This is a genomic window from Lacrimispora sp. 210928-DFI.3.58, from assembly GCF_020554865.1.
Taxonomy (GTDB): Bacteria; Bacillota; Clostridia; order Lachnospirales; family Lachnospiraceae; genus Enterocloster.
Genome location: NZ_JAJCIC010000002.1, coordinates 1 through 57,671 on the forward strand (window position 1 = coordinate 1; position 57,671 = coordinate 57,671).

44 protein-coding genes and 1 pseudogene (1 of these 45 running past the window's edge) are annotated in these 57,671 nt (G+C 51.0%); 3 read left to right on the forward strand and 42 right to left on the reverse strand.

Going from position 1 to position 57,671, the window contains the following annotated elements:
* Positions 1–112 precede the first annotated feature (112 nt).
* The 25 genes and pseudogenes from LIZ87_RS01365 to aspA form a co-directional block, all read right to left on the reverse strand.
* Positions 113–1,795: an N-acetylmuramoyl-L-alanine amidase family protein gene (locus LIZ87_RS01365; RefSeq protein ID WP_227144930.1), complete on the reverse strand. Its 1,683-nt coding sequence runs from the start codon at positions 1,793–1,795 to the stop codon at positions 113–115.
* Positions 1,796–2,043: 248 nt separating this feature from the next.
* A complete protein-coding gene (locus LIZ87_RS01370; RefSeq protein ID WP_227145165.1) occupies positions 2,044–2,661 on the reverse strand; it encodes a recombinase family protein in 618 nt (205 codons plus the stop codon).
* Between the two features lie 228 nt (positions 2,662–2,889).
* Positions 2,890–4,161: a DUF1015 domain-containing protein gene (locus LIZ87_RS01375; RefSeq protein WP_178313138.1), complete on the reverse strand. Its 1,272-nt coding sequence runs from the start codon at positions 4,159–4,161 to the stop codon at positions 2,890–2,892.
* 195 nt (positions 4,162–4,356) lie between these two features.
* Complete coding sequence (locus tag LIZ87_RS01380) at positions 4,357–5,520, reverse strand: phosphoglycerate dehydrogenase (RefSeq protein ID WP_227144932.1); 1,164 nt, start codon at positions 5,518–5,520, stop codon at positions 4,357–4,359.
* A 30-nt stretch (positions 5,521–5,550) separates the two neighbouring features.
* Positions 5,551–6,636, reverse strand: a complete 1,086-nt coding sequence (serC, locus tag LIZ87_RS01385) for a 3-phosphoserine/phosphohydroxythreonine transaminase (RefSeq protein ID WP_227144935.1) — start codon at positions 6,634–6,636, stop codon at positions 5,551–5,553.
* 385 nt (positions 6,637–7,021) lie between these two features.
* The gene (ilvB, locus tag LIZ87_RS01390) at positions 7,022–8,704 is read right to left on the reverse strand and encodes a biosynthetic-type acetolactate synthase large subunit (protein ID WP_178315903.1); all 1,683 of its coding nucleotides are present in this window, start codon (positions 8,702–8,704) and stop codon (positions 7,022–7,024) included.
* Between the two features lie 37 nt (positions 8,705–8,741).
* Positions 8,742–10,406: a dihydroxy-acid dehydratase gene (ilvD, locus tag LIZ87_RS01395; RefSeq protein WP_178315902.1), complete on the reverse strand. Its 1,665-nt coding sequence runs from the start codon at positions 10,404–10,406 to the stop codon at positions 8,742–8,744.
* A gap of 77 nt (positions 10,407–10,483) precedes the next feature.
* On the reverse strand, positions 10,484–11,569 hold the full coding sequence (gene leuB, locus LIZ87_RS01400) for a 3-isopropylmalate dehydrogenase (protein WP_227144937.1): 1,086 nt from the start codon (positions 11,567–11,569) through the stop codon (positions 10,484–10,486).
* 257 nt (positions 11,570–11,826) lie between these two features.
* Positions 11,827–12,891 (reverse strand): N-acetylmuramoyl-L-alanine amidase family protein, encoded by a 1,065-nt coding sequence (locus tag LIZ87_RS01405; RefSeq protein ID WP_227144939.1) that lies wholly within the window; start codon positions 12,889–12,891, stop codon positions 11,827–11,829.
* A 245-nt stretch (positions 12,892–13,136) separates the two neighbouring features.
* The gene (gene rny / locus LIZ87_RS01410) at positions 13,137–14,687 is read right to left on the reverse strand and encodes a ribonuclease Y (protein ID WP_227144941.1); all 1,551 of its coding nucleotides are present in this window, start codon (positions 14,685–14,687) and stop codon (positions 13,137–13,139) included.
* A 136-nt stretch (positions 14,688–14,823) separates the two neighbouring features.
* Positions 14,824–15,444 (reverse strand): regulatory protein RecX, encoded by a 621-nt coding sequence (locus LIZ87_RS01415; RefSeq protein WP_178315898.1) that lies wholly within the window; start codon positions 15,442–15,444, stop codon positions 14,824–14,826.
* Positions 15,441–16,568: a recombinase RecA gene (gene recA, locus LIZ87_RS01420; RefSeq protein ID WP_227144943.1), complete on the reverse strand. Its 1,128-nt coding sequence runs from the start codon at positions 16,566–16,568 to the stop codon at positions 15,441–15,443. The genes LIZ87_RS01415 and recA overlap by 4 nt, the downstream gene beginning before the upstream one ends.
* A 283-nt stretch (positions 16,569–16,851) precedes the next feature.
* Positions 16,852–17,901 (reverse strand): acyltransferase family protein, encoded by a 1,050-nt coding sequence (locus tag LIZ87_RS01425; RefSeq protein WP_227144945.1) that lies wholly within the window; start codon positions 17,899–17,901, stop codon positions 16,852–16,854.
* Positions 17,902–17,996: 95 nt separating this feature from the next.
* On the reverse strand, positions 17,997–19,166 hold the full coding sequence (locus LIZ87_RS01430) for a ribose-phosphate pyrophosphokinase (RefSeq protein ID WP_178317107.1): 1,170 nt from the start codon (positions 19,164–19,166) through the stop codon (positions 17,997–17,999).
* A gap of 120 nt (positions 19,167–19,286) precedes the next feature.
* The gene (locus LIZ87_RS01435) at positions 19,287–20,267 is read right to left on the reverse strand and encodes an ATP-binding protein (RefSeq protein WP_178317106.1); all 981 of its coding nucleotides are present in this window, start codon (positions 20,265–20,267) and stop codon (positions 19,287–19,289) included.
* Positions 20,268–20,532: 265 nt separating this feature from the next.
* Positions 20,533–21,615, reverse strand: coding sequence for a DnaD domain protein (locus LIZ87_RS01440; RefSeq protein ID WP_227144947.1), 1,083 nt, complete (start codon positions 21,613–21,615; stop codon positions 20,533–20,535).
* A gap of 388 nt (positions 21,616–22,003) precedes the next feature.
* Entirely contained in the window at positions 22,004–23,389 is a 1,386-nt protein-coding gene (gene murC, locus LIZ87_RS01445; protein ID WP_178316761.1) for a UDP-N-acetylmuramate--L-alanine ligase, read from the reverse strand.
* A 264-nt stretch (positions 23,390–23,653) separates the two neighbouring features.
* The gene (locus LIZ87_RS01450) at positions 23,654–24,889 is read right to left on the reverse strand and encodes an NAD(P)-dependent oxidoreductase (protein WP_227144949.1); all 1,236 of its coding nucleotides are present in this window, start codon (positions 24,887–24,889) and stop codon (positions 23,654–23,656) included.
* Between the two features lie 52 nt (positions 24,890–24,941).
* Positions 24,942–25,343: pseudogene (locus tag LIZ87_RS01455) on the reverse strand (NifB/NifX family molybdenum-iron cluster-binding protein); the annotation flags it as partial.
* Between the two features lie 60 nt (positions 25,344–25,403).
* Positions 25,404–25,682, reverse strand: a complete 279-nt coding sequence (locus tag LIZ87_RS01460) for a type II toxin-antitoxin system HicB family antitoxin (protein ID WP_178316758.1) — start codon at positions 25,680–25,682, stop codon at positions 25,404–25,406.
* A gap of 304 nt (positions 25,683–25,986) precedes the next feature.
* Entirely contained in the window at positions 25,987–27,294 is a 1,308-nt protein-coding gene (locus LIZ87_RS01465) for an O-acetylhomoserine aminocarboxypropyltransferase/cysteine synthase family protein (protein WP_227144953.1), read from the reverse strand.
* Between the two features lie 238 nt (positions 27,295–27,532).
* Positions 27,533–28,432 (reverse strand): LysR family transcriptional regulator, encoded by a 900-nt coding sequence (locus LIZ87_RS01470; protein WP_178315883.1) that lies wholly within the window; start codon positions 28,430–28,432, stop codon positions 27,533–27,535.
* Positions 28,433–28,435: 3 nt separating this feature from the next.
* Entirely contained in the window at positions 28,436–29,368 is a 933-nt protein-coding gene (gene cysK / locus LIZ87_RS01475; protein ID WP_178315882.1) for a cysteine synthase A, read from the reverse strand.
* A gap of 110 nt (positions 29,369–29,478) precedes the next feature.
* A complete protein-coding gene (locus LIZ87_RS01480; protein WP_227144955.1) occupies positions 29,479–32,031 on the reverse strand; it encodes an FAD-dependent oxidoreductase in 2,553 nt (850 codons plus the stop codon).
* Positions 32,032–32,138: 107 nt separating this feature from the next.
* The gene (gene aspA, locus LIZ87_RS01485) at positions 32,139–33,566 is read right to left on the reverse strand and encodes an aspartate ammonia-lyase (RefSeq protein WP_178317312.1); all 1,428 of its coding nucleotides are present in this window, start codon (positions 33,564–33,566) and stop codon (positions 32,139–32,141) included.
* A 138-nt stretch (positions 33,567–33,704) separates the two neighbouring features.
* Between aspA and LIZ87_RS01490 the strand changes: the two genes are divergently transcribed.
* Complete coding sequence (locus tag LIZ87_RS01490; RefSeq protein WP_227144957.1) at positions 33,705–34,643, forward strand: LysR family transcriptional regulator; 939 nt, start codon at positions 33,705–33,707, stop codon at positions 34,641–34,643.
* Here the strand turns inward: LIZ87_RS01490 and LIZ87_RS01495 are convergent.
* From LIZ87_RS01495 to LIZ87_RS01545, 11 genes are all read right to left on the reverse strand, one after another.
* Positions 34,609–35,274: a shikimate kinase gene (locus LIZ87_RS01495; protein ID WP_227144959.1), complete on the reverse strand. Its 666-nt coding sequence runs from the start codon at positions 35,272–35,274 to the stop codon at positions 34,609–34,611. The genes LIZ87_RS01490 and LIZ87_RS01495 overlap by 35 nt on opposite strands.
* A 34-nt stretch (positions 35,275–35,308) precedes the next feature.
* Positions 35,309–35,893, reverse strand: a complete 585-nt coding sequence (locus tag LIZ87_RS01500) for a flavin reductase family protein (protein ID WP_178317314.1) — start codon at positions 35,891–35,893, stop codon at positions 35,309–35,311.
* Positions 35,894–36,096: 203 nt separating this feature from the next.
* The gene (locus LIZ87_RS01505; protein WP_178317315.1) at positions 36,097–37,767 is read right to left on the reverse strand and encodes a putative manganese-dependent inorganic diphosphatase; all 1,671 of its coding nucleotides are present in this window, start codon (positions 37,765–37,767) and stop codon (positions 36,097–36,099) included.
* A gap of 457 nt (positions 37,768–38,224) precedes the next feature.
* Entirely contained in the window at positions 38,225–39,706 is a 1,482-nt protein-coding gene (locus LIZ87_RS01510) for an ATP-binding cassette domain-containing protein (RefSeq protein ID WP_178317316.1), read from the reverse strand.
* Complete coding sequence (locus LIZ87_RS01515) at positions 39,703–40,629, reverse strand: sensor histidine kinase (protein WP_227144962.1); 927 nt, start codon at positions 40,627–40,629, stop codon at positions 39,703–39,705. Before LIZ87_RS01515 ends, LIZ87_RS01510 begins: the two co-directional genes overlap by 4 nt.
* 34 nt (positions 40,630–40,663) lie before the next feature.
* Positions 40,664–42,259, reverse strand: coding sequence for a response regulator transcription factor (locus LIZ87_RS01520; RefSeq protein WP_227144964.1), 1,596 nt, complete (start codon positions 42,257–42,259; stop codon positions 40,664–40,666).
* Positions 42,260–42,263: 4 nt separating this feature from the next.
* Positions 42,264–43,226 (reverse strand): ABC transporter permease, encoded by a 963-nt coding sequence (locus LIZ87_RS01525; RefSeq protein WP_227144966.1) that lies wholly within the window; start codon positions 43,224–43,226, stop codon positions 42,264–42,266.
* Positions 43,227–43,242: 16 nt separating this feature from the next.
* Positions 43,243–44,733 (reverse strand): sugar ABC transporter ATP-binding protein, encoded by a 1,491-nt coding sequence (locus tag LIZ87_RS01530; RefSeq protein ID WP_227144968.1) that lies wholly within the window; start codon positions 44,731–44,733, stop codon positions 43,243–43,245.
* A 14-nt stretch (positions 44,734–44,747) separates the two neighbouring features.
* Entirely contained in the window at positions 44,748–45,572 is an 825-nt protein-coding gene (locus LIZ87_RS01535; RefSeq protein ID WP_178315133.1) for an N-acyl homoserine lactonase family protein, read from the reverse strand.
* Positions 45,573–45,667: 95 nt separating this feature from the next.
* Positions 45,668–46,774: a sugar ABC transporter substrate-binding protein gene (locus LIZ87_RS01540; RefSeq protein ID WP_227144970.1), complete on the reverse strand. Its 1,107-nt coding sequence runs from the start codon at positions 46,772–46,774 to the stop codon at positions 45,668–45,670.
* 253 nt (positions 46,775–47,027) lie between these two features.
* Positions 47,028–48,485 carry an N-acetylmuramoyl-L-alanine amidase family protein gene (locus tag LIZ87_RS01545; protein ID WP_227144972.1) on the reverse strand — a complete coding sequence of 486 codons (1,458 nt, stop codon included), beginning with the start codon at positions 48,483–48,485 and terminating at the stop codon, positions 47,028–47,030.
* Positions 48,486–48,848: 363 nt separating this feature from the next.
* Here LIZ87_RS01545 and LIZ87_RS01550 point away from each other — a divergent pair, with 363 nt between their 5' ends.
* Positions 48,849–49,427, forward strand: a complete 579-nt coding sequence (locus LIZ87_RS01550; protein ID WP_227144974.1) for a GNAT family N-acetyltransferase — start codon at positions 48,849–48,851, stop codon at positions 49,425–49,427.
* On the opposite strand, the gene malQ is transcribed toward LIZ87_RS01550, so the two are convergent.
* Together malQ and LIZ87_RS01560 are read right to left on the reverse strand one after the other, a co-directional pair.
* The gene (malQ, locus tag LIZ87_RS01555; RefSeq protein ID WP_178315755.1) at positions 49,417–50,970 is read right to left on the reverse strand and encodes a 4-alpha-glucanotransferase; all 1,554 of its coding nucleotides are present in this window, start codon (positions 50,968–50,970) and stop codon (positions 49,417–49,419) included. The genes LIZ87_RS01550 and malQ overlap by 11 nt on opposite strands.
* Positions 50,971–51,204: 234 nt before the next feature.
* Entirely contained in the window at positions 51,205–52,089 is an 885-nt protein-coding gene (locus LIZ87_RS01560) for an AraC family transcriptional regulator (RefSeq protein ID WP_227144976.1), read from the reverse strand.
* A 203-nt stretch (positions 52,090–52,292) separates the two neighbouring features.
* Between LIZ87_RS01560 and LIZ87_RS01565 the strand changes: the two genes are divergently transcribed.
* The gene (locus LIZ87_RS01565; protein ID WP_227144977.1) at positions 52,293–54,566 is read left to right on the forward strand and encodes a glycogen/starch/alpha-glucan phosphorylase; all 2,274 of its coding nucleotides are present in this window, start codon (positions 52,293–52,295) and stop codon (positions 54,564–54,566) included.
* Between the two features lie 67 nt (positions 54,567–54,633).
* Here the strand turns inward: LIZ87_RS01565 and LIZ87_RS01570 are convergent, their stop codons facing one another.
* The 4 genes from LIZ87_RS01570 to LIZ87_RS01585 form a co-directional block, all read right to left on the reverse strand.
* Positions 54,634–55,797 carry a UxaA family hydrolase gene (locus LIZ87_RS01570; protein WP_178315249.1) on the reverse strand — a complete coding sequence of 388 codons (1,164 nt, stop codon included), beginning with the start codon at positions 55,795–55,797 and terminating at the stop codon, positions 54,634–54,636.
* Between the two features lie 18 nt (positions 55,798–55,815).
* Complete coding sequence (locus tag LIZ87_RS01575; protein WP_178315247.1) at positions 55,816–56,112, reverse strand: UxaA family hydrolase; 297 nt, start codon at positions 56,110–56,112, stop codon at positions 55,816–55,818.
* A 48-nt stretch (positions 56,113–56,160) separates the two neighbouring features.
* Positions 56,161–57,438 (reverse strand): nickel-dependent lactate racemase, encoded by a 1,278-nt coding sequence (gene larA / locus LIZ87_RS01580; RefSeq protein WP_227144978.1) that lies wholly within the window; start codon positions 57,436–57,438, stop codon positions 56,161–56,163.
* Positions 57,439–57,633: 195 nt separating this feature from the next.
* Positions 57,634–57,671, reverse strand: partial view of an NAD(P)-dependent oxidoreductase gene (locus tag LIZ87_RS01585; RefSeq protein ID WP_178315243.1) — the 3' end only. The gene runs 931 nt beyond the window's last position; the window shows 38 of its 969 coding nt (coding positions 932–969); its start codon lies beyond the right edge, outside the window; the stop codon is at positions 57,634–57,636.

A 57,671-nucleotide genomic window follows, 5' to 3' on the forward strand; every position in this document is an offset into this window, starting at 1 on the left:
CTAAATAGTATGTATACTCTTCTATTGTCTTCCAGCCTGTACTCTTCTGCCCAATGCTGCTCTCATCACTGCTGAAATAGAATTTATAATCCGCATATCCGGCTTCGTCCTTTCACCCGCCATATACATTGATGGTCTGCCAGCCGGTTTTCAGGCTTCCGTCGCCCTGCTCTCCGAAATAATAATCCGCCTCTTTCCACCCCTCCGGGTCTGTCAGCGTCTGGTTCAATGTGCTGGATGCCCAGCCGTACAGCATGAAGCCCTCCGCGTCAAAGGCGTACTGATTTTTTCCAATTGACTGCAGCTTAAAGGTATAATTCCTCTTCGCCTTGCCACTGGGGTCGAAGCGCCGCCAGCCCAGGGGGTTTCCATCCTCGTCCAGCTGCTCCTTCCAGCTGCTCGTGAGCATATAGCCATTCTCGTCTAAATAGTATATCTCGCCGTCATATTCTATAAACTCATCCATTACAGCCGCGCCATCGCGATAGAACATTCTGCCGTTTTCTGTCTCTACCCAATATTCGCTTGCTTCCCCTGCTGCAGTTGCCACGCCATTTTCATCAATTATGTATACGGTGCGCTCTACCGTAACCGTTGTGCTAAACTGCATAACACCCTTCTCATTGAAATAATGAAGGACGCCCTCTATCTCCTGAAGGCCTGTCACTGCTATTCCAGTATCACTCAGATAATAGGTCTTTCCTTCACATTCCACAAAGGCGTTCGCCACAGCAGCGCCATCCTGATAAACCATTCTTCCTAAGATTGTTTTTACCAGATAGGTTCCGCTCTCAGAAACCCAGTAGCCCGTATAGGAAGACTCTGCTTCAGAGGCCAATAGATTCTCTAATTCGGAAACCAGAAGAATCTTTTCACTCGTGCCCTGCCAGCCCACAAATACCATATTGTTAGCTGTCATATCCTGTTCTGCCCCATCCACTACAACCGAATCATTGCCTGCAAAGCTGAGTTCGAGAGGCTCTGAATCAGGCTTGCCCTCTCCCCAGTAAAAGGTGATGACATACTGCTCCTGACCGCAGCAGTCGGACAGATTGGCATTTTCCTGACCGCAGACCGGGCAGTCTGGATTTTTCTCCGTCTCTGTGCATTTGACGTCACAAACACACTCTGCTGCCACTGTAAGGAGCGTCACCTGCGGCTCTTCCTCACCGAGGCAGTCGGACAGATCTGCTCCCTCCTGGCTGCAGATCGGACAATCACCGTCGATCCAGTCCTCCGTACACTTTGTCTCACAGATACAGCCGTCTGTATCCAGAAGCTTATCTTCCTCTGTTTCCTCTTCTTTCTTCTGATCTGCATCATTCCCGCTGTCTTCGGTGACACCTGATTCCGAACCAGTGATGCCTTCTGTTGAGCCTGCATTTCCTTCCTCTTCAGAACTGCCCTCAGAGCCTGTACTGCCTTCCTCTCCGGAACCTCCCTCAGAACCTGTATTTCCTTCCTCTCCGGAGCCGTCCTCAGAACCTGTATTTCCTTCCTCTCCGGAACTGCCCTCAGAGCCTGTATTCCCTTCCTCTTCGGTGCTGCCCTCAGAGCCCGTATTTCCTTCGTCCCCGGAACTGCCCTCGGAGCCCGTATTCCCTTCCTCCCCAGCGCTGCTCTCAGAATCCGTGTTTTCCTCGTCCGTGGAGCCTTTTTCGGAATCTGTCCCTCCGTCTTCCGATGCCGTATTCTCATAGGAGCTAGCATTTTCTACTGCTCCATAAGCCGGGACAGTTACATTTGTGAGCATAGCTGCTGTTAAAAGCCATGCTGCATATTTTTTTACTTTCATGTTTCCTCCTTGCAAATATTGTGAAATAATACCATTTCTTGCACACACTATCTTACATTTTCTTTTCATCTTTGCCATACCCTTAAAGCTGAGCATACTCTGGAAAAGCGTTTGATTATGTGTACGTTTCCAAATTCTGCATTTTCATGAAAACATGGATATGTATAGAGCAAAAAATCTTGATTTTTGACTATATAGCTGGTAAACTTATTTACATAACGAGGTTCGGAAACGCACACTTTTTCAGATTATCCATTTTTTCCCAGAACCCTTTCCACTCTGACTGCCTCTGAATAAAACGTGCTGACCGGCATCCCGCAGGCTTCGGCTGCCTGCCTGAGTGTCATCTTTTTATTTCTCCATGCCGCATGGATTTCATGAAAGTTTTCAGGCAATGGCAGCAATGGGCGGCCAAACCGGACTCCCTTGGCCTTCGCCGCTGCAATTCCTTCTGCCTGACGCTGGCGGATATTTGTTCTCTCATTCTCCGCCACAAAGGACAGCACCTGCAATACAATATCGCTCAAAAATGTTCCCATCAGATCCTTGCCCCGCCGTGTATCTAAAAGCGGCATGTCCAATACTACGATATCGATTCCCTTTTCCTTATTCAAAATACGCCATTGGTTCTGGATCTCTTCGTAATTCCTTCCAAGCCGGTCAATACTTTTAATGTAAAGAACATCATTTCGTTTCAGTTTCCGCAGCAATTTTTTATATTGAGGCCTGTCAAAATCCTTTCCTGACTGCTTATCCATAAAGATATTCTTTTCAGGGATCTCCATTGCCAGCAGGGCGATCCTCTGCCGATCCTCGTTTTGTTCCCGTGTGCTTACGCGGATATAACCATAAACATTTTCCTTGATACCATCAGTCCTCCTTCCGCTCCCTGCACACCTATAGTGTCCGAATAATTTAAGGTTTATCAATTCTTCCTTCAAAAATCAAGGGGGGCAGTTTTCCTGGGCCTGATCCTGCAGCTGCTGTGCTGCAGCTCCTCTCTGCAAACCTTTTTCTATGTAATAAGAAAGCCGCAGACCAGTTACGATCTGCGGCTGCTAACGTTCATTTATATTCTTTCTAATGATTGATACCTACCCCAACCGATGTATAAACAATCCGCTCCGAAGCTTCGGCTCAAACCAGGTAGATTTTGGCGGCATGAGGAGGCCGGCGTCTGCTACCTGAAGCAGCTCCTCTATGGAGGTGGGGTACATGGAGAATGCCACCTTCATGTCCTCCTTTACTCTCCGCTCCAGCTCTCCTAAGCCACGGATGCCTCCGATAAAGTCAATGCGCTTGTCTGTCCGCGGATCGCCGATGCCCAGCACTGGGCTTAACAGACAATCCTGCAAAATGGACACATCAAGGCCCTTTACCGGGTCTATGCTCAAGCACTCCGGCTTTGCCTTCAGGCAGTACCATGTTTCCTCCAGATACATGCCGAAGGTTCCCTTCCCGGAAGGCCCGAAGGGCTCCCGGCCCTTTTCTTCTATTTCAAACTTCTGGCTTATGGCTGCAAAGAAGCCCTCCTTGTCCAGCCCATTTAAGTCCTTCACCACACGGTTGTAGGGCAGGATCATAAGCTCCTCATCCGGAAACAGTACGGACAGGAAATAGTTAAAGGGCTCCTCCCCTGTATAGTCAGGATTTTCCTTTCTGCGCTTTAAGCCCACCTTTACGGCGGAGGCTGCCCTGTGATGGCCGTCTGCAATGTAGGTAGCGGGAATGGACGCAAAGGCTGCTTCGATGGCCTGGACAAGCCCTCTGCCTCCGGTATATGGCTCCTGACAGCCTGCCTCCCCGGCGATCCTCCAGACCCGGTGTCCGATTCCATCCTCTGATACAAAATCATACAGAGGCTTTCCTTCCTTTACCTGGGCCACGATCTCCTTCAGAACCTGGTTCTGCCTGTACGCCAGAAAAATAGGGCCTGTATGGGCATTGGTGGTGTCCACGTGGCGGATGCGGTCGATCTCCTTATCTTCTCTGGTATTCTCATGCTTTTTGATAATGCCGTTTACATAATCATCAATGGAACAGCAGGCCACGATCCCTGTCTGGTTCCTGCCGTCCATAGTAAGCTCATAGAGGTAATAATTCTCCCCCTTATCTGTCACATAGACGCCCTCTGCGATCTGTTGATCCAACAGTTCCCTGGCCTTGTCATACACCCGGTCATCGTAGGTGTCCACCTCATCTCCAAATTGTGTCTCTGCCCTGTCGATATTTAAAAAGGACAGCGGATTTCCTGCCACCACCCGGCAGGCCTCTTTTCTGTTATATACATCATAGGGCAGGGCCGCTACTTTCGACGCCACCTTCTCCTCAGGCCTGATACAAACAAAAGGCTTTACAACTGCCATGATTTTCTCTCCTTCCAGCTTTTCAATGCCGCAGCCGCTGCCAGGGGCCCGCCCCGGTATCCAGTCTGGCTGCCGTCATTTTCCCGTACCAAAAGGGCCTTCACAGCGCCAAACCGCCGTGAAGGTCCTTCTCATCATTCTTTCCGTCTGCCATGCATCTTCCTGCCTTCAAAAAGTATGTACACAGAGAGCATATTATTTCACCACGCGCACTCTCAGCACGCCCTTGATCCCGTTTAACTTCTGGATCGTCATAGCCTCCGGCCTGTGCTCCAGATCAAGCAGGGTGTATGCGTACTTATCCCGGCTCTTATTTGTCATGTCGGAAATGTTCACGCCCTGCTCAGCCAGGATGCCTGTGATCTGTCCGATCATGTTGGGGATGTTCAGATGGAGCACTGCAATGCGGCTCTCAGCCTGGCACACGCCCATGTCGCAGGCAGGATAGTTCACAGAATTCCTGATATTGCCGTTCTCCAGATAGTCTGTCATCTCCTGTACTGCCATCACGGCGCAGTTGTCCTCAGACTCCTTTGTGGAAGCGCCAAGATGCGGGATCAGGATGGCCTTATCCATGTGGGCTACCTTTGGATTCGGGAAATCACTCACATAGCGGGCTACCTTGCCGGATGCAAGTGCTGCTGCCATATCATCGTCATTTACCAGGGTATCGCGGGCAAAGTTCAGGACTACAACGCCGTCCTTCATCATATCCAGCTTTTCTTTGTTGATCATGTGCTTTGTGGAATCCATCAGCGGCACATGCACGGTAATGTAGTCGCACTCCTGGAAAATGGTGTCTGCATTTGTGATATGCTTTACGTTTCTGGACAGTCTCCAGGCTGCATTGACAGAGATAAAGGGATCATATCCATAGACCTCCATGCCCAGATGGGTAGCTGCATTGGCAACCTCTGCGCCGATGGCGCCCAGGCCAATCACGCCCAGCTTCTTGCCCTTTACCTCGCAGCCTGCAAAAGCCTTCTTGCTCTTCTCAGCCGCCTTTGCAATGCCCTCATCCTCTGCATTAGCCTTGCACCAGCCAATGCCGCCTACGATGTCGCGGGAAGCTAAGAGCATTCCGGCGATCACCAGCTCCTTTACGCCGTTGGCATTGGCTCCGGGGGTGTTGAACACCACCACGCCGGCCTCGGCACAGGCATCTAAGGGAATATTGTTCACTCCTGCTCCCGCACGGCCTACTGCCAGCAGGCCCTCCAGCAGCTCCATCTCATGCATGGAGGCGCTGCGCACCAGGACGCCGTCTGCCTCCGCGAAATTGTCCGTCAGCTCATAGTCAGCCGGGAACAGGTCTGTTCCGCAGGCTGCGATCGGGTTTAAGCAATGTATTTTCTTCATAATCCGTCTCCTCTACAAATAAAGCAGCAGTTAGTTGCTGTGCTTCTTCTCAAAATCATCCATGAATGCAACCAGCTTCTCCACGCCAGCCATAGGCATTGCATTGTAAATGCTGGCTCTCATGCCGCCTACGGTCCTGTGGCCCTTTAAGTTCTCCAGTCCTGCTGCCTTTGACTCCTTCACAAACAGGGCATCCATCTCCTCATTGCCGGTGATGAACGGAACATTCATAAGGGAGCGGTCCTTCTTCACAACAGTGCCCTTAAACAGCTTGCTCTGGTCTAAGAAATCGTAGAGGAGCTTTGCCTTTTTCTCATTCTGCTCCTTCATGACCTCCAGGCCGCCCATGGCCTTTAACCACTTAAATACCTTGCCGCAGATGTAAATGCCGTAGGTTGGCGGTGTGTTGTATAAGGAATCCGCATCCGCGTGTGTCTTGTAGCGGAGCATGGTTGGAGTTCCCGGAAGGACATCCTCTGTCACCAGGTTCTCTCTTACGATCACGATCACAGTACCTGCCGGTCCCACGTTCTTCTGCGCCCCTGCAAAGATCAGGCCGTATTTTGTCACGTCCACAGGCTCAGATAAGAAGCAGGAAGACTGGTCTGCTACCAGGAGCTTGCCCTTTGTATTTGGTAAGGTCCAGTACTTTGTGCCGTAAATCGTATTGTTCTCACAGATATAAACATAATCTGCATTCTCAGATACCGGAAGGTCGGAGCAATCCGGAATATAGCTGAAGGTCTTATCTGCGCTGGAGGCAATGGCATTTGCCTGGCCGTACATAGAAGCCTCTTTGTGAGCCTTCTTTGCCCACTGACCTGTCACAATGTAGTCAGCCACCTTGTTCTTCATCAGGTTCATGGGCACCATAGCAAACTGCTGGGAAGCGCCTCCCTGAAGGAACAGGACTTTGTAGTTATCCGGAATATGTAAAAGATCCCGCAGGTCTGATTCAGCATCTTTGATGATAGTATCATAAGCCTTAGATCGATGACTCATCTCCATCACTGACATTCCTGTACCTCTGTAATCCAGCATCTCTGCTGCAGCTTCCTTCAGGACGTCCTCCGGCAGCACAGCCGGGCCTGCTGAAAAATTGTAAACTCTGCTCATCTGTTTCTCCTCCTTGATCGATGTGACTGCACATCCATTTTATTTATAACTGTTCAGAGCGGCGGGAAAACAGGCGGAAAAAGCTGTGTTAAGCTCGCTTATAAGCAGCTTTTTCCGTCTGTTTTCGCATCGGAGGAACCTCCGATGCTTCTTGAATGACGAATGTCATTCAAGAAGATGCCCCTTTCTGAATAGTTACTTTCTTTAATATATGCAGATGACTTCCCTGTATTCGGGACTCTGGAAAATCCCGGCACAGGGAAGCCGCCTGACTATATACAACCTCGTATACCTGTCCCTTTTATAGCTGCCATTCAGCTATCCGGCACTTTATCGTGGTAATCTATAACGTTTCTAAAGTGTTAAAACCTACTATACACCTTTTTTAGTTAATTTTCAAGTCCGTATCATCAAATGCGTCAGCAATCGGTGCTCCCGGTGATACCATCGGGAATACCTTCTCATCGCAGCTGATCTGGCAGTCGATGACCACAGGGATATTTAAGGCAATAGCCTCACGGAGCACCGGCTCTAATTCCTCCTTCTGGGTTACGCGGTAAGCCTTTGCTCCCATGGCCTCTGCCAGCTTCACGAAATCCACCGCATCATTGAGAATCGTCTGGGAATAACGCTTTCCATAGAACAGTGTCTGCCACTGGCGCACCATGCCCAGCACGTGGTTGTTCACCACCACCTGGATGATCGGGATATTGTAGCGGGTGGCTGTGGCGATCTCATTCATGTTCATGCGGAAGCAGCCGTCTCCTGCAATGTTGATGACTGTCTTGTCCTTGCAGCCCATCTTTGCGCCGATGGCAGCACCCAGGCCGTAGCCCATGGTCCCAAGGCCGCCGGAGGTCAGAAGTGTTCTTGGCTGGCGGTACTGGTAATACTGGGCCGCCCACATCTGATGCTGGCCCACCTCCGTTACGATAATGCCATCCCCGCCTGTTACCTCATTGATGGTCTGTACAATAAAAGGACCTGTGAGCGTGCTCTTGTCATAGCGAAGGGGATACATATCCTTCATGCGCTCAATATGAGCGATCCACTCATCATGGTTTGCCGGGTCAAGGCGGGCATTGAGCTTGCGCAGAATGATCTTCACATCGCCGATAATGCTGGCATCCACCTTGATATTCTTATTGATCTCCGCCGGGTCAATGTCCAGCTGGAGGATCTTGGCATTTTTTGCAAATTTGGAGGCATTTCCTGTCACACGGTCACTGAAGCGGGCGCCTACTACGATCAGCAGGTCTGCCTCTGTGATTCCGAAGTTGGAGGTCTTTGTGCCGTGCATGCCCACCATGCCTGTGTACAGTTCATCTGCACCGTCAAATGCTCCCTTGCCCATAAGGCTGTCTGCCACAGGAGCCTGGATCTTCTTGGCAAATGCCCTCAGCTCGTCAGAGGCATTGGAGATCACAGCGCCGCCGCCCACAAAGATGAAGGGCTTTCTGGACTTGCGGATCATCTCCACTGCCCTGTCCATGTCCTCCTCTGTGATGGTATCGCTCTGGCGCACGATCTCCTCCGGCTCCTGCTTCTCATACTCGCAGAGAGCGGCAGTCACATCCTTTGTGATATCCACAAGGACAGGACCCGGCCTTCCTGTCTGGGCAATGGTAAATGCCCGGCGGATGACCTTTGCCAGCTTATTTACATCCTTTACGATAAAGTTATATTTTGTAATGGGCATGGTCACGCCTGTGATGTCGATCTCCTGGAAGCTGTCCTTTCCCAGAAGGCTGTTTGCCACATTACATGTGATGGCTACCACCGGAACGGAATCCATATAGGCTGTTGCGATTCCTGTTACCAGGTTTGTTGCACCGGGGCCTGAGGTGGCCAGACATACGCCAACCTTTCCGGTGGCCCTTGCATATCCGTCCGCCGCATGGGAAGCTCCCTGCTCATGGGAGGTAAGGATATGGGTGATCTCATTCTGATGCTGGTAAAGCGCGTCATATATGTTAAGGATAGCGCCTCCCGGATAGCCAAACACGGTATCTACGCCCTGCTCCTTTAAACACTCTACTACGATCTCTGCTCCCGTTAATTTACTCATTGCTTCCGTACTCCTTTTCTTCTAACTGCTGATATTCTTATTTCACCTGGAGCACAGCCCCCTTGTCGGCAGATGTCACCAGGGAAGCATATCTTGCCAGATAGCCGCTTGTCACCTTTGGCTCTCTGGGCTGCCATTTTGCCTTTCTTGCTGCTAATTCCTCATCGGAAACCAGCACGTTCAGCTGGTGGTTATCAATATCAATGGAAATGGTATCCCCCTCTTCTACCAGGGCAATGGGACCTCCCACAGCCGCCTCAGGTGATGCATGGCCGATGGATGCGCCTCTGGATGCACCGGAGAAGCGTCCGTCTGTGATCAGGGCAACGGTAGAGCCCAGTCCCATGCCTGCAATGGCTGAGGTTGGGTTCAGCATCTCTCTCATGCCGGGGCCGCCCTTTGGTCCCTCATAGCGGATGACGACCACATCGCCCTCCACGATCTTTCCGCCCTTGATGGCAGCAATGGCATCCTCTTCACAGTCAAATACTCTTGCCGGTCCCTCATGCTTTAACATCTCAGGAGCCACAGCAGAGCGCTTCACTACTGCAGAATCCGGAGCCAGATTGCCGCGCAGGATGGCAATGCCGCCTGTCTCGCTGTATGGATTCTCCACCGGGCGGATCACCTCAGGATTCTTATTTACGCATCCCTTGATGTTCTCCCCTACGGTCTTTCCTGTCACGGTGATGCAGTCCAGATTCAGAAGTCCCTTCTTGCTGATCTCATTCATCACTGCGTAAATGCCGCCAGCCTCATTGAGATCCTCCATGTAGGTCGGGCCGGCCGGTGCCAGATGGCACAGGTTCGGCGTCTTTGCACTGATCTCATTTGCGATATCCAGATTTAAGTCAACTCCTGCCTCATGGGCAATGGCAGGAAGGTGGAGCATACTGTTGGTGGAGCAGCCCAGGGCCATATCCATGGTCATGGCATTGCGGAAGGCTGCCTCTGTCATGATGTCTCTCGGACGGATATTTCTCCGATACATCTCCATTACCTGCATGCCTGCGTGCTTTGCAAGCTTAATGCGCTCGGAATAAACGGCCGGGATGGTTCCATTGCCCTGAAGGCCCATGCCCAGCACCTCTGTCAGGCAGTTCATGCTGTTGGCCGTGTACATGCCGGAGCAGGAGCCGCAGGTCGGACATGTCTTGTTCTCGTATTCCTTTACATCATCCTCATTCATCTTTCCCGCTGCATAAGCGCCTACCGCCTCAAACATGCTGGAAAGACTGGTCTTATGACCCTTTACATGGCCTGCAAGCATGGGGCCGCCGCTGACAAATACGGTAGGCACATTGATCCTGGCTGCTGCCATGAGAAGTCCGGGAACGTTCTTGTCGCAGTTTGGAACCATTACCAGAGCATCAAACTGGTGAGCCAGAGCCATACATTCTGTGGAATCTGCGATCAGATCCCTCGTTACTAAGGAATATTTCATGCCGATATGGCCCATGGCAATACCGTCACAGACAGCGATAGCCGGGAACACGATGGGTGTTCCGCCTGCCATGGCAACGCCCAGCTTTACTGCCTCCACGATCTTGTCCAGGTTCATGTGGCCCGGCACGATCTCATTGTAGGAGCTGACAATGCCCACTAATGGCTTTGATAATTCTTCTTCTGTTATTCCCAGTGCGTTGAACAGAGACCGATGAGGTGCCTGCTGCATTCCTGTTTTTACTGCATCACTTTTCATTTTTATCCTCCTAATATGCCCTATGGCCTTTGGCCTGCCGGGCCTGCGCTGCTTCGCGGTTTTCAGTCATTTGATCGTTAATTAATATGGGCGGCAATGAGATCTCCCATCTCTTTCGTTCCTACCTTTTTGCACCCTTCTGTCATGATATCTGCTGTGCGCCAGCCCTCTGTCAGCACTGCCTGGACAGCTGCCTCCACTGCATCTGCCTCCTTGTCAAGGTCAAAGGAATAGCGCAGGAGCATGGCTGCGGAGAGAATGGTTGCAATGGGGTTGGCAATATCCTGGCCTGCAATATCAGGTGCAGAGCCATGGCTGGGCTCGTAAAGGCCGAACTTGCTCTCATTCATGCTGGCTGAGGAGAGCATGCCGATGGAGCCTGTGATCATGCTGGCCTCATCTGACAGGATATCTCCGAACATGTTCTCTGTGAGGATCACGTCAAACTGGCCTGGGTTCATAACTAACTGCATGGCGCAGTTGTCAACCAGCATGTGGGAAAGCTCTACCTCCGGGTAGTCCTTTGCCACCTCTTCCACTACCTTGCGCCACAGCCTGGAGGAATCCAGCACATTGGCCTTATCCACGCTTGTGACCTTCTTTCTGCGCTTCATGGCAATGTCAAAGCCCTTGATGGCAATGCGGCGGATCTCATTTTCATTGTATGTAAGGGTATCCACAGCAGTCATAACGCCATCCACTTCCTCTGTGTGGCGCTCTCCAAAGTAAAGGCCGCCTGTAAGTTCTCTCATGATCACCATGTCAAAGCCGTCGCCGATGATCTCCTTCTTTAAGGGGCAGGCCTCTGCCAGCTCATTGTAAAGGTAAGCCGGGCGGATATTGGCAAAAAGCCCCAGGCCCTTTCTGATGGCAAGGAGCCCTGCCTCCGGCCTCAAGTTCGGAGCCACATCATACCATCTGGAATTACCCACATTTCCTCCGATTGCGCCCAACAGCACGGCATCGCTCTTTCTTGCAGTCTCTAAGGCTTCCTCTGTAAGCGGAACGCCGTAGGCATCAATGGAGCAGCCCCCCATGAGGATCTCTGTGTAATCAAAGCGGTGGCCGTAGACCTGACCCACTTTATCCATTACCTTTCTTGCCTCTCTCACGATCTCCGGTCCAATTCCATCTCCGGGAATGACAGTTACATTATAATCCATTTTGCATATCTCCCTCATCTTCTATTCCTTATGGTTATGACGTCATAGGATATTACGTTTTCTTACAATCATATCTCATTTGTTCCGTTATTTCAACCTTTGAAAGGTGATTTTTCCATTACAAAATATACAAGTTTGGAATCTTTGATATAAATTCAAGTTATGTTTTCTATATAGTAAAAGAATCCTGCTCCGAAGGAGTTTCCTACGATACAAAAAGCAGCTGCTTCTGTTTTGCAGCTGCTTTTTGCCATCAATCATTCATCATCCTTACCGCTCAGCCGTTCCCATTCCTTCTGCATCTCTTCATCGGGATCAACCTCCAGCTCTGTCTCCTTTGTCACATCCTCCTGCTGGGCGATCTTTGCTCCGTCTGTACCCACAAGATAATTGTCCGGGGTCAGGCAGTTTGTCAGCATGTCGCCATTTTCCGAACAGTAGTATTCTTTTCCTTCCCACTGGACCCAGCCTGTCTTCATGTAGCCCTCCTGATCAAAGAAATACCACTTGCCATTGATCAGAAGCCAGGTATTAACCGGATAGCTGCCATCCTCGCTGCTATACCACCAGCGGCCGTCTGCGGCCTGCTCCCATTTTCCTGTGCCGCCCGAAGGGTTGTCCCGGAACTGGGCCGCCTTCTCTGCACTGATGTACACAGAATTAGACTCCATCCAGTCTCCCTTTGTATCTGTCTCATATTTATTCACAGGGCGGATCTTCACGGTATAGCTGGCATTGCCCTTTACCATCCGCTCCCGGCAGTTGATACTGCCTGACTGTGTCTTCATCACAGTTCCCACAGCGTTTCCATCACGGTACACCTTTACCTCATATTCTCCCGCATTGGCCAGAGTAGTCCAGGTGGCAACGCCATCCTCTGACAGCTGGACGGTCTCCAGATCCTGCAGGGTATTCTGAAGAGAGGGCAGCTTCACATCCATGAGAAGGGTGGCGCTGGAATCCTGGCGTGTGCCCTTTACAAACTCGGCACCGCCCTTTAACTTGATCTTATCCTTTGGAAGTGCTTTAAAATAGTAGTCGTCCTCCGCTGTCAGTGTGATCCTGATCTCAGGAACCGTATCCGAAGTCCATTCAAAGCCAGTATTCATCACCTCGTAGCCATCAACAGAGAAACGGCTGCTGTTGGTCTCGATCTCAATATTCTCTGAACCGAAATCCGTATTCGGCTCAATGTCCGCCTTGATCGTAAGGGTGATCGAGGTGATCGCCGTCCGCTTGGCTCCATATGCGGGCATTGCCATCACTACAGCCAAAAGTCCCGCTGCAGCTCCCACTGCCAATTTCTTTCTCATCCCGTTCATTCACAAACTCTCCCTGTTCTTACTCATACTATGAAATCTATCCTTACTTTATCGGTTTTTATATGGGGTGTCAATGAATATTTCCTTACGATTAATGAAAATGCGAAAATTTTCGTATCAGTAAGGCGGCTGCATCCTGCCGGAGGGATTTTTTGTTACGTAGGATCTCCAGAGGAGTTTTCTAATGTAACAAAAAAAGAAGCCCGCTGGTTTCCCAACAAGCTTCCTCTTATTATTTGTTCCAACTATTTTGCGTAATCTGTTACCCTGGATTCGCGGATGACATTGACCTTGATCTGGCCTGGGTATTCCAGCTCGTCCTCAATGCGCTTAGAAACCTCTCTTGCCAGCAATACCATATCGTCATCGCCGATCTGTTCTGGAACTACCATAATGCGGACTTCACGTCCCGCCTGAACAGCAAAAGATTTGTCCACTCCCTTAAAGGAATTTGTGATATCTTCTAATTGTTTTAATCTGTTTGTATATGTTTCCAATGTCTCACGCCTTGCACCGGGCCTTGCAGCAGAAATGGTATCAGCTGCCTGTACGATGCAGGAAATGAGGCCTGTAGGTTCAACATCGCCATGATGGGACTCTACCGCGTTTACAACCACTGCAGACTCCTTATACTTCTTACACAGGTCTGCACCCAGCTGTACATGAGTACCTTCCATATCATGGTCAACGGATTTACCAATGTCATGTAACAAACCAGCACGTTTTGCCAAACGTACATCCACTCCGAGTTCTGATGCCAGAAGCCCTGCCAGCTGGGATACTTCGATGGAATGCTTTAATGCATTCTGTCCATAACTGGTCCTGAACTTCATCTTGCCGAGTAATTTTACTAATTCTGGATGAATTCCATGGATACCAACTTCGAGACAGGCGGCCTCGCCCTCTTCCCTCATGTTGTTTTCCACTTCCTTCTGTGCTTTCTCTACCATCTCTTCGATCCTGGCCGGATGGATACGCCCGTCCACGATCAAACGCTCCAATGCAATCCTTGCCACTTCTCTGCGGATTGGATCGAATCCAGATAATACAACCGCCTCCGGGGTATCATCAATGATCAGTTCCACGCCTGTCAGTGTCTCAAGGGTACGGATATTGCGTCCCTCTCGCCCGATAATGCGGCCCTTCATCTCATCATTCGGAAGCTGTACAACGGAAACCGTTGTCTCAGCCACATGGTCTGCGGCACAGCGCTGAATCGCTGTGACTACCAGATCCCTGGCCTTCTTGTCAGCCTCTTCTCTCGCCTTGTTTTCAAGTTCCTTAATCAACTTAGCTGTGTCATGCTTTACGTCGTCTTCAACAGATTTTAAAAGATATTCTTTTGCTTGTTCGGAGGTCAGACCGGATATCCGTTCCAGTTCCTGTATCCCCTGCTCATACTGGGCTTCCACTTCTGCGGTACGCTTACCGAGAATATTTTCCCTTCTGACCAGGTCCGCCTCCTTCTTTTCCAGGGCATCTGCCTTTTTCTCAATGTTTTCTTCTTTGCTTAATACACGTTTCTCATAGCGCTGAAGTTCTGCTCTGCGTTCCTTGGTTTCCTTTTCCAACTCATTTTTTGTCTTTAAAGATTCTTCCTTGGCTTCCAGGAGAGCTTCTCGCTTCTTTGTCTCTGCGGTTTTTAATGCTTCATCTATTATTTCCCTGGATTTTTCTTCTGCGCTTCCCACTTTGCTGCTGTACTGCTTACGCTCGTAGGAACGGCCATAAAACCAGGTAATAATAGCTACGACTATCATTAAAACAATCATAATCGGCATCATTATCTGTGACACAGGAGCACCTCCTTATTTAATTTTCATTGTACAAACTACAACGGTTTAATTTTATACTTTTTTCAGAATTATGTCAAGCGTATTCCCCCTATTTTCCTGGAAATACAGACAATATAGACAAATGGGCGGCTCTTTCTCAAATATCCTTTTCTCTTTCCCACGAAATATCTCTCATCACACGCTGTATCACATCAAAGGAATATCCCTTTCTGCCCAGATAGGCCGATATGCGGCACTTCTCCTCATAGGAGGCAGTATTCCTTCCCTTCAGCCGCTTTTCCAGCAATGCCCTGGCAGACTGCTCGTCATCTGCCGGCGTCTCCTGGAGCACGCAGTCTATGTCCTCCTGGCCTATTCCCCTCTGGCGCAGCTCATATACCATCTGCCTGCGGCTTTTCCTGCTGCCATTGACGGAAACGTAATGCTCTGCATAAGCTCTGTCGTCCAGAAACCGGTACTCTTCCAAAAAATCCATCACCCGCCCTACCACCTCGGCGGGATAGCCGTCCTCTGTGAGCTTCTTTTCCATCTGGGCCTTTGGACGGGACTGGGACTGCAGAAGATAGAGAGCCCTGTCCTTTGCCCGGATCATGAGCACCTCCTCTACGATCCGGCGGTAGGTCCTCTCCTCAAGCTCACCGCCCTCTTCTATCCCATAGTTTTCTAATTCTCCCCTGTATAAAACAAAGGCAAAGCCTTCACTTAAGAAGACTTTGCACTTTCTCTTACCTTCTGGGGTCACTGACGTGACGATCATAAGATACCTTCTCCTTCTGGAGAATCAGCTGTATCTGCCGGGATACCGGACTGGACGGCTGGTGCAGCCGCCTTCGCCTCTTCCTCTTTCGCGCCCTGCAGCTGGAACTTCTCTCTTACCTTTGCCTCTACCTCGCTGCAAACCTCCGGATGCTCTGCCAGGTACTGCTTTGCATTTTCACGGCCCTGGCCTATCTTTGAGCCGCTGTAGGCAAACCATGCGCCGCTCTTTTCTACGATATTCTCCTTTACAGCCAGATCCAGGATATCGCCCTCCTTGGAAATGCCCTTTCCGAACATGATGTCAAACTCTGCCTCTTTGAATGGAGGGGCGATCTTATTCTTCACCACCTTGACCCTGACGCGGTTTCCGTTGGCCTCTCCGCCCTGCTTTAAGGTCTCGATACGGCGCACATCCATACGCACGGAGGAATAGAACTTCAGTGCACGTCCTCCGGTAGTCGTCTCAGGATTGCCGAACATCACACCTACCTTTTCGCGAAGCTGGTTGATAAAGATCACAATACAATTGGACTTGCTGACAATGGCGGTGAGTTTCCTCAATGCCTGGGACATCAGCCTTGCCTGGAGACCCACATGGGAATCACCCATCTCACCGTCAATCTCTGCCTTTGGCACCAGGGCTGCCACAGAGTCCACGATCACAATATCCACTGCGCCGGAACGCACCATGGTCTCTGTGATCTCCAGTGCCTGCTCTCCGTTATCCGGCTGGGAGATGTACAGATTGTCAATATCAACACCGATATTTCTTGCATATACAGGATCCAGGGCGTGCTCAGCATCAATGAAGCCTGCAATGCCTCCGCGCTTCTGCACCTCTGCCACCATGTGAAGGGCCACCGTAGTCTTACCAGAGGACTCTGGTCCGTAGATCTCAATGATCCTTCCCTTTGGCACGCCGCCTAAGCCCAAGGCAATATCCAGGCTGATGGAGCCTGTGGGAACGGTCTCTATGTTCATATTGGCTCTGGAATCTCCCAGCTTCATGATGGAGCCCTTTCCATATGCCTTCTCAATCTGGGTGAGGGCGGCGTCCAGCGCCTTCATCTTCTCTTCTTTATTCATATCGCGGTTTACACTCATCTTTTCTTCTTTGCCCATAACGTCCTCCAAAACGAACAAATGTTCTTATTGATTATAATCATAGTATACTTCTTCTAAAATGTCAATGATAAATTTTCCCTACACCCTCCTTTTTCCCTCTGCTGTACTCTCATGATACCTGTGGATCCGGGCGAAATGCCCCTTAACAGATGCCTGTGCATGCATCCGGCAGCTTAGGCCGCCATAGAAACCAAAGAACCTGCAGGAAGAAGCCTGCAGCTGTATTTTTAGAATAACATACAGGCCGGGAGTTTGCAAGGAGGACTTTGCAGGAACCGGCTCACCGCCCTCCAGTCAACAGGCTGTAAAAGGCCGGACACACCCTTTTTAGCACATTCACCAGACAGCTGCTTACTGCCAGAACGAGAAAGGGCATTAGGAAGAACACGGAAAGGGCAGAGAAGGCACTGGCAGGCAGCAGGAGGGCAGCCGCCTTGTTGAACAGCCTTACCCAGGCAAAATGGATGGCATACAGGAAAAAGCTGTGCTTCATCCACTCTCTGGCTGTTGGAAGAGGCAGAAGCTTTACGGCAAATATGGCTGCCCATACCCCCAAAAAGCGGAGAGCGACCGTATAAAGGGCCCTGCAGAACAGAACGCCTCCCGGCCTTCCCATCACATATACGGCTGCAAATCCTCCTGCCAGCAGCAAGGCCCTCACCGCTGCCTCCCATCCCTTAAGCTCCTTTTCCACGAAGCCTCCCCAGCTCTCCCTGTGAAGAGCCCCAAAGGCCGCTGCGCTGTAATAGAACAGGGCATCTGCATTGAGCAGCGGAAGGTCTCTGTTTCCCCGGAGGAAGCAGAGAAGAAGAACAAGGAAAATGCCTCCGGTCCAGGTGCATTTTAAGATTGCATAGAGGACCGGCGCGAGAACAATGAGCAGAATGAGCTGGTACAGATACCAAAAAACAGGATTATAGGCATAATGGAACAGAGCCTCAAACATGGTCTCTGCTCCAAAGGGAACGGGCTCCTTTCCCACGATCCCGGCTGCCCCAGGCAGGCGGGTCGCCGCCACATATCCCATATAATAAAGAAAATTCCACAAGAGATAGGGGACTGCCACTGTTTTCAACCGTGACTTCCATTTATTGTAAAGCTTATCCATGGAAAAATTCCGATAGAAAAGATAGGCAGACACCATAAAAAAGCCCGGCACCGCGATCTGGCCCAGACCATTTCCCAATCGTCCCTCCAGCTCCATGACTCTGGCGGCACTCTCCCCTGCCCCCAGGAATAATTCCCCGTTAAAAGAATGCACCCAGATCACCAGGATACTGAACAGAAATGAAAGCCAATGGATCTTGTTCCGAAATACTTGCTCCTCCATGCCCCCTCCTTTTTCATGCAGGACTGCCGGAATGGCAAAAAGGCCATTTCCCCCAAAAGGCTTTCTTGGAGGAAACGGCCCAATCTGTATTGCCCTTAGCTGCGGTACTGTGCCAGGAGGCGGTTGATCCTCTTGGTAGGTGTCAGAAGTTCGCTTAGAGAGGCGTCATGGTTCAGATTGTCGATGATAAGGGCAATATATTTACTCATATCCACATTAATATAGTAAGGCCGCTGCAGCAGATCAGGGGTCTGGTATACCAGATTGGTGGTAAGGATCCTGTCGATCAGCCCTTTCTCATAATACTCATCGAATTTTGCAAGACCGCCTGTGAAGAGTCCGAAGGTGGAACAGATAAATACCTTTCTTGCCTTCCTTCTCTTAAGCTCCTTTGCCACATCCTGCATGCTCTCGCCGGAGGAGATCATATCATCAATGATCAGTACATCCTTTCCCTCCACGCTAGAGCCTAAGAACTCATGAGCCACGATGGGGTTGCGTCCATTGACGATCTTTGTATAGTCACGGCGCTTATAGAACATACCCATGTCCAGTCCCAGCATATTGGCAAAATAAACAGCGCGTCCCGTACCGCCCTCATCCGGGCTGATGACCATCATGTGGTCGCTGTCGATCTGCAGATCCGGTTCATTTTTCAAAAGGTACTTTAAGAACTGGTAGATCGGCTGCACGGTCTCAAAGCCCTTAAGGGGAATGGCATTCTGCACTCTCGGATCATGGGCATCAAAGGTGATAATGTTCTCCACACCCATATTTACCAGCTCTTTTAATGCCAGAGCGCAGTCTAAGGACTCCCTGCCGGAGCGCTTATGCTGCCGGCTCTCATATAAGAAGGGCATGATCACATTGAGCCTGCGGGCCTTGCCTGCTGCTGCCGCGATCACACGCTTTAAATCCTGGAAATGATCGTCCGGAGACATATGGTTTGTCATGCCAAACAGGGAATAGGTCAGATTGTAGTTACACACATCCACCATAAAATATAAGTCATCGCCTCTGACAGACTCTTCAATGCTTCCCTTGCCTTCACCGGATCCAAACCGCGGGGTATTGGCCTGGATAATATAAGAATCTCTCTGATATCCAGCAAATGCAATGGTCGATTTATGTTCGCTCTCCCTCTCTCGTCTCCAGTCCACCAGGTAAGCATCCACCTTCTTGCCCAGGTCTGCACAGCTCTTTAAGGGAATAAGCCCTAAGGGGCCAACGGGTATGGTTTCGATGATTTTCTCCTCATATAACATGGCTTTGTATCCTCCTGCTTTCGGCCGTTGTATGTCATAATAGAATCGCATATACTTTTATACCATCATTCTCCATGGTTCGTCAAGGCCATTCCGCCTGTCAGAGCCATGGTTTTCGCGTTATTTCTTTAACAAACGGATATCTCCTCCATACAGGGGGATAATGTTGTATCCGCTCATAATACGGGACGTCACCCGGTCCGTATAGGAATCCCTGAGGCGCGCCAGCGTCAGGTTCGTGGAAATGATGGTGGATCGCCCCACGCTCATCCTCTCATTGATACAGTAGAAGAGCTGGGAGGAGGTAAAGCTGTTGTTCAGCTCTGTTCCCAGATCATCTATGATCAGCAGATCGCAGTCCAGCACATACCGGTACATATCCTTCATGTCTTCTGCATGATCGTAGTCAAACTTTGTTTTTGAAAATACTTCAAACAGATCGGAGGCCGACAGGTAGATAACGGAGTGGTAGGAATCCATCAGCGCTTTGGCAATACAGTTGGTAAGGAAGGTCTTTCCCACGCCTGTGCTTCCCGTAAACAGAAGGTTCTCATGCTTCTTGTCAAAGTTCTCCGTAAAATCCCTGCAGCTCTTTACCACACGTCTCATATACTCTGCATTCGTAATGCCGATCTGGGGCAGCGCCTCCCTGTCATCGTAATAGTCAAAGGACAGGGTTTTGAAATTTTCCCGCTCCAGCACCTTGTCCAGATTGGATTGAGCATAGAGAAGCTTCATCTGGGCCTGGAGAAAGCAATGGCATTTGCGCCCGCTGATCAGGCCTGTGTCGCGGCAGTCCGGGCATTTATAGTGGAGCTCCAGACAATCCTCCGGAAAGCCTGCCGCCTTCATGAGAAGAGCCTTCTGCTCCTTTAGATCAGCCAGCTCCTCGCGGAGCCTTAAAAGAGCCCCGGTATCTCCCTCCAACAGCTGCTTTGCGCAGGCCACGGACCGCCCTGCGATCTCTGCCTCAAGCTCGCGGATCACAGGTACCTTCTCGTATACCTCTCTCCGGCGCTCCTCCAGGGCATGCTGGTTCTCTATCTGCTGTCTTCCATATTCCCTCATGATCGCATCGTACTGGGAATTGCTAAGTGCCATTGTATATTCTCCTCATCGTCTCTTTCTAAAACCTACATGCGCCCAGCAGCGGACGCGCCACCATATCATGAAAGTCTGGTGGGCGCATTGGGCATACCTGAATACATGCCGCCTTGCGGCGGCGGAGTTTTCATGGTAAACCTACATGCGCCCAGCAGCGGACGCGCCACCGTACCATGAAAACCCGGCGGGCATATTTGACACGCCAAAGCTCATACCGCTTGTCTGACAGCATGACTTCCGCAGCAGCAAGATGGCTGCTCCATCAGGGCTGCTGGCCCACCCACTCCTTTACCTGCTTTAATACCAGCGCATCATAATCCGTATCCCGCTGCTTGAAGTTGTGGAACTGGTTTGGCGCTTTTCCGGCACCCTGCCTGGAAGCGGCGGCTGCCGCATACTTCTGAAGGCGTTTTCCGCGCTCCTCATTCTTTTCCTCCGTGCTGAGATAACGCCTGGAATCCAGCTCCCTTATGTCCTCTGCACGTTTCACGCCTGCCTTTTTCCAGTCAGTCAATATCTTATCCGCATACTGGAAGCTCGGATTGTGGATAGCCGTAATGGTCCTGCTGCAGGCCTCCAGCACGATCTCCCTGGAAAATCCGTACTCCTTAAACCATTTATCCATCAGCTTCTGCTCCGGGGCAGCCGGTTTTCTGCTGTTTAAGCCAAAGGCCTTCATGACGGCAAAGGCGTCCCTCGTATAGGCAGCGCAGAAGTCCTTCGCATCCTGGGCTGTCCGCACTCCCTTGTCGTGCCAGCTTAAGGCCACCGTCTCCAGATAGCGCACGGAAGTGTGTCCATTCTGGGCACAATATTCCACCAGATACTCCAAAAGCTCATTGTTCATCTTAAGCCCGTCATAGAGATAGGCAAAGACCTGACAGTCTCTGGGAGTAAAGACCTTGTTCATATATTTCTGGGCAATGTAAAGGAGCTGGGAGAACTCTTCGTCTCCTGACAGGCGGTTGACCTGGTCCACGGAATATCGTGGCTGCTCCTCTATGGACACCGTATCCCCGAAGGACTGTTCTTCCTTCGGCTCTTCCCTGGAAGCAGCAGCTTCCTTTCTCCCCAAATCCCTCTCCCGCACAGTCTCTGCCTCCCGGCTCTCCTCCAGAAGGATACCCGCTCTCTTCCAGTAGCTTAAGGCCCTGCGCACATCGGACTCCGTATGGTTTAAGGCATCCGCAACGGCCTCCACCGTGATGTCTTCATCCTGGTGGCGCAGCACATACAGATACACCTTCACATATTCCCCGTTAGCCGCCGCCATATAGCTGTCAATAAACTCATTGGCGACCAATGTGGACGGAACGCTCCACCTATCCTTCAACTCCCCGCTCATGCTTTCCACTCCTTGCTGCTGAAAATGTTACTGTTCACAGCCCGCTAAAAAACAGCCGTTCTGCGAACAACAGCATGCTTCTCGATGCACGCAAACCGCAAAAACGCGATTCGGTCGGAACCGAACCGGCACGGCATAATGTCGTGAGACATTATACCATATCCCCCATAAAAAGAAAATAGTCCTACTTTTTCAACCATCCCGCTGTGGATACTGTGGATAATGTGGACAGTCAGTGGACATAAATGTCATTTTTCCCTCAAAAACCCCATTTTTCCGTATAAATCCTGGTTTTTGAAAATCGTGCGACATTTTATTATGTTAATCTAAAAATCCACATAGCTTCTTTACATAAAATGTTGAAAACTATGTGGATAATGTGGATAACTTACTGTCCCAGAAGCTTTTCCCCGACTTTTACGATATCTCCGGCTCCCATAGTTATCAACAGATCACCGTTTATACAATTTTCCAAAAGAAAGGTCTCGATCTCGTCAAAGGAGGGGATAAAATGGGCTTTTGTCCCCAGCTTCTCAATACGGTCCGCAATATCACCGGAGCTCACCCCTAAGGTGTCTGTCTCCCTGGCGGCATAGATATCTGCCAGGATGACCTCATCTGCCGCAGACAGAGCCTCGGCAAATTCATCCAGAAAAGCCTTTGTCCTGGTGTAGGTGTGAGGCTGGAATACGCACCACAGCTTCCGGTGAGGATAATTTTTCGCAGCCTTCAGAGTTGCCTCGATCTCTCTCGGATGATGGGCATAGTCATCAATGATGGTCACTCCGCCGATCTCGCCCTTTTTCTCAAACCTTCTGTCTGTGCCCGTAAACTGCTTCAGGCCCGCCATAATCCCCTCAAAGCCAATGCCTAACTCCATGGCAACTGCAATGGCAGCCAGAGAATTATATACATTGTGCTCTCCCGGCACTCCCAGGGTAATGCGGTTTACCACCTCTCCCTGGACGATCAGGTCATAGGAGGCTCTTGCATATTCATCATATGTAATATTCCCGGCTGTGTATGCGCTGGAGGGATCCTTTCCAAAGGTCACTGTGCGGCAGGCAAGTCCCTTTGTGATCTCCTGCCAGTTCTGAATGCCGCTGTTGATCACAAGCAGCCCTCCTGCCGGAAGCTTCTCTGCAAACAGGCGGAAGGAATGGCGGATATCCTCAATATCCTTAAAGAAATCCAGATGATCCTCCTCGATATTTAAGATCACCTCCATGGTAGGGAAGAAGGACAGGAAGCTGTTGGTGTACTCACAAGCCTCTGTGACAAACAGATCCGGGCCTCCCACACGGATATTTCCTCCAATGTCCCTTAAAATGCCGCCCACCGATATGGTAGGATCTGTCCCTGCTGCCAAAAGGATGTCTGTGATCATGGAGGTGGTAGTCGTCTTTCCATGGGTTCCTGACACAGCCACTGCCTGCTTATAGTTGCGCATCATCTCACCCAGAAGCTCTGCCCTTGTGAGCATGGGAAGTCCCTTTGCCACAGCGGCCTGAAACTCCGGATTGTCCTCATGGATCGCAGCAGTGTAGACCACCACCTGGATACCTGGCTCCGCTTCAATATTGGCCGCCCGCTGGCCGTAATAAACTCTGGCCCCCTTTGCCTCCAGATGCTTTGTCAGCTCCGTCTCATGGGAATCAGAGCCAGATACCGTAAAGCCCTCCTCCAGCAGGATCTCTGCCAGGCCGCTCATACTGATGCCTCCGATTCCTATAAAATGGATATGTGAACTCTTGTCAAAATCTATCTGATACATGGTTATGCTTCCTTTCCAACCGATATATTATAGTATGAAGGAACGGAAGCCTTTGACAGGATCCGTTCCTTCCTTATTATATCAGATAACTTATGAATTTTCCAGTTGCTGTTCACAGCTCGGCTAAAAAACAGCCATTCTGTGAACAGCAATACGCTTCACGATGCACACAAACCGCAAAAACGCGGTTTGGCGCTCCTGTCCTCGGGTTTTCTGCGACTTCCGCTGCGCTGCACTCACAAAAAACACCTCGCGGGATACCTTCTATTCACCAGAATTTTCCAGCCCCTGCATATACGCATGCATGGACTCTGCCACCACCTTACTGCGGGCAACCGCCTCCACAACGGTACGGGCTCCGTTTACCACATCGCCGGATGCAAATATCCCCGGCCTGGTGGTCCGTCCATACTCGTCCGCCACCAGAAGTCCTCTGGCATTGGCCTCCAGCCCCTGGGTGGTATTGACAATGCGGTTCTGGGGCCCCTGGCTGATGGAAATGATCACGCTGTCAGCCTCATAGAGCTTCTCGGAATCCGGCACATCCTCAAACCTGCCGTCCTCTGTTTCGATGATACTCTTGAAGATAACGCCCTCATCTGTAATCTCCACAGGAGCCTTGTTGTATTCAAACTCCACACCCTCCAGCTGGGCATAGCTGAACTCGTACTGGCTGGCAGCCACCTTCTTTGTAAGGGAGAAGCAGGTGAGGTAGCGCACGCCCTTGCGCAGGGCTGTTCTGGCCACGTCCATGGCGGCATTTCCAGCGCCGATGACAATGACCCGCTCGCCCAGATGGTAGCTGTCCGGGTTATTTAAGTAGTTGATGCCAAAATGTACATGCCCCAGGGTCTCTCCCTTGATATGAAGGGCATTCGGCTTCCAAACGCCGGTGCCCACGAAGATGGCCTTGTAACCGTCACGGAACAGATCGTCCACTCCGATGGCTCCTCCGATATGGACATTTGGCCTCACCTTGATGCCCTTTAACTCCAGATGACGGTATTCGATGTCATCCAGAACGCTCTTAGGCAGGCGGAACTCCGGGATGCCGTAGCGCAGGACGCCGCCGATCTTGTCCTTGCCCTCAAAGATCGTCACCTGATAGCCGTACCGCGCCAGGATAATGGCAATGGTCAGTCCCGCAGGGCCGGAGCCGATGATAGCCACCCGCATCCCATTAGAGGCAGCCGGCCCCTTTATCATCTTTGTGGCATAGGTGGTGGAAATATAATTTTCAATGGTGGAAAAATGGACAGGCGCTCCCTTCCGTCCCAGAACGCAGTGTCCCTCGCACTGGTTCTCGTGATTGCAGACCAGGCTGCACACGGTAGTCAGGGGATTGTTGTAGAAAAGCAGCTCCCCGGCCTCGTCCAGCTTGTTCTCCTTTAACAGCCGGATAACGTCGGGAATGGGCGTGCTGATGGGACAGCCCTTTTGGCACTGGGGCACCTTGCAGCCCAGACAGCGGTTCGCCTCGTCCATAACATGTAATGCCATATTGTAACCTCCTTATATACAGGATCCGGGCCTTTCAGCCTCTGATGCCCTGTTATTCTCCGCAATGATGGCTGCCGCAGCCATGCTCCCCACAGCTTCCCTCATGATGGCCCTCATGTTCGTGATGGCTGCAGCTTGCATCCGGATCAAAGGACAAGCTTCCTGCTGCCAGGGCCTCTGCCGCCTTATCTGCATCTCCGGATACGCCTCCGTATAAGCGGATACCGGCCTCTGCTAAGGCTGTACGCGCTCCGCCTCCAATACCGCCGCAGATCAGATCCGTCACCTGGTTCTCCTTCAAAAAGCCTGCCAGGGCTCCGTGTCCGCTCCCATTCGTATCGATCACCTCTGAGCTCTTTACACAGCCTTCCTCTACCTCATAGACCTTAAACTGCTCCGTATGTCCAAAATGCTGGAAAATCTGTCCATTATCGTATGTTACTGCAATCTTCATTCTCTATCTCTCCTTTTATTCCATACATGATATTTTTTCTCTTTGAGGCCTGCAGAGCCATTAATCATTATCCGGCAAAAGCTTCACCGAGACCATGATGAATTTTACAAAATCCCCCTCGGACAGTTCAATATCCTCAATATGGGACTGGGATGGAAACTCATATGTCTGCTCCTCCAGCTCCACCATGAGCCAGTTATATGCCGCATCCCTGGCATTCTCCACCGCATCCTCCAGATCCGGTCCCTCTGCCTCACAGCACTCTAAATCCGGGAATGTTACATGATAGCCCTTCCCCTCCTCTTTGGGAGTAAATACGGCTGGATAGGTAAATGTCATCCTCTTTTCCTCCTCGTCTGAACATGCTCTGAAACTATTTTATCCTAATCCGGAAGGAATATCAATGCCTTTCAGGTTTTGTACGGTTTTTCATCCACAGGATTCCCGGTTGGGGATGTTTTAGTGCCACCGCTCCATGAAAGCCTGGCGGGCGCATTGGGCATACCTGAATACATGCCGCCTTGCGGCGGCGGGACTTTCATAGTAAGAATACACAGAGCGGGAAGGCTCCCGCTCTGGAAAACGCCACAAGAGCCAGGGATCTGTAATAGATTCCCGGCTCTTGTGCTTATCTGGCCAATGTTTACTTTACTGCCTGAAAGGCTTCCTCCAAATCCTCAATGATATCATCAATATGCTCTGTGCCAATGGACAGGCGGATGGTATTTGGCTTGATGCCCTGGTCTAACAGTTCTTCTGCTGTCAGCTGGGAGTGGGTCGTGGAAGCCGGGTGGATCACCAGGGATTTCACATCTGCCACATTTGCCAGCAGAGAGAACAGCTCTAAGTTGTCAATAAATTCCTTTGCTGTTTCCTCATCGCCTTTGATCTCAAAGGTGAAAATAGAACCGCCGCCGTTAGGGAAGTACTTCTTATAAAGAGCCTGCTGCTCCGGATCATCGGAAACAGAGGGATGGTGCACCGCTTCCACCTGCGGATGCTTGCTTAAGTACTCTACTACCTTCAGGGCATTTTCAGTATGGCGCTCTACGCGCAGAGAGAGAGTTTCAAGTCCCTGAAGGAAGAAAAACGCATGGAAGGGTGAAAGTGTTGCACCCGTATCCCTCAAAAGAATCGCACGGATCTTTGTGACAAATGCAGCGGGACCTACGGCCTTTGTAAAGCTTACGCCGTGGTAGCTGGGGTTTGGCTCTGTCAGTGAAGGGAATTTTCCGCTTGCCTCCCAGTCAAATTTGCCGCTGTCTACGATCACGCCGCCGATGGTGGTGCCGTGTCCTCCAATGAATTTGGTAGCAGAGTGTACAACGATGTCTGCGCCATATTCAAAGGGGCGTACCAGGTATGGAGTTGCAAATGTATTGTCTACTACAAGAGGTATCTTGTGGGCATGAGCGATTCCTGCCAGTCTTTCCAGATCAACTACATCGGAGTTGGGATTTCCCAGTGTCTCCACATGGATGGCCTTTGTGTTCTCCTGGATAGCTGCCTCCACCTCTTCATAGTTAAATGGGTCCACAAAGGTGGCTTTGATTCCGTACTCCGGAAGGGTATGGGCAAGGAGGTTGTAGGTGCCGCCGTAAATATTTTTCGCTGCTACGATGTGATCTCCTGCCTTTGCCAGGTTCTGGAAAGTGTAGGAGATAGCTGCCGCACCGGAAGCCACTGCCAGGGCCGCAACGCCGCCCTCCAGGGCTGCGATCCTCTTCTCAAATACATCCTCTGTAGGATTCGTCAGTCTTCCATAAATATTTCCCGCATCTGTAAGGCCAAATCTGGCTGCTGCATGAGCGCTGTTTCTGAATACATAGGAGGAGGTCTGGTAAATAGGAACTGCTCTCGCGTCTGTCGCCGGATCCGGCTGCTCCTGCCCTACATGAAGCTGTAATGTCTCGAATTTCAATTCTCTCTGCTCATAGGTCTTCTTGCTCATAGTTTTCTCTCCTTTTCTCTCCGTTTTATGCTTTCCATATTCCCGCAGTCTTTTCTCTCTGGCAGGCTGCCAGGTATTATCACGCTATTCCTATCTGTTTACAAGGAAAGCCTATCATATTTCATTCCATCCGTCTAATACGAAAAAGCACCAGCTTGTTATAGGCAGATCCTATAGCAAGCCGGTGCAGTTCGTTTTTTTTATTGTCTTTATCCGGTACACACCAATGTATTGACCGTTAGCCGCTGTATTTCCTGATCTCTTCCAGATATTTCTGTCCCAGAGGACTGATAGCCGTGCCCTTCCGGCAGAGGTAGCCGATGGTCATAACCTCATCGGATTTTAAGGGAACGGCACAGTAGTCAGAGCCGTTGAGTTCCTCACAGATAATGCCGGAACACAGGGTGTAGCCATTGAGGCCCACCATAAGATTCAGCATGGTGGCCCTGTCATTGGCCTTTATGAGGCGTTTGTACTCATAGGTACTTAAGACCTCCTCGGCAAAGTAAAAGGAATTAAAGCTTCCCTGCTCAAAGGAAAGGCAGGGGTATTCTGCCAGCTCCTCTAAGGTGATCGACTCCTTTGCAGCCAGTGGATTGCCTTTCCACATATATACGTATATCCCGCATTCCAGCAGATCATGGAATTCCAGGCCATACTCCTTAAACAGCTTTGTCAGAACCCGGCTGTTGAAATGGTTCAGGTACAGAATACCGATCTCGCTCCGGAAATTCTTTACGTCTTCGATCACCTCATATGTTTTTGTCTCGTGGACCGCAAATTCATATTCATCCATGCCAAACTGCTGCACCATTTTCACAAAGGCATTGACAGCAAAGGAATAATGCTGCATAGACACGCTGAATTTCTTTTTGATGTTCTTTTTTTCTATATACCTTGATTCGATCAGCTGGTACTGCTCCACCACCTGCCTGGCATAGCCCAGAAATTCTTCTCCCTCCGGCGTAACGGTGATGCCCCGGTTGGTGCGCCGGAAAACCTCTACTCCGATCTCCGTCTCCAGCTCCCTGATGGAGGCGGATAGGCTGGGCTGGGTAATAAAAAGCGCCCTGGCAGCCTCATTCATGGAATTGGTATCAGATACAGCAATGGCATATTTTAACTGGGTCAGAGTCATCTGCTATTCCTCTGTGAACAGCGGTGTGGACAGATAGCGGTCCCCTGTGTCAGGAAACAGCACCACAATGGTCTTGCCCTTATTCTCCGGCCGCTCTGCCAGGAGGGTGGCGGCATGAAGGGCTGCTCCTGAGGATATCCCCACCAGTATTCCTTCTTTTTTTGCGATCATGCGTCCGGCAGCATAGGCATCCCGATCCTCCACCGGGATGATCTCATCATAAATCCCGGTATTCAGCGTATCCGGCACAAAATTAGCTCCGATCCCCTGGATGCCATGAGGGCCGGCTACTCCCTTTGTGAGAACAGGCGAGCTGGCTGGCTCCACTGCCACCACTTTTACTGCGGGATTTTTCTCCTTCAGGTATTCTCCCACACCTGTGATGGTACCTCCGGTGCCCACTCCGGCTACAAAGATGTCCACCTGTCCCTCTGTGTCCTCCCAGATCTCCGGCCCCGTGGTCCTGCGGTGGGCCTCCGGGTTAGCCGGGTTGGTAAATTGTCCGGGAATAAAGCTTCCCGGTATCTCAGCCGCCAGCTCCTCTGCCTTGCCGATCGCTCCCTTCATGCCCTCGGAACCCTTTGTGAGAACTACCTGAGCGCCATAAGCCTTTAGCAGGTTGCGCCGCTCCACGCTCATGGTGTCCGGCATGGTGAGGATCAGACGGTAGCCTCGCGCTGCGGCCACCGCTGCCAGTCCAATGCCTGTGTTGCCGCTGGTGGGCTCGATGATCACAGCCCCCGGCTTTAGCAGCCCCTTTTCCTCCGCATCCTCGATCATAGCCTTCCCGATCCTGTCCTTGGCGCTTCCGGCAGGATTCAGATATTCAAGCTTTGCCAGTATGGCAGCGGACAGGCCTTTTGCCTCACTGTAATTCTGCAGTTTAAGCAGCGGCGTCCTTCCCACCAATTCTGTGATTGAATTATATACCTTCATTTTACCTTCTACTCTCCATCCTTACCCTTCGTAAAACCTATTTGTATAGTGGGTTTATTTTATCACTCATTATTTTTCCTGTCAATCCACAACTGTTTTATACCTTCCACTTACCCGCCAATAACCTGCTGATAGGAGGCATGGTCCTCCAGAGCCTTTGTCATAGCTGCCATCTCTGATAAATCTCCCAGCAGGATCACACCGCAGAGGCGGTTGTTGAGGAAGAAATATTTGCGGTACTGGCCTTTTCCCATGTCCCTGAACTCCACTGTCTTGTACAGGAGGTTCTGGTTCTTTCCATTGTCTCCTGCTGCAAAGAGGGCAGTGTTCATGCCATGGAAGGTCAGAGCCGGGGAAACGGGATGATATTCCAGGCGCTCTCCAGCAGCGCTGGCCCCTGCTATCTTTCCCTGCTCCACTGCCTGGGGCCAGATGCCGTAGTTCGCTCCCTGGTATTCCGCACAGTCTCCGCAGGCATAGATAGAAGGAAGACTGGTCTCCATGGCCTCATTGACCTTGATCCCCCGGCCTGTCTCAAGTCCGATGTCCTCTGCCAGCTTCGTATTCGGCCGCACTCCGGCAGAGATAACTACCAGCTCCGCCTCAAAACTGGTTCCATCTGCCAGGCAGACAGCCGATACATGAGCCTGACCGTCTCTCTCTTCTCCCCGGATGGCTGAAACCGCCGCACCTGTGCAGATGGTGATCCCCTGGCGGGCTGCAATATCTTTTAAGATCTCCCCTGCTCCTGCATCCAGCTGCCTTCCCATAAGCATGGGCGCTGCCTCCAGCACAGTCACGGAAAACCCGGCCTTCTTAAGCTCCCAGGCTGCTTCCAGCCCCAGGACGCCTCCTCCGATCACCACCGCATGCTTTGCCCCGCTCATCAGGCGCTCTGCCTTCTTTGTATCCTCCAGGCGGCGGATCGCCACCACCTCAGGAAGCTTTGCCCCTGGAATAGGCGGGATAAAGCACTCGCTTCCCAGTGCATAGATCAGCCTTGTAAAATGGATCCTGCTTCCGTCATCTAAGCACACGGACTTGTCCTTTACATCGATGGATGTGATCTGCTTATCCAGCATCTGATATACCTGGTTTTCCTCATACCAGCCCGGCTCCGCAATGGCGATCTGGTCTGCCTCCAGTCCTGCCACCAGCGCCTTTGTCAGCATAGGGCGGTTGTAGGAGCTGTAGGGCTCGTTGGAGATCATCACCACGGTGCCCGTCTTGTCGCGTTCACGGATGGCCTTCGCTGCATTGAAGCCTGCGGCGCCATTTCCCAGGATCACATAAAATTCCTCTGTGTTGTTGGTAAAACCGCTCTCCTCCACTTCCACCGGGACAAAATTCTCACGTCCCACCCCGCAGACAGGGCAGATGTCCAAGGAGGCATCGAAGATCTCGCCGCACACAAGGCATTTTACAAGCTGGCGTCCTCCCTTTTTCTTTGGTGTGGGCATTTCCTTCTGAAGCACCTTGCAGCCGAACTGGAAGCCGTACTCATAGGAGCTGACCAGATCAGCCTCCCCTGGCTTAAAGCGGATGCGCAGGCCATCGGAAACCTTCATTTTCAGCTGCTTTAACCTCTGGGTAAGGTTGGGAACGCCCTCGCCGCTCCAGCCATAGCTGCCAAATACCCCTGCATACTTCCCCCCGTGGGTGGCCGGGAACATAGATAACGTCAGATCCCAGATCGGCTTTAAGGCTTCTCCTACGATCGTGGGAGTTCCTAAAAGGAAGCCATCGGCAAACAGCAGCTCCTCTCCCACCTTTGCAGCATCTGCTGTCACCATATCGTAAAGCCTGACATCGATCTCGCCGCTGTCACGGATCCCCTCTGCGATCTTCTCGGCCATCATCCCTGTGTAGCCGTAGGCGCTGACATAGGGGATAATGACGGTCTTACGCGGGTTGGGATTCACTACGGTGGACCATTCCCTGTACTGCTCCATCACCTGGCGGATGCGCTCTCCCACCAGCACAGGGCCGTGTCCTGTACAGACCATAGTGATGTCCATGCCCTCCACCCGGTCAAGAGCCTTCAGCATAAAGGGCTTGAAGGGGCCGATAATGCAGTCATAGTAGTATTTTAAGGCCTTCTGGTAGTCCTCCTCCTTCTCAATGGCTGTGGAGACCACTTCAGGCAGGCAGTAGTGGGAGCCAAAGGAATCGCAGGTCACAAGGATCTGCTCCTCTGCGATAAAGGTGTACATGGTGTCCGGCCAATGGAGGTTGGGCACCACCATGAAATGGAGCGTCCTGCTGCCAATGGTCATCTCCTGATTGTCCTTGACTGCCAGGCTTACAAAATCGCGGTTGACGATCTCCTTTAAAAAGCTGATGGCACAGGCGGTAGCTACGATCTTCATCTGAGGGCTGTAATCCAGCAGCCGCTCCACGCTTCCCGCATGATCCGGCTCTGTGTGGCTGACGATCAGATAATCAATGTCCGTGACATCGATCACCTCCTTAAGCCCCTCCAGATATTCCTCAAAAAATTTTGCCTTTGCCGTCTCAAACAGGATGGTCTTCCCCCCTGTTTTCATCACATAGGAGTTGTAGGTGGTGCCGAATTCTGTGTACATGATAATGTCAAATACACGCAGCTTGTCATCAATGATCCCTGTCCAATAGAAATTGTCCCTCAGTTTGATTGGTTTCATGCTTTACCTCCTTTTGAGCTGTTCTGCACTGTTGCGTTTTATACATTTTACCATAAGTCTGGCCCTGAAAGGAGGTTTTTTATACGATTTACAAAATTTTTACCATATTATCTGGCAGCCAGTATATTTTTTCCCAGTATACCCGGCTCTGTCATGGTGTAAGGGTCTAATATGGTATTTAACTGCTCTTCTCCCAGAAGCCCCTTTTCCAGGATCAGCTGCTTTACAGGCTTATTCGTTGCAAGGGCTTCCTTTGCGATGTCAGCTGCCTTCTCATACCCCACATAAGGACAGATGGCTGTTATGATGCCGATACTGTTATCCACCATCTGCCTGCACCGCTCTTCATTGGCAGTGATGCCTGTGATGCAGTTGTCCACCAGGGTCTTCACAGCAGAGGTCAGGGTCTCAATGGACTGGAACAGGTTGTAGAAAATAATGGGTTCAAAAGCATTTAACTCCAGCTGGCCGGCCTCTGCGGCCATGGTGATCGTCATATCGTTTCCGATAATGTTGAAGGCCACCTGGTTCACCACCTCCGGGATGACCGGGTTGATCTTGCCGGGCATGATGGAGGAGCCGTTCTGCCTTGCCGGAAGATTGATCTCCCCAAAGCCTGTCCTGGGGCCGGAAGACATGAGGCGCAGGTCATTTGACATCTTTGACAGATTTACGGCACAGGTCTTCACGATCCCCGACACGGAAGCATAGCTGTCCAGATTCTGGGTGGCATCGATCAGGTCATAGGACTGGACCAGATCCTGGCCCGACAGGGTGGAAATGTTCTTTACTACCCGCTTTAAATACTGGACGTCCGCATTCAAGCCCGTTCCGATAGCGGTTCCTCCCAGATTCAGGCATTTGATCTCATCCTTTGCATTTTCAAAGCGGCGGATATCCCTGCGGATAGCCGTGCTGTAGGCACGGAACTCCTGGCCCAGACGGATGGGCACCGCATCCTGGAGCTGGGTCCTTCCCATCTTGATAACAGAATCAAACTCCACAGATTTCTGCTCTAAAGCCTCCTCTAAGCGGATCAGCTGGGCCTGGGCATTGGAAAGCAGCTTAAGGGCCGCCATCTTGCCGCAGGACGGGAACACATCGTTGGTAGACTGTCCGAAATTCACGTGGTCATTTGGATTGACAATGGTATAATCTCCCTTTTTACCCCCTAGGATCTCAATAGCCCTGTTGGCAATGACCTCATTGGCATTCATATTCAGGGAGGTCCCCGCGCCGCCCTGGATCGGGTCCACAATAAACTGGTCGTGGAGCTTACCGCTTATGATCTCATCACAGGCCTTTACAATGGCATCTGTGCGCTTCTTGTCCAGCTCTCCCACTTCAAAATTGGTGATGGCTGCCGCCTTTTTGATCTGGGCAACGCTGTTAATGAGCTCCGGGTGCATTTTCAGGCCTGTTATGTAGAAGTTTTCGTAGGCCCTTAAGGTCTGGATGCCGTAGTAGGCCTCTGCAGGCACTTCCTTTGTGCCGATGGAATCGTGCTCTATGCGGTATTCTCTATTTTCTGTCATGGTGATTTCCCCCTTTTCTTTTGTGCAGCTTCTCTGCTTTCCTCTTGATTTCATTATAAAATCCGGCTACAATAGAAGCAAATACTTATAATATTATACTTAGTATAGATATTAATCTATAATGTCAGGGGGATATCCATGTTTGAAGGAATGGCGTATGTTTATGAGGTCTACAAGGAGATGAGCTTTTCCAAAGCCGCTAAAAACCTGTACATTTCCCAGCCATCCCTCAGTGCTGCAGTGAAAAAGGCGGAAAGCCGGATCGGGTTTCCGATATTTGACAGAAGCACTACGCCCATCGGGCTTACGGACCTGGGCCGGGAATATATACGCTCTGTTGAAATGATCATGGATATTGAAAATGGCTTTGGAAATTATGTGAATGATGTGAATGAACTGAAAAGCGGGGCGATCTCCATCGGCGGGACCAACCTGTTTGCCTCCTACATCCTCCCGCCCCTGCTCTCACGTTTTACAGAAAAATACCCTTCTGTCCTGGTAAACCTGACAGAGGCCAGCACGGCTGAGCTTACAGAGCGGCTTTTTTCCGGCAAGCTGGATCTGATGATCGACAACCATTACATGGATTCGGATATCTTTGAAAAACAATTTTTCTGCGAGGAACACCTGATCCTGGCTGCGCCAAAGAAGCTGGTGGAGGCAAGCTTAAGCGATACCTACGGTCTCACTGCGGGAGACATAAAAAGAGGGCACCATCTTCAGCCAGATGTACCCTCGATTCCTCTAAAGCTTTTACAAGGCGCTCCCTTTTTATTTCTGAAATCCGGCAATGACACCAGGACCCGCGCAGACCACATCTGCCAGGAAAGCCGCTTTTCTCCTGCAATCAAGCTGAAGCTGGACCAGCAGGTCACTGCCTACAACCTATCCTGTTACGGCATGGGCATCTCCTTTACAGGAGATATCCTGATAAAGCACGTGCCGGAAAACGAAAACCTGATCTTCTTTAAGCTCGGAAGCCGCGAAGCCACCAGGGATGTCAACTTTTACTATAAGCGCAGCCGGTATATGACGCGGACGGTCAAGGAGTTTCTTCGGCTGCTGGATGGGGAATAGAAGCGCCCACAGCTGCCAGCTGCGCCCGCAGCTCTTTGATCTCCCGCTCATACGCAGCCAGCTTCTTATCCTTCTCCTCCAGCCTGAGCTTCTGTTCCTCCACAATGCTCTGGATCATATCCTTATCCATCATCCCCTCGATGATGTCCCTTAATTCATCCACCGTCTGGCCCGGCGTTTTGCCTGCCTCGTCAATGGTGATATCCGCATATTTTTCATAATAGGGCACCCGCTCATTATAGAGATCCCTTAAGGTGAAACCGGGCTTTAAGGCAACGCCCCGGTCAACCACATTGCCGATGCGCTTCTCCATCTCCTCATAGCTCATCTTCAGATAGACCACCTCACTGATCTCCTTTAAGTGCTCCATGGCCTCTTCCCCGTAAATGACGCTGCCGCCGGGCGCGATCACAGAGAGGCTTACATCCAGCCCGGCGTTGATGCGGTTCTCCACTGCAAGGAAGCCGTCCATTCCCTCATCGGCAATGATCTCCTTTAAGAGCCTTCCCTCCTTCTCCTGGATCACGATATCCACATCCACAAAGGAAAAGCCCAGCCTCTTAGCCAGCAGAACTCCTATGGTACTTTTGCCTGAAGAGGGCATTCCTATCATTGTAATATTCGGTTTCATCTCTTTCTATCCTCCGTTTTCCCAGCCTCTGCTGTTATTTTCCTCTTTTCTTTCCCGGTTTCTTTTTCACGGAATAGCCAAAGCTCCCCAGCTTTTTCCCCAGCTCAAAATATTCGCCGTGGGAGTAGCTCACAAGGCCGGATGCATTCAGGTTGAACTTCCCTTTATCATCCATGTACTGGTTGTCAATGGTGACTCCCACTACCTGGGCCAGAAACAAGTCGTGGCTTCCCAGCTCCTTTCTCTCTGTCACACGGCATTCGATATTCACCGGGCTTTCCTCAATGCCTGGGGCCTTCACATATCTGGAAACCTGAGGCGTCAGCCTTGTCTCCTTAAACTTATCCACCTCCCGGCCGGACTTTACGCCGCAGTAATCCGCAGCCCGCACCAGCCGCTTATTTACCAGGTTGATGACAAACTCTCCTGTTTCCTTTATGATCTGGTGGGAATAGCGCTCCTTTCTCACCGAGATCGAGACCATAGCCGGATCAGAGCACACGGTCCCGGCCCAGGCTACTGTTATGATATTGGGCTTTTCCCCCTCCCTGCCGCAGCTCACCATCACTGCGGGTACGGGATAGAGCATATTCCCCGGCTTCCAGTATTCTTTTCCCATGCTTCCTCCTGTCTGCGGGCCTGCCAGCCTGCAGTCCCTTCTTTTCTATGTTTTCTTTTTCTATCTTGAGTTTCCGAATATTGCGCCGTGCCTGCCGTGAGAACAACTGAGGCGGCTTTACCTTTACAGCACACCGCGGCATGGAAATGGCCTCCTTGCCTTCTCCATGCCGCGTTTCCATCTCCGCTATTGAACGTTCTGCCCTACTCCTGCTCTGCCAGCATCAGCTCCGGTATCAGCTGCTTCTTGCGTGAAACGACTCCCGGCAGGCTGATCACCGGCTCTGTGCGAACTGCTGCCTCCTCAATATCCTGATGGAAGGCCCTGGCTGCCAGCTGAATGGCTCCCTGTCCATGACAGATCAGGTCTGTGGATTCTGTCAGGATGTTCGTCAGCATGAAAAATACCATATCCAGGCCATTGCGCTCCCCTGCATTTTCCATGAACTGTACCATGCGGCCTCTCAGTGCCTTCAGCTCCTTCCCGTTGAGGGAGGTGATCTGTCCCACCCCGATCATGGCCTTTCCAACCGTAAACCGCTTGAAATCCTGATAGAAGATCTCTTCGTCTGTTCTGTCCCGCAGATTGCTTCCGGCACTGAACATATCCATGGCGTATTTTTCAATATCCAGACCTGCGATCTTCGCCAATGCCCTGGCTGCCATCTCGTCCACCGGAGTACAGGTGGGCGAGCGGAACAGCAGTGTGTCAGACACGATCGCACTGCACAGAAGACCTGCGATCTTCCTCTCAAGCTCGATTCCCGCTTCCTGATACATCTGGAAAATAATGGTAGCCGTACAGCCCAGAGGCTGGTTGCGGAAGAATACCGGCGCCATGGTCTGGACAGTCCCCAGCCTGTGGTGGTCAATGATCTCCAGGATCTCCGCATTTTCAATGCCGGAAACCGCCTGGCTCTTCTCGTTGTGGTCCACTAAGATGACCTGCTTGCCCCTTGCGCCCAACAGATTTCTGCGGGAGATCATTCCTAAGTATCTCCCCTCCTTGTCAAGAATGGGGAAATCGCGGTGACGCTTGCTTGCCATCACGTCTCTAATCTCGTCAATGTAGTCCTCGCTGTCAAAGGTGATCAGATGCTCCCTTGTCATAAAATAGCTGATGGGCATGCTCTGGTTGATAAGACGTGCAGCCGTGTAGGTATCGTAGGTAGTGGCGATCACGGTGCAGCCCCTGTCCTGGGCGATCTTTTTGATCGTCATGGAGACACCTGCGCCCTCACACACGATAATGCAGTCGGCCCCCATCTCAATGGCGCACAGCTGTGATTCGTAGCGGTTTCCCAGGATCACCAGATCATGGGGCTCGATGTAAAATTCCATAAGGTCGGGATTGGCTGCCGCGATCAGAACCTTTCCCTTGTTAAAATAGGCATTTGCATCTCCTACCAGGATGTCAGCCTCCAATGTCTCCAGTATGTTGGAGTACTGGGTGTTGGCCTTTGAGAGGATGCTGCTGTCATAGATATTCATATAGGTCTTCGTGATATCGCCTACGGTGATCAGCCCCTCCAGAGTGCCGTCCTCCCGCACAGCGGGGATCGTCACCACATTGTTCTCCTGCATGATGTTCCAGGCCTTTTTTAAGGAAATGTTGTCTGCCACTCCCTTTGTCTTTCGTATCTCAATATCCTTTACCTGGGTCCTTACATCCTCTACCAGCTTCGGCTCCTCCACGCCAAAGAACTCCAGCACATACTGGGTCTCACTGTTCACATGTCCTGCCCTCGCCGGTACATACTCATCCCCTGTAACCGCATGTTTTAAATTAGCATAGCAAATTGCCGAACAGATCGAATCCGTATCCGGATTCCTGTGTCCGATGACCGTTGTTTTCCGTTTTAACTCCTGCTCCATTTCTTCTCCCCTATTTTTTCATACATGTTTCTTGCTATGAGTGTTCACATTATACCATGTCCTTTGTCCATGGTACCCTCTGGGAGATGTACACGGTTCGGTCCGTATTTTTCCTCCCTGTGGTCGGAACCGAACCGGCACGGTATAATGTCTCACGACATTATACCATATTTATCTTTGACGGGGTAGTCTAATAATCTATACAATTTTTCGCAGCGAAAATGATTCATAATCTATTTACACCAAGTTCACATTTCGTTCATATTTATTTTTTATACTATTTTCATAAGAAAAAAGCATTTCAAAACAGATTACTAGTAAAATTGCACATAGATTTTTCATAATTGCCCCGGTTGCTTGTCAACCGGGGTCTCCTCATTTTATGCAGTTTGTTGTAGCTATTCAGCCATGCGGCAATTTGTACGGAAATATGGCGGACAGCCAAAGCTTCTTATTTTCATGCTTTTTGAAAACAAGAAGATGGCATGGCTGAATAGTTACCAGTTTGTTCTCTTATCAGCCTCCCCTCCTTCATAATGTAAACGCGGTCACACAGCTCGTATATTTCCCTTGTATTCGGCGAAAACAGGATGGCTCCGAATTCCTTTTCCCTCAGTTCGTTTAAAAACCGCACAACAATATTGCGCATGATCATATCTGTTCCCGAAAGCACATTGTTCAGTACCACCACCTTGGAACGGTTTAAGATCCACTTGTACAGGGCGGCGGTGAGCTGTTCCTTATTGCCTACGTCCTTAATAGGCTTTTTTAAATATTCAAGGGGAATATTTAACCGTCTTAGGAGGTCGCAGACCACCATCCTCTCCAGCTTCGCATTGATGGCTGTCCGAAAAGTCAGGCGGTCCAGGCTGGTGATCGTCAGGTTATCACGGAAGGACAGCTTTGGAAAAATGCTGGTCCTATAGTCATCCACATAGCCGAATCCGGCCCTGATCATGGCTCCGCGCCCTGCCTTTACATTCACTGCATTTCCCTCCAGAAGCATGGCGCCTGATATCGGTTCCTCCTTTCCCATGAACAGATGGAGCACATCGGTGCAGATGATCTTCTCCTCGTCAAGAAAGCCAATGACCTCCCCCTTTTTTAAGGTAAAGGACAGATTTTTCAGCTTCCTTCCTGAAATCCCCCTGGCAGACAGCAGAACCCCCTTTTCCCGGTCCGGCATAGCCTTTTCAATGGTCTCAGGCACGCTGTAATCGCCCATCATGATCTTTCGGATATTCTGGATCTCATACTCCTCCCGGAACAGGATCCCCTCATCCCGCCCGTTCCGCAGGATGACAAGCCGGTCCGTGAAGGAAAGCACCCGTTCAGGCATGGATTCAATTAGGAGGATGCTTACCCCCTTATGCTTCAGCCTAAGCAGCAGCGCCCCCAGCTTTCGAAACTCCTCCTCCGTATAGTCATTGGTAATATTGTCGATAATAATCAATTTCGCATGGAGATAGTAGGCCCGCAGGATCTCCACCTGGTGTCTTTCCCACAGCGTCAGATCTTTCACCGATGCCCTGGTATCCATCCGGATATCCAGGGAGCGCAGGGCCTCCCGGACAGTGGCGGTCTGGCGCTTATGCGGAAAATAGGCAGAACCGAGGAAGTCCTTTTCCGTCAGGCAGATATTTTCTTCCATCGACAGGCAGGAAAACAGCGCCGGCTCTGCCTTGATATGATAGACTCCCTTTTCCGCCGCCTGCTTGATGCCGCTTGCCTCCAGCCTTTCACCGGACATCCAGATCTGTCCCGAATCACAGGTGCGGATGCCGGACAATATCTCTCCTATCACAGACTTTCCGGAGCCGCTTAAGCCTGTCATACCCAGTATTTCCCTCTCATATACAGACAGGCTTAAGCCCTCCAGTATAGGGCTGCCGTTAATGACCTTTCTGATATTTTCCGCTCTGAGGACCTCTCTTCTCATCGTGTCCCCCTTTCCAGCTCCTTCTTTTCCAGAGGCAGGTTGATCTCAACCGTAGTGCCCACATCCAGGGTGCTTCTGACCTTTAAGCCATATTGGTTTCCATAATAGAATTTCAGGCGTTTGTCCACATTGAGCAGGGCGATCCCTGACCCCTTCTTCTTTTTTTCCGGCGCTCCAAAATATTCCTCCTCGTCCTGCTGATCCAGCCTCCGGCGAAGCCTTTCTAACGTCTCCTCCCTCATCCCCAGGCCATTGTCCGTAATGAACAATACAATAGCGCTCTCTGTCCGAAAAGCCTTTACCTTCACATACCCCCTGCCCATCTTCATCTCCAGACCATGGTGTATGGCATTTTCCACAATCGGCTGGATCGTCAGTATGGGCATACGGTAGCTTAAGATCTCCTGGTCTTCAATCTCCTCCATATACTCTGCCTTGTCGGGAAAGCGGTACTGCTGGATCAGAAGATAATTCTTCACATTATCCAGCTCCTCCTTTAATGTCGCCATCTTCCCAGGCCTGGATATGCTGTAGCGGAACAGGGTGGACAGGGACTCTGTCATGGCCGCGATATCGTCTGCATCCCGCAGAAGGGCATAGCTTCGGATCGTATCCAGTGTATTGTAGAGAAAATGGGGATTGATCTGGCTTTGGAGGGCAAATACCTCTGCCTGGGTGCGGAGATTCTGAGCCTTGTACTCATCCTGGCAGGCCTTTTTTACGGTAAGGATCATGTGATCCAAGGGCGCACTTAAAAACTTAAGATACCAGAAGCAGAAAACCGCCTCAGTCACAACATAGACCGCCATAAACGCCCAAAAACAGCCTGCCGCCCTGTCCCTGCACAGAAAAAAGGCTGTTCCGAAAAAGAGCACGGAAAAGATCAGGCTTCCTGCCAGCAGAAAAACTGTCCTCCGGTTCACATATTCTTTTTGATTTCTTAAATCCTGTTCCATATCAATTATAAAACTTTCTGTAGTCTACTGGTTTGATTCCCACCGCTTTGATAAACAGCTTACTGAAATATCTGGTATCCGTATATCCCACCTTATAGGCAATCTCATTAATGGTCAGATTGGTCTCCCGTATCAGCCTCTGGGCCTCCTCCATCCGCACCTGGGTCAGATAGCTGGTGATGGTCATCCCTGTCTCCTTTTTGAATATGCTGCTGCCATACGCATAAGAAAGCTGAGCTGCCCCTGCGATCTCCTCCAAAGACAGGTTTTCCCCATAATGCTCGCGGATATAAAGCTTCATGGACCTGATCGGCCTGCTGATCCCATCCTTTTTCTTCTGTCCTGCAGCGAGGATCTGCTCTGAAGCCTCCTTCAGACAGACCTGATAGATATCCTCCGCAGAGCAGCAAAAGTCGGTCTTTTGGGCAAGCAGGCTGCTGCTCTGAGGTTCCTCTGACTGGAGGCGCATTCCCACATAGCCCACAGCTGCCTCCAGAAAATGCCTGATATAGTAAGGATCCTCCCGGTACCAGCGTTTCACATCCTCATAAAGCTTCTGAAACAGCTCCCCAAATACCTGCTCATCCAGCTCATAAAGCGCCCTGTCGATCCTCCGCTTCAGTTCCTCCGGAAGCTCTAAGCCCTCCAGAAGATTTCTTTCTCCCCGGTACACGATCAATGTCCCGCTTTCCTCCCGAAGGCGCTGCATGATCCCATAATCTGCGCTCAGGAATGCATAGCCGAGCTGATCCTTCCCGGATACCCTCTGTCCTATGGCCGCGCTTACCTGATACATATTGTACTGGGAAATCTTATCCTTTACCAGAGCATCCACTTTTCGGATAATATCACGAAACTGGGCATCTCCAGTATGAAACAGCAGATAATATCTGGATTCCTGGCAATAGGCCTCCAGGTCAAAGCAGTCATCCTTAATGGCCCGGTAATACTTTTCACCCATGGCTTCCACGTTTTCTGCCAGAAAATCAGCCTCCACCCTGTCATCAAAGTCCAGCTTTACGATCAGCACGCAGAAAATGCCTTCCCTCACATGAAAAACCTCCTCCAGAGAGGATCTGGGCTGCTCATTTAACAGAGCGTGAGGGCTTATGAGCTGCTTTACACAGGCTGCCAGGATCTCCTTTCTTTTTGTGATCCGGTTCTGGGCAATGGTGTGCTCCATATCTGCGATCCTGGTCTTCAGCTTTTCTGTCTCTCCCTGCTTTCTCTGCACCTGCTCCAAGGCACTGTTTAACTCGTCTGCCTTAATAGGCTTTAACAGATAGGCCAATACTCCATAGCGGATCGCACTCTGGGCATAGCGGAAATCCTTGTAGCCGCTGATGATGATAAACTCTGCCATGCTCCCCAGCTCTCTGGCTGCCTGTATCATTTCAATGCCATTTAAGCCGGGCATTCTGATATCGGTTATCACAATGTCCGGCTTTTCCCTCTCTATCATAGAAAGAGCACTCTTTCCATCTGTCGTCTCCCCAACGATCTGATGGGCAATATCCCGGCTGATCAGCTTTTTGATCAGCAGGATAATGCTCACCTCATCGTCAGCAATCAAAATCTTAAGCAAATTGTCCTCCAAACATTTATTCCTTCTCCGCCTTCTTCGTTGCAAATCCGTCCAGGGCAACCGCAAAGAGAATAAACAGGCCAATAACTACCTGATGCCAGAACGTGTTGACATTTAAAAGGCTCAGTCCATTTTTGATCGTAGCCATGAGGATCGCTCCCAGGGCGGTCCCGAACATATTTCCTTTGCCTCCCGACATGCTGGTTCCTCCGATGACCGTAGCTGCGATGGCATCCATCTCATAGGCATTTCCCGCGGTCGGGACTGCTGCCTCGCTTCGTGAAGCCAGGATGATCCCTGCCACGGAGCAGAACACGCCGCTTAAGACAAAGATCAGGATCTTGATCTTATCCACATTGATGCCCACCAGCTTCGCCGCATCCTCATTGCTTCCGATCGATACCGTATAGCGTCCGAATTTTGTCTTATAAAACAGGTAACAGCTGATCCCGAATATGATCACTGTAATGATAATGGGCACCGGGATCGGGCCAATATAGCCCTGTCCGAAAAACTGGATCTCCGGATATTTGAGGCCGTACAGAGGGATCCCCTTTGTGTACACATAGATCAGCCCCCTCAAGATACTCATGGTTCCCAGAGTAGCGATAAAATATGCCATTCTGAGCTTTGTCACCAGGATACCGTTGATAAAGCCAATGGCAGCTCCCAAAAGAATGACCACAACAATAGCCAGATAAATATTATACCCTCCTAATATCATAGCTGCAAGTACCATACCCGATACGCCTACGGTGGAGCCTACGGACAGGTCGATCCCTCCTAAGGAGATCACAAAGGTCATGGCAAAGCCTACGATCGCCGTGTAAACTGCCTGCCGGATCCCCACCATGATATTAGAAAATTTCAGAAAATTGGGGCACGCAATGCTTAAGGTGATGAAAACGGCCAGATAGACAAAAATGATGCCGATCCCATCCACATTCATTAGCTTGTTTAAGATCTTGTTATTTTTCATGTTCAGTCATTCTCCTTTATACGGAATACTGCTTGATTTCTTCAGTGGTGGTATCTTTCGCGCTCAGCACTGCCGATATCTTTCCGCCCTTCATCACCAGGATCTTGTCACAGATCCCTATGACCTCCTCCTCTTCCGAGGAGACCACGATAACCCCCTTCCGGTTCGCCACACACGCTCCGATGGTCTCATACACTTCCGTTTTCGCGTTCACATCGATCCCTCTGGTGGGCTCCTCCAAAAGCAGCACATCGGCATCTGTCATCATCCACCGCGACAGCATCACCTTCTGCTGGTTTCCCCCGCTCAAGGCTGCGATGTTCTGGGAACGGCTGCTGCATTTTACCTTTAACCCGGCAATGTACTGGTCCGCCGCCCTGTTTTCCATGGATTTCATAATGGTGCCAAAGCGGCATATTTTCGGAAGGGAGGCGATGGATGTGTTCCAGGCCAGATCCTGCTTTAAAAACAGTCCCTCCACCTTTCTCTCTGCCGGCAAAAAGGCGATCCCGGCATCCATAGCATCCTTGATCGTATTCCCATAGGTCTTCTCCTTCAGCCTTACCGTTCCCTTTTTCAGTTTTCTCTCTCCAAAGACCGTGCGGATGACTTCATTCTTCCCGCAGCCCTCCAGCCCCACGATGCCCAGTATCTCTCCTCTGTGAAGCTGGAAGGAGATCCCCTCAAACACCGTGCCGTCAGAGATATCCTCTGCCTCCATCAGCACCTCCCCCAAAGGCACCGTACGCTTTGGATATTTGTTTTTCAGCTCTCTGCCCACCATGTCGGAGATAATGCGGTCAATGGTAAATTCCGGCACTGGCCCCTCATCCACCTTCTGACCGTCCCGGAGAATGGAAATGGTATCGCATATCTCCAAAAGCTCATCCAAATGGTGGGAAATAAAGATAATCGAATGGCCCTTTTCCTTTAAGCCCCTGATCACTCCAAAGAGCTTATCACGCTCCGCTGCCTGAAGGGAGGCTGTAGGCTCGTCCATAATGATGATCTGGGCATTGGCATAGACCGTTCTTGCGATCTCCACCATCTGCTTCCCGGCCAAAGGCATATAACGCAGAGGCATTTGGGCATTCAGCCGGACATCCAGCTGGCGAAACAGGATATCTTCTGCGATCCGCTTCATCTCCTGGTATTTCAGCGGAGCAATGAGGGATTTCTTCCCTGTCAGCTCCCGGTTGAGAAAGATATTCTGAACCGCATTCAGATCCGGGATAACGCTTAACTCCTGGTAAATGGTGCTGATGCCCAGCTTCTGAGCCGCCTCCGCATTGGGGATATCCACCTTTTTTCCGTTCAGTATGATCTCGCCGGAGGTAGCCCTGTAGATCCCGCAGAGGATCTTGATAAGAGTAGACTTTCCTGCTCCATTTTCACCGATCAGCCCCAGGACCTCACCTCTATGTAAGGTCAGATCCACGCCCCTTAACACTTCTACAGGCCCAAAGGACTTGTAAATGTCCTTCATTTCAAGCACAACCTCGTTCATGCATATCCCTCCTGTCAATCGTAATATTCCGGCACGAATTTCAGCTGGCTGTACTGGCCGATATCATGGCCGAACAGGACCTTTGCGTGATACTTCCTTTCCAGGCGGCGGATCCTTTCCACGGTCTTTTGGTATCCAATGGTATCGTAGGCCAGTCCTGGAAAACGGATGGGCGGCCCATAATTGGCTGCCGTATTCACACAGTCAGACACCAGAAGAAAGTTTCCGCTTTCCTTCAGGGTCACAAGAAGCCCCATCATTCCGAAGGTATGGCCCGGCCCGAAATTGATGATCTTTATGCCGTCAAGGAGCTCCCGCTCCTCCTCCTCATCGTCCACCAGACTCCAGCACACTTCCTTGTCCAGCCAGGCCTTAATGTCATTTTTAATATATCCTCCCATGTCCCCGTGAAGGGCATAAAGGCGCATGGTTCCTGTCAGCTCCCTGTCGCTTACCAGGATCTCGGCCTTATCAAAAAATTCAATGCAGCCTGCATGGTCCTCATGGAGATGGGAAAGGACAATGTGCGTTACATCATCCGTCCTGTACCCCAATGTTTTAAGGGCTGCCAGGATCCCCTCACGTTCCCCGATCTCCACCGGCGTCCGCAGCCTGTTTCCCTCATCCCACCGGACAGTCATGGCCTCCGGGTGGCAGCCCGTATCGTAGAGGACCAGACCGTCCTCATTTTCAATGATCATACAGGTCACCGGGGACTTGGCCCAAATACTTTGTACCTGATTCTCCTTTGCTGTCCCCAGCGCCGGCATGCAGACCATATTTGCCAGGTCGCAGTGGATCATGCCGCCGCTTACGATGTACATTCTCTTATTCGCCATAAATCCTCTCTCCTTTATCAGACGCAGGACCAGCCCTTTTTCAGTCCAAAATACCCGCATGGCTTGCACAGTGCGGGTATTTCGGACGTTACAATTTACTCAAAGATCACTCTGTCAAGTTCGCCTAAATTGTTGATGTCGTAAACCTTAGACGGCCTGTTGATCACCTTCTCTACTTCTTTTCCGTTTACACAAAAATCGATCACTGCATCTACAATATCAAAGCCAGTGCCGTACTCGCCTACATCAATGGTTGCCTGCATTTCTCCTGCCTCAATGGCAGCAACTCCGTCCTTTGTACAGCCAAAGCCGACTACGGAAACCTGGTCCAGAAGATTTCTCTCCTTGATCACGGTCAGGCCGCCCAGAACCATCTCGTCATAAGGTCCGTAAAGGATGGTGATATCGGGATTGGAGGTCAGGATGCTCTCTGTCACGCTCTGTCCCTTCTCCCTTGTCCAGTCAGCTGTCTGGGATGCTACGATCGGAAGATTCTCATTATCACCGATGGCTGCCTTAAAGCCGTCCATACGCTTTGTATTTACAACGCCTGCATAGCCCTCCAGAACAGCGATCTTCTGCGCATCTGCTCCCAGGTTTTCATTGATCCACTGACCGATCTCAAAGCCCGCCTGCTCCTGATCATAGCCAATGCTGGATACATAATAAATGTTTTCCTCATTGATCTCTGTCATGTTAAACAGGAATACAGGGATATCCGCCTCAGCTGCCTCTCTCAGGTAGGGAAGCATGGACTCGTCAGACTCTGTTGCCAGTGCGATGGCATCCACGCCCTGCTGGATCATGGTCTCCATAATGTTGCCCTGCTCTGTGATGGTGCTGGCATTGCTGGAGGGCGCCTGTACGATCAGCTCAATGTCTGCTCCTGTCTCCTCAATATGCTTCTTTGCGCCGTTGATGGTCATGGTGTAGGCCGTATTCATGGTAACTGGGATCAATCCTAATTTGATCGTGCGGTCTGTGATCTGCCTGGGCTTTACTGCATATTCCTCCGCTGCCGCCTCTGTGCTCTCTGCCTCTGTGCTTTCTGCTGCCTCAGAGGCCTCTGCCTGCTCCTCCTTTGCTGCCTCGGTGGCTGCTGTCGTTGCCGGAGCCTGTGTCTGCTGGTTGGATGTAGAACAGCCTCCAAGAGTCGCCGCTGTGATCGATGCCGCCATCATAAAACCAATAAATTTTCTCATGTGTACCTCCCGTCTTGTCATGAAAACTGCTGTTGTTTTCAGGTTTTGTTATGTTTAAATTATACATTGTGCACAGAATTCCCACAATGCGTCTAGTTTTTGAATTGGTGCGAAAATCTTTCGATTTTTTGCCCTGTCTTATATAAAAAAGAAGCCTGTTCGGAGGGCTTTTTGTTACATAGGCGGCTCCGAAAAGTTTTCCTGCACAAAAAAAGAGAAGCCTCATCTCTGAGACTTCCCCCTTATTCTCCGCCTAAGCCGTATACACATAATCAAAGGCTGCCGTTGGAAGGGCCTTTCCGCTCTTTACCTCCTCCTTCTTCTCTCCGTCCTCGTCCACTGTATAGACCGCTCCGTCCTCGATCAGGTAAGCGTCCTTTCCTGCTGACTGGTACTTCTTTTCACCTGTCTGGATCCTGCCGGATTCATTCACAAGGTAGATGGTTCCGTTTACAAGGAAGGGCTGGTAGTCTGTTCCCTCCTTTGCTGTCACAAGGAGCCCGCCGTAGTAGAGGAAGCCGTCCTTCTCTCCTGTAAGGCCTGCGCCCTTGTCGGAGCCTGAGGTGTTGAAGTAGCAGATAAGCTCTTTGCCTGACTTGTCTGTGATCTCTGTCACGCGGCCATAATGCATGATGCCCTTTGAACCGGCTGCGCCGAAATATCCGTTCTGGCTGGTGCTTCCCTTCCGCAGCTTCACAAGCCCGGTGTGCATGCAGCCATACTGGTCAAAGAAATAGGAATCCCCGTCAATGCGCACAGCTGCATCATTCATGGAGGAGGCGCCGGACTTTAAGAACGCCAGTGTTCCGTCATTTTTAAAATAATAGCGGCAGCTCTCTCCCTTTTTCGGCCCCTCATAGTCTGCCTTGCTGACCTTTAAGACAGCTCCGTCCTCCGAATCCCAGGGATGCTGCTTCAATTCCAGCCACTGGCTCTTTACAATGCCCTCGTCCTTGTCTCCCAGATACAGGAAGCGGGTAATCCCCAGGGCATCTCCCGGCTCCGCTGTGGCGCGGACCGCATGCCAGCCTGTGAGCATGACGCCGTTCTCGTCAAAATAATATTTCTTTCCTTCGATAGTAATGGGCTCATAATCCTTGCTTTTCGCCCGCTTTGCCTTTCCGTTTTTCTGGAAATAGAACCAGCGGCCCTGGCTGCTGCCTGCCTTTAGATCTCTGGAAATATCTCCCTCCTTCGGAGGCATCTTCTCATTGTACTCCAGAAACTGCCAGCCGCTCTGGGCAAAGCCCTGCTCCTCGTCTCCCAGGTAATAGATCTCCCCGCCCTCATAATGCCAGCCGGTGCGCATCCTGCCGTCATTGTCAAAGGTGTAGCGGAAATCGTCTATGATCTTCCAGTCGTTCTTTTCTGCCTTTCCGTCCCGGCCGACATAGTACCAGCCGGGTTCCTTCAGGCCTGTGCTTCCGTCCTCCTCTACCCATGTATTCTTCTGCATGGCTCCCTGGCTGTCCACATAATATGTATCCTCGATCCACGTATCCACGGCTACATTGCCCCTGCTGTCCAGGTAATAGGAGGTCCCGTCATCTGTCCTCCATTCATTTTTCACGTAGCTCCCGTTGTTATCCACAAACCGTTTTACTCCACTCTCTTCCGTCCATCCAGGCTGGGCCGCCATCGCTGCCATTGATATCGATACCCCCAGCACAAGACCTGCCCCCAGGGCCGTAAACAATTGATATCTACTCATCACTCCACCTCCTATACTCTTATTTTATCAGAAATACAAGAAAAATTCATCACAATCTGCATAACAATCTTGAAAGATTTCATTACATTTTCAATTTTTAGGGAAAATAGTAACCATTCAGAACGGGGCATCTTCTTGAATGACATTCGTCATTCAAGAAGCATCGGAGGTTCCTCCGATGTGAAAACAGGCGGAAAAAGCTGCTTATAAGTAAGCTTAACACAGCTTTTTTCGCCTGTTTTCCCGCCGTTCTGAACAGTTACGGAAAATCCCGGTGGAATATCAGAAAAAAGAGTGCTAAAATGAAAGACATCAAGCTTGTGGCAGCCCTGGACATGCGGGCTGCCACAGAAAGGATCACTTATGACAAACACTTCGATCAAAATACGCATGGCTTCCCCTGATGACGCAGAAGCACTCTTAGATATTTACAGACCCTATGTGGAAAAGACGGCCATTACCTTTGAATACCTTGTCCCGTCAAAGGAGGAGTTCCGTTCCCGCATTGCCCATACGCTGGAGCGCTACCCCTATCTGGCTGCTATAAAAGGCGAGAAGCCCCTGGGCTATGCCTATGTATCCCCGTTTAAGGAGCGGGCCGCCTATAGCTGGGCCGTGGAAACGTCCATCTATATTTCAGAGGATGCCAGGGGACTGGGGCTGGGCTCACAGCTCTATAAGGTGTTAGAATATATCCTGAAACAGCAGAATATCATCAACCTGAACGCCTGCATCACCTATCCCAATCCGGCCAGCATTGCCTTTCACGAACATTTCGGCTACAAAACAGTGGCCCACTTTACAAAATGCGGCTACAAGCTGGACAGGTGGCAGGATATGATCTGGATGGAAAAAATGCTGTCCGAACATCCGGAAAAGCCCCAGCCTGTCATACCCGTGACAAAGCTGGAGCTTCCTTCTGATCTGTCCTCTATTTTGTAGCATGCTTTCCGGGCCGGGCCTTCTTCTCCTTCTCTGCCCGGCCATATATCTGCGCCATCCGCCTGCAGCGTGCAAGCGTCCCTTTATCCAGCTCTCCGGGCAGCAGCCTGAAATGCCAGTTATTTCCCAGAGTAGACGGCTCGTTGATCCTGGCCTCGCTCCCCAGACCCAGATAATCCTGTACGGGGATCACAGCCAGGCCTGCCTTGCTTGCCAGGGCCAGACGGATGAGATCCCAGTGGATATCCTTTGCAGAGGTACTCTTCCTTCCCAAGTATTCACAGACAAAGCGCCTGTCCTTTCTTGTGAGGCTTTCAAACCATCCCACTACCGTGTCATTGTCATGGGTTCCCGTATATACAACGCAGTTTTCCTGGTACTTGTGGGGCAGATAGGCGCTGTCTTCCGAATCATCAAAGGCGAATTCCAGCACCTTCATGCCTGGAAAACGGCTGTTTTTTAACAGTTTCAGCACCGATGGGGTGAGAAAGCCCAGATCCTCTGCAATGATCGGCAGCTTCCTCCTTCCAAAGAACTCCTGCATTTTCTGAAAGATCTCAAGTCCCGGCCCCGGCTCCCAGTGGCCGAACTCTGCCGTGGCATCTCCATAGGGAATGGAGTAATACTCATCAAAGCCCCGGAAATGGTCCACACGCACCACATCGTATAAGCGGAGGCTGTAGGCCATACGCTCCATCCACCACTGATACCCGGTCTCTCTGTGGTACTCCCACTTATACAGCGGATTCCCCCACAGCTGGCCTGTGGCAGAAAATGCATCCGGCGGGCAGCCCGCCACCGCCACCGGCAGATTCTCCTCATCAAACTGGAACAGCTCCGGATGGGCCCAGCTGTCAGCACCGTCAAAGGCCACATAGATGGGGATATCACCGATGATCTTAATGCCCCGTTCATTGGCATAGGCCTTTAGCCTCATCCACTGCTCCTCAAACTTTATCTGCTGAAATTCGTAAAAGCCGATCTCGTCAGACAGCTTCTCCTTATAGAAGGACACAGCCTCCTGCTTTCTTAAGCGGATATCCTCCGCCCACAGATTCCAGCTCTCCTGGCCAAACTCATTCTTTACTGCCATATAAAAGCAATATTCCCTGGTCTCTGAACCCAGCTGTTCCTCTGCCAGACAGTGGATCCGGGACAGAACAGATGCTCCTGCACCCGCCAGTTCTTTCTTCCACCGCTCGTAGGCCTTTCGCAGAAGGGGAAATCTCCCCTTATACATCTTCTCATAATCCACATATCTGTCACTGCTTCCAAAATCTGCCGCCCGGCACTCCTCTTCTGTGAGAAGCCCATCCTCTGTCAGCTGCTCCAGATCAATAAAATAGGGATTCCCTGCAAAGGCAGAAAATGCCTGGTAGGGCGAATCTCCATATCCCGTAGGCCCCAAAGGCAGTATCTGCCAATACTGCTGCCCTGCCTCCTTCAGCTGGTCTACAAATTCATAAGCCTCCTTTGAAAATGCTCCAATGCCATACCGTGAAGGCAGGCTGGCAATGGGAAGCAGCATACCGCATTCCCTCATATCCTCTCGCTCCTTTTCCTCAAACCTCCAGAGGTCCCCTGGCGGTCTCCCCTGGAATATACCGGTTTATTTTAACATACTTTACAGAGAGGCACAAGAGACGGCCGTTCTTTCCGCATTTTATACCGCACCTGCCGTTACAGTTCAGGCGGCTGCTGGGAGAGCGGCTGGAGCGACTTTGCAGCAGCCGCCTGAACTGTAACCACCCGCCCTAAAAGAAGCCTGCTGACCGCTTTAGCGGCATGTTTCACGGTATTTTCCCGGCGTCATCCCAAATTTCTGCCGGAACAGGCGGTTAAAATAGGAGAGATTGTCGAAGCCACAGCTCTGCGCCGCCGCCGTCACAGAGTCCTCTCCTGCCGCCAGGAAATAGGCTGCTTTGGTAAGGCGGTAATCATTCAGATAGCGGACAAAGGGCACTCCCATATACTGTTTGAAATATTTCATAAAATGAGAAGGGCTGTAGTAGCAGAGCGCCGCCGCCTCCTCCACGGTAAGCGGCTCCCCATAGTGCTCCTCCATATATCCTAAAAGCTGCTTGATCCTCTCCCTGGCTTTTTTCGGATGCTCCTCTTCCTCCACCTTCCCTGTCTGAAAGGCCAGATAAAGAAGCTCAAACAGCGTCCCCTTTACCGCCATTTGATATCCATAGCCCATTTCGCCGGAAAGCCTGTCCAGCCTGGCAATGCATCGGGAAAATTCTCCATAAACAGCCATGTCCTTTGTGACATGGAGCGGGGACATGATCCTCTGTGCAATGATCGGGATGAGAAACCTCTGATCACAAACATCCTCACCGGAGGCTGCCAGCATGGACGGGCGGAAAATAATATTTTCATACTCCATTGCCTCATTTCCATCCTGGCGGATCCCATGGAGCTGCCCTGGAAATACCATGATCATTTCCCCTGCCTTTGCACTGTAGGTCTCCTTTTCCGCCGTCACAATGCCTCTGCCTCTTTTTACAGCAATGATCTCCATTTCCTCATGCCAGTGGACCCTAACCTGCTCAAAATCCAGAGGAATGGAGCATATATAAATGTTAAAAGGGAACTCCTTTGCGCCGTGTTCTTTTTCCTCCTTGTAGCCTCTGCCATTGCCATGCTCCGGCACATTCATGATCCGTCCTCCCTGCTATTTGTCCTTCTTTTTGGTCAATCTTGATAGTATTGTACTATAATCGAACGTGATTATGCAAGCTTTTGACATTGACTTTCGATAAAATACAGACTAAACTGCAATTACAGCAACAATAGGCATTACTGGCCCGACAGCCGGGCATTTTCATAATTTCTCTATGTAACCCTGAAAGGAGTATTACCATGAACCGTACAGAATTAACAGCAAAATTAGAACAGGCCTTAAAAAAGAAGATTTCCGCCTGCACCACAGAGGAGATCTATACCGGGCTTTTATCCATTACCCAGGAGATGGCAAAGGAGCGTCATACAGACACAGGAAAAAAGAAGCTCTACTACATTTCCGCTGAATTTCTCATCGGAAAGCTTTTGTCCAACAATCTGATCAACTTAGGTCTCTATGATGACGTAAAGGCCATCCTTGCAGATAACGGCATTGCCCTGAGCGCTGTGGAGGAAGTGGAGCCTGAGCCCTCCTTAGGAAACGGCGGACTTGGCCGTCTGGCCGCCTGCTTTCTGGACTCCATCGCAACCCTGAACTTAAACGGCGACGGGGTGGGGCTTAACTACCATTTCGGCCTGTTCAAGCAGCTCTTTAGGGACAACAAACAGGAGGAGATCCCCAATCCGTGGATCGGGGATACCTCCTGGCTTACCAAAACAGATGTGACCTACAAGGTTCCCTATAAAGGCTTTACCCTGACCTCCCGCATGTACGATATCGAGGTCACAGGCTACCATGGACGCACCAACAGGCTCCACCTGTTTGACGTGGAGACTGTGGATGAGACCCTGGTGGAGGATGGCATTTCCTTTGACAAAACGGACATTGAAAAGAACCTGACCTTATTCCTCTACCCCGATGACAGCGATGATGACGGAAGGCTCCTTCGCATCTACCAGCAGTATTTTATGGTGAGCAATGCAGCCAGGCTGATCCTGGATGAGGCCCTGGCAAAGGGCTCCACTCTCTATGACCTGCCGGACTACGCTGTGATCCAGATCAATGATACTCATCCCACCATGGTGATACCGGAGCTGATCCGCCTGCTCACCACAGAACACGGGATGGAAATGGACGATGCCATTGATGTGGTAAGCCGTACCTGCGCTTACACCAACCACACCATTCTGGCAGAGGCTCTGGAAAAATGGCCCATGGCCTTCTTTAAAAAAGCTGTGCCCCAGCTGATCCCCATTATGGAGGTGCTGGACGACAAGGTCCGCCGCAAATACGATGATCCGTCCACATACATCATCGACAAGAATGACACTGTCCACATGGCACATATGGATATCCACTACGGCTTCAGCGTAAACGGCGTTGCTGCCCTGCACACCGACATTTTAAAGGAGACTGAGCTTTCCAACTTCTACAAGCTCTATCCGGAAAAATTCAACAACAAAACAAATGGCATCACCTTCCGCAGATGGCTCCTCCACTGCAATCCTGAGCTGGCTGCCTTTATCACCGGCCTGATCGGCGATGAGTATAAGAAGGATGCCATGGCCTTAGAGAATTTAAACAGTGACAAGATCATCAAAAATATGAAGACCCTTCACAGTCTTCTCGCCATCAAGGAGGCCAAAAAGAGGGAGCTGGCCGCCTACCTGAAGGAAACTCAGGGCTTAGAGATCAACCCGGACTCTATTTTCGACATCCAGATCAAGCGCCTCCACGAGTACAAGCGTCAACAGATGAACGCCCTGTACCTGATCCACAAATATTTAGAGATCAAAAAGGGCAAAAAGCCGATAACTCCCATCACCGCCATCTTCGGCGCAAAGGCAGCTCCTGCCTATGTCATTGCCAAGGACATCATCCACATGATCCTGTGCCTCCAGCAGATCATTGAGGAGGATGAGGACGTAAGGCCATGGCTTAAGGTTGTGATGGTGAGCAACTACAATGTAACCCTGGCAGAAAAGCTGATCCCTGCCTGTGATATCTCCGAACAGATCTCCCTGGCCTCCAAGGAAGCCAGCGGCACAGGCAATATGAAGTTCATGTTAAACGGCGCCATCACCCTTGGTACTGACGACGGAGCCAATGTGGAGATCCACGAGCTGGTAGGCGATGACAACATCTATATCTTCGGCGACTCCAGCGAGACTGTCATCAAGCGCTATGCAGATAAGAGCTATGTTTCCAAGAAATACTATGACTCCAACCCTGCCATCAAGGAGGCTGTGGACTTCATCACAGGCCCTGAAATGCTGGCTGTGGGCTCAAAGGAGAACCTGGAGCGCCTTTCTAAGGAGCTTCTCACCAAGGACTGGTTCATGACCTTCCCGGACTTTGACGCCTACTGCAAAGCCAAGGAGCAGGCCTATGAGGACTACGAAAACCGCACCGGCTGGGCAAGGAAAATGCTCATCAACATCAGCAAGGCCGGCTTCTTCTCCTCTGACAGGACCATTGCGGAGTATGACAGGGATATTTGGAAGCTGTCATAAGATTTATTCGGATTTGACAAAAACCATCCGGAGTATCCGTTGGACACCCCGGATGGTTTTTTATCCTCTAGATCACAGGCCCCAGACAGTGGATATCAATACTGCTGGTATACCCGATGGCTTCATTCTTCGTCATCTCCCCATTCAGCACCCGCAGCATGAGAGCAAAGGCCTCCTCGCCCATCTCCTCGATGGTGCGCTCGCCCTTGATCACCAGGCCTGCATTCAGGTCCATGTCATTCTCCATGTGCTCGTAGGTGTTGGGGTTCCCGCAGATCTTGATGACCGGCATGCTGGGGAAGCCCTGGGGAGCGCCCCGGCCGGTGGAGAACATCATAAACTGGGCTCCGGTAGCAGCCATGCCGGTCAGGATCTCCGGCTCTCTGCCGGGAGTGTCTTTGATCCAGAGGCCCTTTTCCTCTGTCACCCTGTCGGGATACTCCAGCACACCCTGGATGGGCCTTGTGCCGCTCTTTACAATGGCTCCCAGGCTCTTCTCCTCAATGGTGCTGAGTCCCCCTGCAATGTTGCCCGGCGTGGGCTGGCCCTTTCTCATGTCGCAGCCCAGGCTCTTTGCCCGTGTCTCCATGGCATCCACGATCTCATAGATCTTCTTTCCCACTTCCCCGTTCACTGCTCTGCGGGCCAGGATGTGCTCTGCACCGATAAACTCTGTGGTTTCTCCAAATACAACGGTAGCGCCTAAGTCCACCAGCTTGTCTGCCACATAGCCGATCACACAGTTGGAGGCCATGCCGCTGGTGGCATCAGAGGCCCCGCATTTGATGGACATGACTACTCTGGAAATATCCACGGGCTCCCTCTGCTGGGAGGCGATCCCCATTGCCAGCTTCCTTGCAAGGTTGGTCCCCTCCCGGATGGCATTGGTGACGCCGCCTAACTCCTGGATCCTGATGACCTCCACAGGCTTTCCTGTTTTTCTGATCTCCTCTGTCACATAGTCCACATCTGTGCCCTCACAGCCCAGGCTCACAAGGAGCACGGCCCCTAAGTTGGGGCTGCATCCGATGTTTGCCAGGGTCTTTGTCACCCTGTCAAGGTCCGGGGGCAGCTGGCAGCAGCCCTGATGATGCAAAAATGTGACCGTACCCATCACCTGGGCCTTGATGGCATTTGCCACGTCATTGGCACAGGTGACTGTGGGAATGATACCAACGTAATTTCTGGAGCCAACGCTTCCATTGGCTCTCACATATCCCATAAACTGCATCTTGACTAACCTCTCCTTCTATAGATCTCCACGGCCTCTCATACTGTCTAAGTTGTGTACATGAACATACTCCCCAAAGCGGATGTCTTTTGAGGCTGCTCCCAGCTCTTCGCCGTATTTCACAATGGCCTCTCCCTTCCTGATGTCCCGAAGGGCAACCTTATGGCCATAGGGGATGTCCCCGATCACTGTGACAAACTGGGAAGCTCCCTTTTTGTCACGCACCTCCACCTCGTCGCCGTCCTTGATGCCGTTGACGAACAGGGTGGCTACATTATCCTTTTCATTTACCTTTAACGCCAGCTTGCGTTCCATGTTCTCTCTCCTTTCCCAGAACGGATGCTCCATCCGGCTCCTCCGAAGCTACTCTTCTGCCGCCATCACGCTGACCCCGTCCGGGATCACCACGACTCTTGCATCCCTGCCTTTGATCTCATAGGCCAGCTTCATCGCCTCATCCATGTCAGCTGCCGGGATCATATTGCACCTTCTCACGGTCTCCTCATCCAGATAAGTGGTCACCAGGATCACCTTGTGCTTTTTCAGGATCCGCGAATAGATCTGTGCGCACCACTGCTCCGGTATGGTCTCCTTTGCCGGTATGTTCGAGAGATATCCGTCGATCTCCTCCGGCGTTCCCTTTACGATCAGCTCCGCAAAATGGGTGCCTCCCATGCCGTCCGTACAGGAACAGCACATGATGATGACCGCTCCCTCCTTTGCGCAGGACTCTGCCGTTGCAATGGCCTTCGGACTCTGGTACAGGTTCTGGTCCAGAGGATAGCCCCCATTGCTGGTGACGACAATATCTCCCTTGATAGCCCTGCACTGGGAAATGCTCCGGAGAAGGACCACGCCCTCTCCATGGGCTGCCTCCAGATCCCCGGCAAAGGCGGCGATGATCTCCTTTTTCTCATTCAGCAGCACATTTAAAATATACTGCACATTCACGCGCCTGGCTGCCTCCACCATATCCCTGTGGATGGGATTGCCCTCCAGGACCCCTGTTTTTGAGTGCACATCCGCAATGGCCCTGTAGGAATGGTTTTCACTGATCGTCACCTTATTGCACATGCCCGGAAGGATACTCTTTCTCCCGCCGGAAAAGCCTGCAAAAAAGTGGGGCTCGATAAACCCTTCCGTGACCAGAAGGTCGCAGGCGAGCACCTCCTTATTCACATGGAAATGGGCTCCTGAGGGAAGAACACCCAAATCTTCAAAGTCCTCCTCCCGGAAGGCATCGTTGATCACGATCCGCTCCCTGTCCACAATGGCATCCCCAAACATCCTGCGCTGCTCTTCCTCTGTGGTAGCCCGGTGCATGCCTGTTGCGATCAGGATGGTGATCTCTGCCTGGGGATTGGCGCTGCGTATCTCCTCCAAAAGAATGGGGAGCGTGATCTTTGAGGGAACAGCCCTGGTATGGTCGCTGGTGACAATGGCGATGCGCTTTTTCCCCTTAGAAAGCTCTGATAGACGTTTACTTCCAATGGGATGGCTGATGGCCTCCCGCACGATCTCCTCCTGGGATCTTGTCACCTGGAAGGAATGGGCCCCTGATACCAGAACGCCCTCCAGATTTTCCTCCTCCACTTTAAGCTTCATGGCAGCTGTCCCATAGGGGATTTGAAATTCCTTCATATTTTCCTGCCTTTCTCGATCCACATGCGCCCGGTGGGCGGACGGGCCACCACACCATGAAAACCTGGCGGGCGCATGCGGCATACCTGAATTTCATGCCGCCTCACGGCGGCGAAGTTTTATCGTAAACAGGGCGCTGTGCGTCCGGCCCTTCTTCGGCCTTGCGTCACAGCGCCCTATCACTCTGCCTTGGCCTTACTTTTTCGGAACAAAGCCCTCTTTATTTACCCAAT

Bases quoted from the DNA above. Each gene is read 5' to 3' on its own strand.
- LIZ87_RS01450 (WP_227144949.1), bottom strand. From the start codon at position 24,889: ATGGCATTACATGTTATGGACGAGGCGAACCGCTGTCTGGGCTGCAAG.
- LIZ87_RS01430 (WP_178317107.1), bottom strand. From the start codon at position 19,166: ATGTTATATGAGGAGAAAATCATCGAAACCATACCCGTTGGCCCCTTA.
- LIZ87_RS01440 (WP_227144947.1), bottom strand. From the start codon at position 21,615: ATGAGCGGGGAGTTGAAGGATAGGTGGAGCGTTCCGTCCACATTGGTC.
- LIZ87_RS01505 (WP_178317315.1), bottom strand. From the start codon at position 37,767: ATGGAGCAGGAGTTAAAACGGAAAACAACGGTCATCGGACACAGGAAT.
- larA (WP_227144978.1), bottom strand. From the start codon at position 57,438: ATGAAGGAATTTCAAATCCCCTATGGGACAGCTGCCATGAAGCTTAAA.
- LIZ87_RS01500 (WP_178317314.1), bottom strand. From the start codon at position 35,893: ATGGGAAAAGAATACTGGAAGCCGGGGAATATGCTCTATCCCGTACCC.
- LIZ87_RS01560 (WP_227144976.1), bottom strand. From the start codon at position 52,089: ATGAATGTGCCGGAGCATGGCAATGGCAGAGGCTACAAGGAGGAAAAA.
- leuB (WP_227144937.1), bottom strand. From the start codon at position 11,569: ATGGATTATAATGTAACTGTCATTCCCGGAGATGGAATTGGACCGGAG.
- serC (WP_227144935.1), bottom strand. From the start codon at position 6,636: ATGAGCAGAGTTTACAATTTTTCAGCAGGCCCGGCTGTGCTGCCGGAG.
- LIZ87_RS01495 (WP_227144959.1), bottom strand. From the start codon at position 35,274: ATGAAACCGAATATTACAATGATAGGAATGCCCTCTTCAGGCAAAAGT.
- recA (WP_227144943.1), bottom strand. From the start codon at position 16,568: ATGGGCAAAGAAGAAAAGATGAGTGTAAACCGCGATATGAATAAAGAA.
- LIZ87_RS01460 (WP_178316758.1), bottom strand. From the start codon at position 25,682: ATGACATTTACCTATCCAGCCGTATTTACTCCCAAAGAGGAGGGGAAG.
- LIZ87_RS01545 (WP_227144972.1), bottom strand. From the start codon at position 48,485: ATGAGTAGATATCAATTGTTTACGGCCCTGGGGGCAGGTCTTGTGCTG.
- LIZ87_RS01425 (WP_227144945.1), bottom strand. From the start codon at position 17,901: ATGGAGGAGCAAGTATTTCGGAACAAGATCCATTGGCTTTCATTTCTG.
- LIZ87_RS01575 (WP_178315247.1), bottom strand. From the start codon at position 56,112: ATGGAACGCAAGCTGGCGTTAAAGGTAAATGAAAAGGATAATGTAGCC.
- LIZ87_RS01535 (WP_178315133.1), bottom strand. From the start codon at position 45,572: ATGGCGAATAAGAGAATGTACATCGTAAGCGGCGGCATGATCCACTGC.
- LIZ87_RS01415 (WP_178315898.1), bottom strand. From the start codon at position 15,444: ATGATCGTCACGTCAGTGACCCCAGAAGGTAAGAGAAAGTGCAAAGTC.
- LIZ87_RS01570 (WP_178315249.1), bottom strand. From the start codon at position 55,797: ATGCAGTTTATGGGATATGTGAGAGCCAATGGAAGCGTTGGCTCCAGA.
- LIZ87_RS01405 (WP_227144939.1), bottom strand. From the start codon at position 12,891: ATGAACGGGATGAGAAAGAAATTGGCAGTGGGAGCTGCAGCGGGACTT.
- ilvD (WP_178315902.1), bottom strand. From the start codon at position 10,406: ATGAAAAGTGATGCAGTAAAAACAGGAATGCAGCAGGCACCTCATCGG.
- LIZ87_RS01365 (WP_227144930.1), bottom strand. From the start codon at position 1,795: ATGAAAGTAAAAAAATATGCAGCATGGCTTTTAACAGCAGCTATGCTC.
- LIZ87_RS01540 (WP_227144970.1), bottom strand. From the start codon at position 46,774: ATGAGAAAATTTATTGGTTTTATGATGGCGGCATCGATCACAGCGGCG.
- LIZ87_RS01375 (WP_178313138.1), bottom strand. From the start codon at position 4,161: ATGGCAGTTGTAAAGCCTTTTGTTTGTATCAGGCCTGAGGAGAAGGTG.
- LIZ87_RS01565 (WP_227144977.1), top strand. From the start codon at position 52,293: ATGAACCGTACAGAATTAACAGCAAAATTAGAACAGGCCTTAAAAAAG.
- LIZ87_RS01470 (WP_178315883.1), bottom strand. From the start codon at position 28,432: ATGACTCTGACCCAGTTAAAATATGCCATTGCTGTATCTGATACCAAT.
- LIZ87_RS01380 (WP_227144932.1), bottom strand. From the start codon at position 5,520: ATGAAGAAAATACATTGCTTAAACCCGATCGCAGCCTGCGGAACAGAC.
- murC (WP_178316761.1), bottom strand. From the start codon at position 23,389: ATGTATCAGATAGATTTTGACAAGAGTTCACATATCCATTTTATAGGA.
- LIZ87_RS01510 (WP_178317316.1), bottom strand. From the start codon at position 39,706: ATGAGAAGAGAGGTCCTCAGAGCGGAAAATATCAGAAAGGTCATTAAC.
- LIZ87_RS01480 (WP_227144955.1), bottom strand. From the start codon at position 32,031: ATGAAACCAATCAAACTGAGGGACAATTTCTATTGGACAGGGATCATT.
- aspA (WP_178317312.1), bottom strand. From the start codon at position 33,566: ATGACAGAAAATAGAGAATACCGCATAGAGCACGATTCCATCGGCACA.
- LIZ87_RS01525 (WP_227144966.1), bottom strand. From the start codon at position 43,226: ATGAAAAATAACAAGATCTTAAACAAGCTAATGAATGTGGATGGGATC.
- ilvB (WP_178315903.1), bottom strand. From the start codon at position 8,704: ATGAGTAAATTAACGGGAGCAGAGATCGTAGTAGAGTGTTTAAAGGAG.
- cysK (WP_178315882.1), bottom strand. From the start codon at position 29,368: ATGAAGGTATATAATTCAATCACAGAATTGGTGGGAAGGACGCCGCTG.
- LIZ87_RS01550 (WP_227144974.1), top strand. From the start codon at position 48,849: ATGACAAACACTTCGATCAAAATACGCATGGCTTCCCCTGATGACGCA.
- LIZ87_RS01490 (WP_227144957.1), top strand. From the start codon at position 33,705: ATGTTTGAAGGAATGGCGTATGTTTATGAGGTCTACAAGGAGATGAGC.
- LIZ87_RS01465 (WP_227144953.1), bottom strand. From the start codon at position 27,294: ATGAGCAAGAAGACCTATGAGCAGAGAGAATTGAAATTCGAGACATTA.
- LIZ87_RS01435 (WP_178317106.1), bottom strand. From the start codon at position 20,267: ATGGCACTTAGCAATTCCCAGTACGATGCGATCATGAGGGAATATGGA.
- malQ (WP_178315755.1), bottom strand. From the start codon at position 50,970: ATGAGGGAATGCGGTATGCTGCTTCCCATTGCCAGCCTGCCTTCACGG.
- LIZ87_RS01530 (WP_227144968.1), bottom strand. From the start codon at position 44,733: ATGAACGAGGTTGTGCTTGAAATGAAGGACATTTACAAGTCCTTTGGG.